This window comes from [Clostridium] hylemonae DSM 15053 (assembly GCF_008281175.1).
Lineage (GTDB): Bacteria > Bacillota > Clostridia > Lachnospirales > Lachnospiraceae > Extibacter > Extibacter hylemonae.
The window spans coordinates 1,091,614-1,149,284 of the sequence record NZ_CP036524.1; the positions used below are offsets into that span (position 1 = coordinate 1,091,614).

45 protein-coding genes and 2 riboswitches (2 of these 47 only partly in view) are annotated in these 57,671 nt (G+C 52.2%); of the genes, 34 read left to right on the forward strand and 11 right to left on the reverse strand.

What is annotated here, in order from left to right; genetic code table 11:
* Positions 1–12, reverse strand: a riboswitch (NiCo riboswitch) (it extends 83 nt beyond the left edge of the window).
* A gap of 232 nt (positions 13–244) precedes the next feature.
* From LAJLEIBI_RS05165 to LAJLEIBI_RS05235, 15 genes are all read left to right on the forward strand, one after another.
* A complete protein-coding gene (locus tag LAJLEIBI_RS05165) occupies positions 245–676 on the forward strand; it encodes an RrF2 family transcriptional regulator (protein WP_006441860.1) in 432 nt (143 codons plus the stop codon).
* 84 nt (positions 677–760) lie between these two features.
* Positions 761–2,578, forward strand: a complete 1,818-nt coding sequence (locus LAJLEIBI_RS05170; protein ID WP_006441861.1) for an N-6 DNA methylase — start codon at positions 761–763, stop codon at positions 2,576–2,578.
* Positions 2,568–3,578 carry a restriction endonuclease subunit S gene (locus LAJLEIBI_RS05175; RefSeq protein WP_006441862.1) on the forward strand — a complete coding sequence of 337 codons (1,011 nt, stop codon included), beginning with the start codon at positions 2,568–2,570 and terminating at the stop codon, positions 3,576–3,578. Before LAJLEIBI_RS05170 ends, LAJLEIBI_RS05175 begins: the two co-directional genes overlap by 11 nt.
* 142 nt (positions 3,579–3,720) lie before the next feature.
* Complete coding sequence (locus LAJLEIBI_RS05180) at positions 3,721–4,161, forward strand: RrF2 family transcriptional regulator (protein WP_006441863.1); 441 nt, start codon at positions 3,721–3,723, stop codon at positions 4,159–4,161.
* Between the two features lie 52 nt (positions 4,162–4,213).
* Entirely contained in the window at positions 4,214–5,497 is a 1,284-nt protein-coding gene (locus LAJLEIBI_RS05185; RefSeq protein ID WP_006441864.1) for an O-acetylhomoserine aminocarboxypropyltransferase/cysteine synthase family protein, read from the forward strand.
* A 37-nt stretch (positions 5,498–5,534) separates the two neighbouring features.
* On the forward strand, positions 5,535–6,464 hold the full coding sequence (cysK, locus tag LAJLEIBI_RS05190; RefSeq protein ID WP_006441865.1) for a cysteine synthase A: 930 nt from the start codon (positions 5,535–5,537) through the stop codon (positions 6,462–6,464).
* 81 nt (positions 6,465–6,545) lie between these two features.
* Entirely contained in the window at positions 6,546–8,171 is a 1,626-nt protein-coding gene (gene ptsP, locus LAJLEIBI_RS05195) for a phosphoenolpyruvate--protein phosphotransferase (RefSeq protein ID WP_006441866.1), read from the forward strand.
* A 281-nt stretch (positions 8,172–8,452) separates the two neighbouring features.
* Entirely contained in the window at positions 8,453–9,199 is a 747-nt protein-coding gene (locus LAJLEIBI_RS05200) for a DeoR/GlpR family DNA-binding transcription regulator (RefSeq protein WP_040435324.1), read from the forward strand.
* Positions 9,199–10,119, forward strand: a complete 921-nt coding sequence (gene pfkB / locus LAJLEIBI_RS05205) for a 1-phosphofructokinase (protein WP_006441868.1) — start codon at positions 9,199–9,201, stop codon at positions 10,117–10,119. The genes LAJLEIBI_RS05200 and pfkB overlap by 1 nt, the downstream gene beginning before the upstream one ends.
* 13 nt (positions 10,120–10,132) lie before the next feature.
* On the forward strand, positions 10,133–12,064 hold the full coding sequence (locus LAJLEIBI_RS05210) for a PTS fructose transporter subunit IIABC (protein WP_040434663.1): 1,932 nt from the start codon (positions 10,133–10,135) through the stop codon (positions 12,062–12,064).
* A 43-nt stretch (positions 12,065–12,107) separates the two neighbouring features.
* Complete coding sequence (locus tag LAJLEIBI_RS05215; RefSeq protein WP_006441870.1) at positions 12,108–12,365, forward strand: HPr family phosphocarrier protein; 258 nt, start codon at positions 12,108–12,110, stop codon at positions 12,363–12,365.
* A gap of 27 nt (positions 12,366–12,392) precedes the next feature.
* Complete coding sequence (gene ptsP / locus LAJLEIBI_RS05220; RefSeq protein ID WP_006441871.1) at positions 12,393–14,012, forward strand: phosphoenolpyruvate--protein phosphotransferase; 1,620 nt, start codon at positions 12,393–12,395, stop codon at positions 14,010–14,012.
* Between the two features lie 105 nt (positions 14,013–14,117).
* Entirely contained in the window at positions 14,118–15,500 is a 1,383-nt protein-coding gene (locus tag LAJLEIBI_RS05225) for an NCS2 family permease (protein ID WP_006441872.1), read from the forward strand.
* Between the two features lie 215 nt (positions 15,501–15,715).
* A complete protein-coding gene (locus tag LAJLEIBI_RS05230) occupies positions 15,716–16,435 on the forward strand; it encodes a LytR/AlgR family response regulator transcription factor (protein WP_006441873.1) in 720 nt (239 codons plus the stop codon).
* Positions 16,436–17,737, forward strand: coding sequence for a sensor histidine kinase (locus tag LAJLEIBI_RS05235; RefSeq protein ID WP_006441874.1), 1,302 nt, complete (start codon positions 16,436–16,438; stop codon positions 17,735–17,737).
* Here LAJLEIBI_RS05235 and LAJLEIBI_RS05240 read toward each other — a convergent pair.
* The 3 genes from LAJLEIBI_RS05240 to LAJLEIBI_RS05250 are packed head-to-tail and all read right to left on the reverse strand — an operon-like array spanning position 17,734 to position 20,621.
* Positions 17,734–19,170, reverse strand: a complete 1,437-nt coding sequence (locus LAJLEIBI_RS05240) for a Na+/H+ antiporter NhaC family protein (protein ID WP_040434665.1) — start codon at positions 19,168–19,170, stop codon at positions 17,734–17,736. The two genes, LAJLEIBI_RS05235 and LAJLEIBI_RS05240, sit on opposite strands and share 4 nt — an antisense overlap.
* Before the next feature lie 25 nt (positions 19,171–19,195).
* The gene (locus LAJLEIBI_RS05245) at positions 19,196–20,251 is read right to left on the reverse strand and encodes an aldo/keto reductase (RefSeq protein ID WP_006441876.1); all 1,056 of its coding nucleotides are present in this window, start codon (positions 20,249–20,251) and stop codon (positions 19,196–19,198) included.
* Entirely contained in the window at positions 20,235–20,621 is a 387-nt protein-coding gene (locus LAJLEIBI_RS05250; RefSeq protein WP_006441877.1) for a TIGR04076 family protein, read from the reverse strand. Before LAJLEIBI_RS05250 ends, LAJLEIBI_RS05245 begins: the two co-directional genes overlap by 17 nt.
* A gap of 429 nt (positions 20,622–21,050) precedes the next feature.
* Here LAJLEIBI_RS05250 and dsdA point away from each other — a divergent pair, with 429 nt between their 5' ends.
* From dsdA to xdhC, 9 genes are all read left to right on the forward strand, one after another.
* Complete coding sequence (gene dsdA / locus LAJLEIBI_RS05255) at positions 21,051–22,370, forward strand: D-serine ammonia-lyase (RefSeq protein WP_006441879.1); 1,320 nt, start codon at positions 21,051–21,053, stop codon at positions 22,368–22,370.
* A gap of 27 nt (positions 22,371–22,397) precedes the next feature.
* A complete protein-coding gene (locus LAJLEIBI_RS05260; RefSeq protein ID WP_006441880.1) occupies positions 22,398–23,420 on the forward strand; it encodes a molybdopterin-binding protein in 1,023 nt (340 codons plus the stop codon).
* Positions 23,421–23,422: 2 nt separating this feature from the next.
* Positions 23,423–24,463, forward strand: coding sequence for an XdhC family protein (locus LAJLEIBI_RS05265; RefSeq protein WP_006441881.1), 1,041 nt, complete (start codon positions 23,423–23,425; stop codon positions 24,461–24,463).
* Between the two features lie 50 nt (positions 24,464–24,513).
* Positions 24,514–25,941, forward strand: a complete 1,428-nt coding sequence (locus tag LAJLEIBI_RS05270) for a uracil-xanthine permease family protein (protein ID WP_083790583.1) — start codon at positions 24,514–24,516, stop codon at positions 25,939–25,941.
* 3 nt (positions 25,942–25,944) lie between these two features.
* Positions 25,945–27,744 carry an ABC-F family ATP-binding cassette domain-containing protein gene (locus tag LAJLEIBI_RS05275; RefSeq protein WP_006441883.1) on the forward strand — a complete coding sequence of 600 codons (1,800 nt, stop codon included), beginning with the start codon at positions 25,945–25,947 and terminating at the stop codon, positions 27,742–27,744.
* A gap of 42 nt (positions 27,745–27,786) precedes the next feature.
* Positions 27,787–27,883, forward strand: a riboswitch (purine riboswitch).
* Positions 27,884–27,930: 47 nt separating this feature from the next.
* Complete coding sequence (locus tag LAJLEIBI_RS05280; RefSeq protein ID WP_040434668.1) at positions 27,931–29,214, forward strand: amidohydrolase family protein; 1,284 nt, start codon at positions 27,931–27,933, stop codon at positions 29,212–29,214.
* A gap of 4 nt (positions 29,215–29,218) precedes the next feature.
* Positions 29,219–31,522, forward strand: coding sequence for a xanthine dehydrogenase subunit XdhA (xdhA, locus tag LAJLEIBI_RS05285; RefSeq protein ID WP_006441885.1), 2,304 nt, complete (start codon positions 29,219–29,221; stop codon positions 31,520–31,522).
* A complete protein-coding gene (xdhB, locus tag LAJLEIBI_RS05290; protein WP_006441886.1) occupies positions 31,515–32,399 on the forward strand; it encodes a xanthine dehydrogenase subunit XdhB in 885 nt (294 codons plus the stop codon). The genes xdhA and xdhB overlap by 8 nt, the downstream gene beginning before the upstream one ends.
* A 29-nt stretch (positions 32,400–32,428) precedes the next feature.
* Positions 32,429–32,914 (forward strand): xanthine dehydrogenase subunit XdhC, encoded by a 486-nt coding sequence (gene xdhC / locus LAJLEIBI_RS05295; protein ID WP_040435328.1) that lies wholly within the window; start codon positions 32,429–32,431, stop codon positions 32,912–32,914.
* Positions 32,915–32,988: 74 nt separating this feature from the next.
* Here xdhC and LAJLEIBI_RS05300 read toward each other — a convergent pair whose 3' ends face one another.
* Positions 32,989–34,557, reverse strand: coding sequence for a PucR family transcriptional regulator (locus LAJLEIBI_RS05300; RefSeq protein ID WP_040434670.1), 1,569 nt, complete (start codon positions 34,555–34,557; stop codon positions 32,989–32,991).
* 281 nt (positions 34,558–34,838) lie between these two features.
* Here LAJLEIBI_RS05300 and LAJLEIBI_RS05305 point away from each other — a divergent pair, with 281 nt between their 5' ends.
* From LAJLEIBI_RS05305 to LAJLEIBI_RS05325, 5 genes are all read left to right on the forward strand, one after another.
* Positions 34,839–36,020 (forward strand): MFS transporter, encoded by a 1,182-nt coding sequence (locus LAJLEIBI_RS05305; protein WP_006441891.1) that lies wholly within the window; start codon positions 34,839–34,841, stop codon positions 36,018–36,020.
* A 21-nt stretch (positions 36,021–36,041) separates the two neighbouring features.
* Positions 36,042–38,018, forward strand: coding sequence for an oxidoreductase (locus LAJLEIBI_RS05310; RefSeq protein ID WP_040434671.1), 1,977 nt, complete (start codon positions 36,042–36,044; stop codon positions 38,016–38,018).
* A gap of 18 nt (positions 38,019–38,036) precedes the next feature.
* Positions 38,037–39,200 carry an iron-containing alcohol dehydrogenase gene (locus LAJLEIBI_RS05315; RefSeq protein WP_006441893.1) on the forward strand — a complete coding sequence of 388 codons (1,164 nt, stop codon included), beginning with the start codon at positions 38,037–38,039 and terminating at the stop codon, positions 39,198–39,200.
* Positions 39,190–40,395: an iron-containing alcohol dehydrogenase gene (locus tag LAJLEIBI_RS05320; RefSeq protein ID WP_006441894.1), complete on the forward strand. Its 1,206-nt coding sequence runs from the start codon at positions 39,190–39,192 to the stop codon at positions 40,393–40,395. The genes LAJLEIBI_RS05315 and LAJLEIBI_RS05320 overlap by 11 nt, the downstream gene beginning before the upstream one ends.
* Positions 40,396–40,700: 305 nt before the next feature.
* Entirely contained in the window at positions 40,701–43,358 is a 2,658-nt protein-coding gene (locus LAJLEIBI_RS05325; protein ID WP_006441896.1) for a cation-translocating P-type ATPase, read from the forward strand.
* On the opposite strand, the gene LAJLEIBI_RS05330 is transcribed toward LAJLEIBI_RS05325, so the two are convergent.
* Positions 43,350–44,738 carry an MATE family efflux transporter gene (locus tag LAJLEIBI_RS05330; protein WP_006441897.1) on the reverse strand — a complete coding sequence of 463 codons (1,389 nt, stop codon included), beginning with the start codon at positions 44,736–44,738 and terminating at the stop codon, positions 43,350–43,352. The genes LAJLEIBI_RS05325 and LAJLEIBI_RS05330 overlap by 9 nt on opposite strands.
* A 121-nt stretch (positions 44,739–44,859) precedes the next feature.
* Here LAJLEIBI_RS05330 and LAJLEIBI_RS05335 point away from each other — a divergent pair, with 121 nt between their 5' ends.
* A complete protein-coding gene (locus LAJLEIBI_RS05335; RefSeq protein WP_006441898.1) occupies positions 44,860–45,393 on the forward strand; it encodes a PadR family transcriptional regulator in 534 nt (177 codons plus the stop codon).
* A gap of 129 nt (positions 45,394–45,522) precedes the next feature.
* Here the strand turns inward: LAJLEIBI_RS05335 and LAJLEIBI_RS05340 are convergent, their stop codons facing one another.
* From LAJLEIBI_RS05340 to LAJLEIBI_RS05365, 6 genes are all read right to left on the reverse strand, one after another.
* Positions 45,523–46,857, reverse strand: a complete 1,335-nt coding sequence (locus LAJLEIBI_RS05340) for a uracil-xanthine permease family protein (RefSeq protein ID WP_006441899.1) — start codon at positions 46,855–46,857, stop codon at positions 45,523–45,525.
* Between the two features lie 14 nt (positions 46,858–46,871).
* Complete coding sequence (gene arcC / locus LAJLEIBI_RS05345) at positions 46,872–47,819, reverse strand: carbamate kinase (RefSeq protein WP_006441900.1); 948 nt, start codon at positions 47,817–47,819, stop codon at positions 46,872–46,874.
* Positions 47,820–47,838: 19 nt separating this feature from the next.
* Positions 47,839–49,032 carry a knotted carbamoyltransferase YgeW gene (ygeW, locus tag LAJLEIBI_RS05350; protein WP_040435330.1) on the reverse strand — a complete coding sequence of 398 codons (1,194 nt, stop codon included), beginning with the start codon at positions 49,030–49,032 and terminating at the stop codon, positions 47,839–47,841.
* 27 nt (positions 49,033–49,059) lie between these two features.
* On the reverse strand, positions 49,060–50,370 hold the full coding sequence (locus LAJLEIBI_RS05355; RefSeq protein WP_006441903.1) for a YgeY family selenium metabolism-linked hydrolase: 1,311 nt from the start codon (positions 50,368–50,370) through the stop codon (positions 49,060–49,062).
* Between the two features lie 67 nt (positions 50,371–50,437).
* A complete protein-coding gene (gene dpaL / locus LAJLEIBI_RS05360) occupies positions 50,438–51,688 on the reverse strand; it encodes a diaminopropionate ammonia-lyase (RefSeq protein WP_040434674.1) in 1,251 nt (416 codons plus the stop codon).
* Between the two features lie 29 nt (positions 51,689–51,717).
* A complete protein-coding gene (locus LAJLEIBI_RS05365; protein ID WP_040434676.1) occupies positions 51,718–52,368 on the reverse strand; it encodes a helix-turn-helix transcriptional regulator in 651 nt (216 codons plus the stop codon).
* A gap of 258 nt (positions 52,369–52,626) precedes the next feature.
* On the opposite strand from LAJLEIBI_RS05365, the gene LAJLEIBI_RS05370 reads away from it, so the two are divergent.
* The 4 genes in view from LAJLEIBI_RS05370 to hydA are tightly spaced (at most 22 nt apart) and all read left to right on the forward strand, a layout consistent with a single transcriptional unit that may run on beyond the window.
* Complete coding sequence (locus LAJLEIBI_RS05370) at positions 52,627–52,815, forward strand: hypothetical protein (protein ID WP_006441906.1); 189 nt, start codon at positions 52,627–52,629, stop codon at positions 52,813–52,815.
* Positions 52,806–54,137 (forward strand): putative aminohydrolase SsnA, encoded by a 1,332-nt coding sequence (ssnA, locus tag LAJLEIBI_RS05375; RefSeq protein WP_006441907.1) that lies wholly within the window; start codon positions 52,806–52,808, stop codon positions 54,135–54,137. The genes LAJLEIBI_RS05370 and ssnA overlap by 10 nt, the downstream gene beginning before the upstream one ends.
* Before the next feature lie 22 nt (positions 54,138–54,159).
* Entirely contained in the window at positions 54,160–57,150 is a 2,991-nt protein-coding gene (gene ygfK, locus LAJLEIBI_RS05380; RefSeq protein WP_006441908.1) for a putative selenate reductase subunit YgfK, read from the forward strand.
* Positions 57,151–57,170: 20 nt separating this feature from the next.
* Positions 57,171–57,671, forward strand: the beginning of a protein-coding gene (gene hydA / locus LAJLEIBI_RS05385; protein ID WP_006441909.1) for a dihydropyrimidinase. It continues 882 nt past the right edge of the window; only the first 501 of its 1,383 coding nucleotides appear in the window; it begins with the start codon at positions 57,171–57,173; its stop codon lies off the right edge, out of view.

Consider the following 57,671-nt stretch of genomic DNA (forward strand, 5'->3'; position numbering starts at 1 on the left):
AGTTTGTACCGCTATGATCCCCGCCCTGAAAGGGGCAGTGCAGTGCAAAGAGATGTTTATATTTTAGCGTATGCAAAGCAGGTTGTCAAAGTTCTTTTATATTAAATAGTCCGGGGGGATGCGAATTGTGATTTTCGTTGTGTGGATCTGCGGATATATGATATAGTTGGCATATAACCGGACTTTCCTGCGGCCTTCACAGGCAGGATCCAAATAATGAGCACTTTCAGAGAAAGGAGTGCATATGAAGATATCGACGAAGGGAATATATGCGCTTGAAGTGGTGGCAGATCTGGCGCTTCACTCGGATGCGGCGCATCTGGAGAGCCTTAAAAATATAGCAGAGAGGAGAAAGCTCTCGGAAAAATATCTGGAACGGATAGTGAAAGCGTTGAAAGATGCGCACATTATCAAGAGCGTGCGGGGAGCATATGGCGGATACTGCATGGCAAAGGAACCGCAGCAGCTTACCGTGAGAGAGGTGCTGAAAGCGGTGGAGGGAGAACTGGCTCCGGTAGACTGCCTGACGCAGGAGAGCAGCTGCGGCATAGACTGCAGGTCCTGCCCGACAAGAGATACGTGGGCCGCGCTGTGGCAGACGATAGCCGGCGTTGCGGATGAAGTCACCGTGGGAGATATTGTGCGCGCGGCGGAAAAGATAGATAAGGGATTGTAATTATCCCAATTGCGCAATATACTATATTTGTGTTTCGTTGCCCTCATCATAGAATGAAATGATATAACAAGGAGAATTATAATTATGATTCGAGCAGATATGATCGCGGCTATTGGCAGAAAATATCTTACCAGCAATATTGAAAATGATGAATATAGTTACCCGAAAGCTTTTTCCGACGCTTCACTGACCTTTTGTCCGATACAAAACAGTGCCGGGAGGAAATTTGAAAGATTAGATATTCGCTTTGTTAAGGACAATATATCTGTATTGGTTGAAACAAAACAGAACTTTACAAAAGCGGATGAAGAACAGCTTTCCGCTTACGTTGAGTATGAAAAAGCACTCACGGGTAATAAAATCGTTGCGATTCTTGCAAATACGAAGAATGATAATGTGAAAGTGTGGCGCGGCGTGATCTCTGACGGTGATTTTATGCCGAAAGAAACAGCGCTGCGCACGATGCGGGAATATGTTGATTTTTACACGTCGAAAATTAACGATAAAGAAAAGGTGATGCAGAATACATATAAGCTCAATGAGTTGCTGCACCGCCACAGCATTCCTGAAAAGCTGCGCAGCCAATTTGTCGGCACCTGCCTTCTGGCTTTGAAGAACGATCTGGATTATTCAACGCCAACTATCACTGCCGCTCAGATCAGGGCACGCATCAAGGAAGTGCTCGAAGAACTTTTGAATTCAGACATAAATAAGGCAGAGAAGCTTGCTTTGCTCAATAGGAATGTCCTGAACGGCCAGTATGTGCGCCAGCTGAATATTGCGGCATTTAGAGAGATTTTGAAGTTCATTGAAGATAATATACTTCCCTTTATCAATGATAAGAGTACATCCGGACAGGATCTGCTTAATCTGTTCTTTGTCACATTTAATAAGTATGTCGGAAAATCAGATAAAAATCAGGCTTTTACGCCGGATCATATTACGGACTTTATGGCAAAGATCACAGGCGTAAATAAGCATTCGGTAGTGCTTGACCCCTGTTGCGGGAGCGGATCTTTTTTGGTGCGCGCCATGACGCAGGCGCTTGATGACTGTGCCACCGCAGCAGAACAGGAAACCATAAAAAGGAATCAAATATACGGCATTGAATTTGACGAGAATGTTTACGGACTGGCGACTACCAACATGCTGATCCATTCTGACGGCAACTCAAATATACGTCAGGGAAGCTGCTTTAAACTTTCCGATTGGATCAAAGAGGCCAAACCGAATGTTATATTGATGAACCCGCCGTATAATGGGCAGAGGATCCACCTGCCTGAACACTACGTTAAGACGTGGACGAAAAACAAAAAAGAGGATCCGTCAAAAGGTCTTTACTTCGTAAAATATATTGCCGATACACTAAATTCCATCAACCAGCAGGCCAAATTGGCCGTATTGCTTCCTGTCGCCTGCGCCATTGGCACAAGCGGTGAGATCGCCCGTTTGAAGAGTGAAATACTTAAAGAGAATACGCTCGATGCTGTTTTCACCCTGCCAAATGAAATATTTTATCCCGGGGCAAGCGCCTCCGCCTGTTGTATGGTGTTTAAAATTGGGACAAAACATAAAGATATGACAAATCCTGATACATACTTTGGATATTGCAAAGAAGATGGATTTAAAAAGAAAAAAAATCTTGGACGTGTAGAGCAGGTTGACACTGTTACAGGAAAAAGCAGATGGGTAGAAATTGAAAAAGAATGGATAGAATTATATAGAAACCGGCAGTCTGTAGATGGCTTTTCCGCTACACATAAAGTGGACGGAAATGACGAGTGGCTCTGTGAGGCATATATGAAAACAGATTATACCAAACTGACGGAGCAGGATTTTCAGCAGACTATCAATGACTATCTGGCATATCTGGTTAAAGAAGGGGTTATGTATGAACCTTGATCATAAAAAATGGAAGGAATTTGTATTTGACGATATATTTTATATAGAACGCGGCAGTTCATTATATATTACGGATTGTGAGAATGGAAGCACTCCGTATGCCAGTGCTTCTGCTGATAATAACGGCATTTCTCATTATCTGGCCGTCCCGCCAAACAGAACGGGAAACTGTATCGTGGTGAACTATGATGGAAGCGTCGGCGAGGCATTCTATCAGGCGGAACCATTTTTTGCAAGTGAAAAGATCGTGACCATTACTCTTAAAGATACAGAATTGAATGTCTATATCGCCTTGTTTTTAGTAACCATAATAAAACAGGAGAAGTTTCGGTTCTCTTATGGAAGAAAGTGGGCAGTTAATTCTGTTATGCGAAGATCCTGCATTAAACTTCCGGCAGGACCGGATGATCTACCGGATTGGGACTTTATGGAACGGTATATTAAGTCACTGCATTATAAGCCGTTGTCCAGTTCTAATCGGAAAGATAAATCAAATGCGCTTGATATTAGTTCATGGAAAGAATTTGCTGTGAATGAGTTATTTGAAGTCAGATACGGGATCAATATGGAACTGAATACCTGTATTCCGGCAGATAAAAATGATCCTGATTCAGTAAATTTTGTTGCCCGCACTGAAGCAAATAACGGTATCAGCGCAAGGGTCAGACTGGTGGAAGGCAAAACGCCGCAGCCGGCCGGCTTGATCACTTGTGCCGGCGGAGGAAGCGTCCTCTCAACATTCCTGCAGGAAGAACCGTTTTACAGCGGGCGGGATCTATATCTGCTGGTCCCGCTGCAGCCGATGAGTAAATTAGTTAAATTATTCTGTATCACCGTACTTAAAGCTAATAAATATAGATACAGCTATGGCAGACAGGCGAATGTGACTCTGCCATATTTGAAGCTCGTGCTTCCGGCAGCCTCAGACGGAAAGCCGGACTTTGCGTTTATGGAAAACTATATGAAACAACTGCCGTATGGTGATAAAATATTCGGATGACAGGAAGTGCCTGCTGAAGCGGGCACTTTTTCTTATGTTCATTTAAATTTAAAAAGTATATTGACATGGTAGGAAAAAAGGTGTATAACTTAAAACATATAATTCTTATCGGAATAGTAGGAATTAGACGGAGGTACAGATCATGAAGATATCAACCAAAGGAAGGTACGGACTCAGGGCGCTCGTGGATATGGCGGCGAATTCCGGCGAAGAGGCCGTATCACTTACGCTGATCGCAAAGCGCCAGAATCTGTCGCTGAATTACCTGGAACAGGTATTCGGCATACTCAGAAAAGCCGGCATCGTGGCCAGCGTAAAGGGCGCCGGGGGAGGTTACCGGCTGGCCAAAGATGCCGCAGGCATAACGGTGAAAGAGATACTGGAGGCGCTGGAAGGCGAGTTTTCTATTGCCGGCACGGCAAAGGGAGAGACGGAGGACGCAGTTGGGCAGGCGATCCGCACACTCGTCTGGGATGAGATCGACAGGCGGGTGAATGAACTGCTGAAGGAAAAAACACTTGCCGGACTCGCCAAAGAGTATCGGATAAAACAGGAGCAGTCGGTTCATATGTATTATCTATGAGATAAATCAGATCAATGGAAAATCTGGAAAAAAGAAAGTGAGGACATGAGGAATGAGCAGAAAAAGAAGATTTGAGACGTTACAGCTGCACGCAGGACAGGAACAGCCGGATCCGGCAAGTGATGCGAGGGCGGTACCGATCTACCAGACGACATCATATGTATTCAGAGACTGTCAGCATGCTGCGGACCGTTTTTCTCTTGCAGATGCAGGAAATATCTACGGCAGGCTTACAAACTCGACACAGGATGTGTTTGAAAAGCGCATGGCGGCGCTGGAGGGAGGTGTGGCAGCGCTCGGCGTAGCTTCAGGCGCGGCGGCGATAACGTACACATTCCAGAATCTGGCGCAGGCCGGCGGCCATATTGTGGCCAGCAAATACATATACGGCGGAAGCTATAATCTTCTGGAGCATACGCTTCCTTCCCAGGGGATCACGACAACGTTCATCGACCCCGATGAGGAGGGGGCGTGGGAAGCGGCCATACAGGATAATACGAAAGCGCTGTTTCTCGAGTCCATCGGCAACCCGAATGCGAATCTGGCGGATATCGGGAAAGCGGCTGAGGCGGCCCACAGGCACGGCATCGTGCTGGTGATGGACAGCACGTTTGCAACACCGTATCTGCTGCGTCCGTTTGAATACGGCGCGGACATCGTCGTACATTCCGCCACAAAATTTATCGGAGGACATGGGACGGCCATCGGCGGTGTTATCATAGATGGGGGCGGCTTTGACTGGAAGGCATCGGGCAGATATCCGCAGCTCACTGAACCGGACAACAGCTACCACGGCGTTGTATTTACCGAGGCGGCGGGAAAAGCGGCGTTTGTGACAAGAATCCGGGCGGTCATATTGAGAGACACCGGGGCGACGATGGCGCCGCTTCACGCGTTTCTGTTTCTGCAGGGACTGGAGACGCTTTCGCTGAGGGTAGAACGCCATGTGCAGAATACGCTGAAAGTGGTGGAGTATTTGAGCAGTCATCCGAAAGTGGAGCGGGTGAATCATCCGTCGCTGCCGGACAGTCCGTATCATGAACTGTATAAAAAGTATTTCCCGGACGGCGGATGTTCTATCTTTACATTTGAAGTGAAGGGAAGCGGGGAGGAGGCGAAGCGGTTTATCGACAGACTTGAGATATTTTCCCTGCTTGCAAATGTGGCTGACGTTAAGTCGCTTGTCATACATCCGGCCAGTACGACGCATTCACAGATGACGGAGGAGGAATTGGAGAATTCGGGCATACGGCAGAACAGTGTACGGCTGTCCATAGGGACAGAGCATATTGATGATATCATATATGATCTGGAGCAGGCATTGAACGCAATATAACTCATACTATATTAAAGAATAGAAAAGGAGACCGGCGATGGGACATATTTATAAGAAAGTTGAAGAAATGATAGGAAGAACACCGCTTCTGGAGGTGAAACGGATCGAAGAGGAAAAAGGACTGAAAGCGAGAGTGCTTGTGAAACTGGAGCTGTTTAATCCGGCGGGAAGCGTAAAGGACCGGGCCGCGCTGTCCATGCTGCTCGACGCGGAGGAGAGAGGACTGATCGCCCCTGGGGCGACGATCATCGAACCGACCAGCGGAAACACCGGGATCGGGCTGGCGGCAGTAGCCGCGTCGAGAGGCTACCGGACGATCTTTACCATGCCTGAGACGATGAGCATTGAGCGCAGAAAGCTTCTGAAGGGATACGGGGCTGAGATCGTTCTGACCGAAGGGGCAAAAGGAATGCCAGGAGCCATTGCAAAGGCGGAGGAACTGGCAAAGGAGACGGAACATGCGATCGTGCTCGGACAGTTTGTTAATAAGGCGAACGCGAAGGCGCATATGGAGACGACCGGACCGGAGATATGGGAAGACACGGACGGAGAGGTGGACATCTTTGTCGCAGGTGTCGGAACCGGCGGAACAGTTACCGGAACGGGGACGTATCTAAAGGAAAAGAATCCGGACATCAGGATCGTTGCCGTTGAACCTGCGGCGTCTCCTGTGCTTTCAGGCGGAAAGCCGGGGCCTCACGGCCTGCAGGGCATAGGCGCGGGATTTGTTCCGGATATTCTTGACACAGGCATTTACGATGAGATCTTTACGGTGGAAAATGAGGAGGCCTACAGCGCATCCAGACTTCTGGCGGCAAAGCAGGGCGTGCTCACCGGCATCTCGTCGGGCGCGGCGCTCCACGCTGCGGTCGAGCTTGCGAAAAGAGAGGAAAATAAAGGAAAAACCATTGTGGCGCTGCTTCCTGACACAGGAGAGAGATATCTGTCAACTCCGCTGTTTGAGTAAAATATTAGTTCTTGACGGAAGCTGCTTTAGCGTGTAAAGTTATGTTATTAAACAGAAGAAGCAGTAAAGGATAGAGGTACTATGATTACACTGACAGGGAAGAAAGTTTCGGAGGGCGTCGCAATAGGGCGGCTGTCATTTTACAGGCGGGATACAAAAGAGATCAAGAAGTTTGACGTCAAAGACGTTGAAAAGGAAATCATGCGGTTCCAGAAGGGGCGGGAGAAGGCCCTTCTGGAACTTAAAGATTTATATACAGCTTCCATCAAGGATGTGGGGGAGGCAAATGCTGCCATTTTCGAGATGCAGCAGATGATTCTGGAGGACCAGGATTTTATTGACGCCATAACCGGTGTGATACTGGAGCAGAAACTGAACGCAGAGTTTGCGGTGCAGTCTGCGTCGGAGCATTTTATCGAGACGTGCGTCCAGGAAGGGAAGAACTACGTCCAGGGGCACGATACAGATATCCGTGACGTGTCGAGCCGCCTCGTGCGCATTTTGTCCAGAAGCTGGAAGGACAGGCTGCTTACCGACGAACCGATCGTGCTTGCGGCCAATGAACTGTATCCGAGCGAGGCAGTGCAGCTTGACAAGACGAAGATCCTCGGGTTTGTCACGAGATACGGCGCGATAAACTCACATACTGCGGTACTGGCAAGAACGATGGGTATTCCGTCTGTCATCGGACTGGGGGAAGCACTGAAGAAAGACTATGACGGGAAGACGATCGTTGTAGACGGTTTTGAGGGAAAGATCTACATAGAGCCGGATTACACCACGCTGACGAGAATGAAGCAGAAGAAGGAAAACAATGTGTCACAGGTAAAGAATCTGGAGCGGCTTAAAGGGAAGGACAATGTCACCCAGAGTGGTCAGAGGATCGATATCTGCGCCAATATCGGGAAGCGGGAGGACATCGAGAATGTACTGCGCAGCGACGCCGGGGGTATCGGCCTGTTCCGGAGCGAGTTTCTCTACATGGAGAACCGGCATAAGCTGCCGACGGAAGAACAGCAGTTTCAGACGTATAAGCTTGCGGCCGAGGCGATGGGAGCAAAACCTGTCGTGATAAGAACCGCGGACTTAGGCGGCGACAAGCCGGCGGAATGTCTTGACTTCGGAGAAGAGAACAATCCGGCCATGGGATACCGCGGGATCCGCATATCGCTTGATAAGGATGAGATGTTTAAAACGCAGCTGCGTGCCATACTGCGCGCATCCGTGTTCGGGAATGTGTCGGTCATGTTTCCTATGATAACCTCGCTGGAGGAGGTGCAGAGTGCAAAACTGGTGCTGGAGACGGCAAAGCGTGAGCTGAAGGAAGAAAAGACGGCGTTCGACGAAGAGATACAGGTGGGAGTTATGATCGAGACCCCGGCTGCAGTCATGATCAGCGGGGAGCTTGCCAGAGAGGTTGATTTCTTCAGTATTGGGACAAACGATCTGTCCCAGTATACGATGGCGGCAGACCGCCAGAACGACAGGATAAGCAGGTATTATGACCCGCACCATCCGGCGCTTCTCAAGATGATCCGTATTGTGACGAACAATGTCCATCTGGAAGGGAAGAGAATCAGTATCTGCGGAGATCTGGCGGCAGATCTTTCGCTGACAGAATTCTTTATCCAGATAGGAATAGATGAGTTGTCCGTGACGCCGCCGCAGGTGCTTGGACTGAGGAAGAAGATAAGGGATATTCAGTGATTGGGAAGCTGTAACTGAAGAAAGAGCTGGAATCAGACGATCGTGTCTGATTCCAGCTCTTTTTTGTGCTGCAATGGGCAGGTCTCTTTTCCTTAAAGTCAAAAAGTATTTTGATAATCTTTTTGTCAAATGTGCATAATAATATCAAAGGCTTTTTGGTGGTTATTTTTGGCTGAATTTAATTGACAATGACTGAAAATGATTATATTATAAGGTCAGACGTGGATGAACTTGGATGAAAATGAATGATAATGACTGACAAAAAGACTGGGGGTAATGTGATGCTGGCGGAAGAACGTTATAATGCGATACTGAGACTGGTAAATGATAAGAAGACGGTTACGGTTCAGGAATTGACGGAGCAGCTTGATACGTCGGAGTCTACCATAAGAAGGGATCTGACGGTCCTGCACCGGAAGGGGAGTCTCATCAAGGTGCACGGCGGCGCGACGGCGTTAAATCCGGAATTCATGACAAAGGACGCGGCGCTGTCTGTCAGGAGGGACCTGAATATAGAAGAGAAGGTGGCGATCGCGAAGTATGCGGCGGCTCTCGTGGAAAAGGACGACTTTGTCTACATGGATGCGGGAAGCAGCGTGGACCTCATGATCGAACATATTACGGAGCAGGAGGCAGTGTATGTGACGAACGCCATAGGACATGCGCAGAAGCTGCTGAAAAAGGGCTGCAGGGTATATCTTCTCGGAGGGGAACTGAAGGAGACGACGGAGGCTATTGTCGGAGCGGAGGCCATAGAGGGACTGAAGAAATATAATTTTACAAAGGGGTTTTTCGGCGCCAACGGCGTGAGCAGGGAAAAGGGCTTTACGACACCGGATATCACAGAAGCGCTCGTGAAGGAAAAAGCGGTTGAGCAGTGCCGGAAAAGTTATATGCTGTCAGATTCGAGCAAGATCAACCAGATATCGCCCGTAACTTTTGCGGCGTTTGAGGACGGGATATTGGTGACTACAAGACTGAAGGACGAATCATACAGGGCGTGCAGGAATGTGGTGGAGGTAGAATAATGATTTATACAGTAACTTTTAACCCGTCGCTGGATTATGTGATTCAGACGGATAAGCTTTCTCCAGGCGGTATCAACCGGGCGGTGAGCGAACATATTTATCCGGGAGGCAAGGGCAACAATGTCTCTGTCATACTCTCAAACCTCGGACATAAGAGCAGGGCGCTCGGTTTTGTGGCCGGTTTTACAGGGGATGCGCTGGAGGAGATGCTGAAAGCACGGGGCTGTTATACAGATTTTATCAGACTGGAAGAGGGATTTACGAGGATCAATGTAAAGATAAACGACGGGCAGGAGACGGAGATCAACGGGCAGGGGCCTGTTATCACGCAGGAGGCGATCGAGGAGCTCTATGAGCGGCTGGACAGGCTGGTGAAGGACGATATCCTTGTACTGGCAGGCAGTATTCCTGACACACTCCCTGCGGATATGTATGAAAAGATCATGGCGAGACTTAACGGACGGGGCATCCGTATCGTGGTGGACGCAACGAAGGACCTGCTGCTGAATGTGCTGAAGTACCGTCCGTTTCTCATAAAGCCGAACAATCATGAACTCGCAGAGATGTTCGGCGCTGTATTAAATACGGAGGAAGAGATCATCCGGCACGCCGCCATGCTTCAGAAAAAAGGAGCGCGCAATGTACTTGTGTCCATGGCGGGGGACGGCGCCCTTCTGCTCTCTGAGGATGGAGAGATATACAGGAGCCGGCCGCCGAAAGGAGAAGTGAGAAATTCCGTAGGAGCCGGAGATTCCATGGTGGCAGGCTTTCTCACAGGTTATCTGAATACAGGGGATCATGAAAAAGCATTTAAGCTTGGGATCGCGGCGGGAAGCGCGACAGCCTTTATGAACTGGCTTGCAGGCAGAGATGAGATCACAGCACTTCTCGGTGAACAACCGTCAGCGTATGGATTATAGGAGGACAGAAATCATGAAAATCGTAGACTTGCTCAAAACTACGGGCATAGAACTGAATGGAGCTGTAAACACGAAGGAAGAGGCCATTGACCGGATGGTGGAGCTCATGGCTTCTGGCGGCAATATCGCTGATATAGAGGCATACAGGGCAGGCGTCTATCAAAGAGAAGAAGAGGGAACGACAGGCATCGGAGAAGGGATCGCTATCCCCCACGCCAAGACTGATGCTGTAAAGTCCCCGGGACTTGCGGCTATGGTGTTAAAGGACGGCGTGGACTTTGCTTCACTTGACGCAGAGCCGGTACATCTTATCTTTCTGATCGCTGCGCCGGACACGGAAGATAATGTACATCTGGAGGTGCTCAGCAGACTGTCCATGCTGCTTATGGACGACAGCTTCCGGGATGATCTCATGAAAGCGGAGACGGCAAAAGAGTTTCTGTCTGTCATAGACAAAGCCGAGCAGGCCAAGTTCCCCGAGGAACAGGAAGAGAAAAAGGCAGAGGAGGCTCCGGCTGAAAGAGGATATCAGATACTGGCGGTCACCGCATGTCCGACCGGGATCGCCCATACGTATATGGCGGCGGAAAGTCTGGAAAACAAGGCAAAAGAGATGGGATACACGATCAAGGTGGAGACGAACGGTTCCGGCGGGGATAAAAATGTTCTGACTGCAGACGAGATCGCAGCCTGTGACTGTATCATCATAGCGGCGGACAAGGATGTGAAAATGGCAAGATTTGACGGCAAACCGGTTCTTATGACCAAGGTGGCCAACGGCATCAGCAAAGCAGAGCAGCTTATCACGGAGGCGGTCGGCGGCAAGGTTCCGGTCTATCACAGCAGAGGCGGGGAAGAAGAGCGTATGGCCGATGACGGGGAAGGACTCGGGCGCAAAATATATAAAAGCCTGATGAATGGCGTATCCCACATGCTTCCGTTCGTTATCGGAGGCGGCATCCTGATCGCGCTGTCTTTTCTCGTGGACGGGGCCAATGCCGGGGGAGCCGACTTTGGTAAAGGCAGCCCGATGGCGCTGTTTTTTAACACGGTGGGAAATACAGCGTTTGGCATGATGTTTCCGGTTCTCGCCGGATATATCGCCATGGCCATCGGAGACAGACCGGCGCTTATGCCCGGTATTGTAGGCGGACTTCTCGCTAAGGCAGGAACGTCGGTCACGCTTCCGGAAGAAGCGTGGGTTTCCTCCGGTTTTTTCGGAGCGCTCATTGCCGGCTTTGTGGCCGGGTATCTCATGGTGCTGATCAAGAAGCTGCTTGGGAGACTTCCAAAGTCGCTGGAGGGCACAAAACCGGTGCTGCTATTCCCGTTCCTAGGCATCCTGCTTATGGGCGTGATCATGATCTTTGCCGTGAATCCGCCGATCGGGGCATTTAATACGTGGCTTAATGATATGCTTGCAGGCATGGGCGAATCAAGCAAAATACTTCTCGGCGCAGTGCTGGGCGGCATGATGTCCATCGATTTCGGGGGCCCGTTCAACAAGGCGGCATACGTGTTCGGCACGGCGGCCATCGCAAGCGGCCAGATCGATATCATGGCGGCTGTAATGATCGGCGGCATGACGCCCCCGATAGCGATAGCGCTCGCCACGACGTTTTTCCGGAACAGATTTACGAAAAGTGAGAAGCAGACGACGATCACGAACTATATTATGGGGCTTTCCTTTATCACAGAGGGGGCCATACCTTTTGCGGCTGCAGACCCGCTGCGCATCATCCCGCCCTGTGTGCTTGGCTCGGCTGTGGCGGGAGCGCTCTCTATGGCGTTTGGCTGCGGCTCCAGAGCGCCCCACGGCGGCATTTTCGTCATAGGCATCATCGAGAACGCACCGATGTTCTTTTTGGCGCTGGCGGCAGGCGCTGTTGTATCCATGGCCGGAATCGTACTTTTGAAGAAACCGCTTCCGGCAGACAAACGTTAACAAATTGTTTATAATAGAGAAGTAAGAGAAGGAGAAAAAGATCATGAAAGAATTTCAATATGTACTCACAGACAGAGAAGGTATCCACGCAAGACCGGCTGGTCTGCTCGTAAAGAAGGCAAATGAATTTCAGTCAGATATAAAGATCGAAAGAGGCGGAAAGAGTGCCGACGCAAAAAGAATATTCGCTGTGATGGGACTTGGCGCCAAGTGCGGGGAGCAGATCGCCGTAACGGCAGAAGGGGCTGACGAAGAAGCGGCAGCAGCCGCCATGGAAGCATTTTTGAAAGAAAACTTATAATCCACTGCAAAAAAGGAATGGTCTGAGATGATTACGTTAGAAGGTAAGAGTGTTTACGGCGGTATCGCGATCGGAAAGATCGCATTTTATAAAAGAAGCGAGATCACGATCAAGAGATGCCATGTGGAAGATACTAAGAGGGAAGTGAAACGGTTTGAAGAGGCAAAAGTAAAAGCCTCACAGGAGCTTCAGGAGCTGCATGACAAGGCCGTAGAAGATGTGGGCGAAGCGAACGCCATGATCTTCGAGATACATCAGATGATGCTTGAGGACCTGGATTACGTGGAATCCATCGTAAATATCATTACAACCCAGGAAGTCAATACCGAGTATGCCATCGGGACTACGGCCGACAATTTCGCGGCTATGTTCCAGGCGATGGACGACGCATATATGCAGGGGCGGGCCGCAGATGTCAGGGATGTGTCCGAGCGGCTTCTCCGCGTGCTTTCAGAGAACAAAAGCGGTCCGATGGCAGTCGGTGAGCCGGTCATCATAGCTGCCGACGATCTCGTGCCAAGTGAGACGGTACAGCTTGATAAAGAAAAGGTGCTGGCCTTCGTGACCATGTACGGTTCCGCCAACTCACATACCGCGATTCTGGCAAGGACGATGAATATACCGGCAGTCATAGGCACGGGGGAAGGACTCGCACAGGAGTATGACGGGAAAACAGCGGTCGTGGACGGCTTTGAAGGGAAGATCTACATTGAGCCCGACGGTCCGACGATGGAACGGATGCAGAGAAAACAGCAGGAGGACGCGGCGCAGAGAGAACTTCTGCAGCAGCTCAAAGGCAAAGAAAATATAACTGCAGACGGACAGAAGATCCAGGTATATGCCAACATCGGCAGCATGGCCGACGTCGGGGCGGTACTTAAAAATGACGCGGGCGGCATCGGGCTGTTCAGAAGTGAGTTTCTGTATCTGGAGAGTAACACGTACCCGACGGAGGAGCAGCAGTTTGGCGTATATAAAACTGTGGCGGAGAATATGGCGGGAAAGAAAGTGATCATCCGGACGCTGGACATCGGCGCAGACAAGCAGGTGGATTATTTCGGCCTTGATAAGGAGGAAAATCCTGCGCTCGGATACCGCGCGATCCGTATCTGCCTGACGCAGACAGACATATTTAAGACACAGCTTCGGGCTCTCTACCGGGCTTCGGCGTTCGGGCAGATAGCCATCATGTTTCCGATGATCATCTCCGTGGAAGAGGTGAGGAAGATCAAAGGTATCATAGAAGAAGTGAAAGCGGAACTGAAGGCGGAAGGCATTCAGTTCCGGGAGGATGTGGAAACCGGGATCATGATAGAGACTCCCGCCGCCGTTATGGTGAGCCGCGAACTGGCAAAAGAGGTGGACTTCTTCAGTGTTGGTACCAATGACCTGACGCAGTATACACTTGCGGTCGACCGGCAGAATGAAAAGCTGGACGAGTTTTATGACGCCCATCATCCCGCCGTGCTTGCCATGATCCGCATGGCTGCCGAAAGCGCGCACGCTGAGGGCAAGTGGATCGGGATATGCGGAGAGCTGGCGGCGGATTTGTCACTGACGAAAACATTTCTTTCCATGGGAATCGATGAACTGTCCGTGTCACCCGGTATGGTGCTTCCGCTTAGAAAAGTGATCCGGGAATCATAAATTTTGGCAGATCCGTTTACATAACGGGTCTGTTTTGTTACACTGATCTATGTTATACTATTAACGTAGGAAAGAGAGAACAAATACTACGAAGGAGGGAATTCAATGTTAGAAAAGCTATTCAAACTAAATGCCAACGGTACAGATGTGAAGACTGAAATTCTGGCCGGCATCACAACATTCATGACAATGGCGTACATTCTGGCTGTCAATCCGAGCATCCTGTCCGCAACCGGTATGGATTCGGGGGCGATCTTTACGGCAACAGCGCTTGCCGCGCTTATTGGTACGCTGCTCATGGCAGTCTGTGCAAATTATCCGTTTGCCCTTGCGCCGGGGATGGGACTGAACGCGTATTTTGCGTACACCGTTGTACTCGGTATGGGATATAAGTGGGAAGTGGCATTGACGGCGGTGTTCGTGGAAGGTATCATCTTTATCGTACTTTCACTTACAAATGTGCGCGAAGCCATCTTTAACGCGATCCCGAAGAACTTAAAGGCAGCGGTGAGCGTTGGTATCGGTCTGTTTATCGCATTTATCGGCCTTCAGAACGCGAATGTCGTGACAGGAGGCTCCACGCTTATCCAGCTGTTCTCACTGGACGGCTATAATGCGGCGAAAGGTGTGGAGGCATCATTTAACGACGTAGGAATCACGGTTCTTCTCGCTATTGTCGGCATTATCATCACGGGTATCCTTGTTATCAAGAATATCAAAGGCAATATACTCTGGGGAATTCTCATTACGTGGATACTCGGGATCATCTGCCAGTTTGCCGGGCTGTATGTGCCGAACCCGGAGATCGGCTTCTATGGGCTGCTTCCGGATTTCAGCGGAGGATTATCAGTTCCAAGCCTTGCGCCGGTATTTATGAAGCTTGACTTTTCCGGTATATTTTCCGTGAACTTTATTGTCGTAATATTTGCATTCTTATTTGTGGACATGTTCGATACGATCGGTACGCTGATCGGTGTGTCCTCCAAGGCGAATATGCTCAATGAAGAAGGCAAGCTCCCACGCATCAAGGGCGCGCTTCTCGCAGATGCCATTGCAACGACAGCGGGCGCGGTACTTGGAACAACGACGACCACTACATATGTAGAGAGTGCGTCCGGTGTATCTGAGGGAGGAAGGACCGGGCTTACCGCAGTGACGACAGCGGTCCTTTTCGGACTGGCGCTGTTCCTGTCACCGATATTCCTGGCGATCCCGTCCTTTGCAACGGCGCCGGCGCTTGTAGTTGTAGGATTCTACATGTTGACGAACGTAGTCAATATTGATTTCGAGGACTATGCAGAATCGATTCCGTGTTATATCTGTATTCTGGCAATGCCGTTTTTCTACAGCATTTCCGAAGGTATCTCCATGGGAGTTATCTCTTTTGTGGCATTGAATCTGCTCACAGGAAAGGCGAAGGAAAAGAAGATCAGTGTACTCATGTACATACTGGCCATATTGTTCATACTGAAATATATTTTCCTGTAATATAGTGTAAGAAGGAGATCCCCGTGTGACACATCTGTGTCACACGGGGATCTTTCTGTCTGTGGCCGGCCCGGGATAAGACGGCGGCCGCTTATATATACGATTCACTACGTTTTGATATTTTGAATCTGCCTATATATTGTGTAATGCTTCGTATCATGTTATAGTTTATATTATAAAATACAACTTGAAAAAGGATTCGTAAGGAGGAAAAAATGAAAATAGCAGTCTGCGAGGATAAAGAAAAAGAGCAGGACCTGCTCTGTGAACTGATAAAGACAGCCATGGCGCGCCGGGATGTGGACGCCGAACTTGAGGTGTTCGGTACTGCCGGGGAGCTTTTGAAGGCTGCGAAGAAAACCTTTTTTTCCATGCTTTTTCTGGACATCCTTCTGCCGGGACTTTCCGGCATGGACGCCGCACTGAAGCTGCGGCGGGAGGGGAACTACTCGCCGGTAGTGTTCACGACAAACACAAAAGAATATATGGCGCAAAGCTACAGTGTATGGGCGGTGGATTATCTTTTAAAGCCCCTTGAACAGGAAAGTGTGGACGAGGCGTTTTCCCGTGCGCTCAAGGTTCTGGAGGGCACGGAGAAGTATCTGGAGATCATGGTATCACGGCATATCGAACGTATTCCATATTCCGATATCTATTATATGAAAGGAAATAACCGCAACTGCATGATATATACCCGGACCGGCACGTACAATCCGTATGAATCGGTGCAGGGCATATTGAAAAAACTTACAGACAACCGCTTTCTTAACAGCCACCGCAGCTACATCATCAATCTGGACCATGTGATCGCGGTACAGCGGGGCAAGGCGGCCATGCGCGATGACGTGCTGCTGCCCATCCGCAGGGGTGAGACCGGACTGGTCCGCCGCGCGTGGGAGGACAGACGGTTTGAAGTCGTGGGAAGGGGTGAGTAAATGAATACAGCGATACAACTGGCGGCCAGGTATATTCTGTCGGAAGTTCCATGGTACTTCCTCGCCTGTGTTCCCTTTCTGAAACAGCGGCGCGTTTCCAGGACAGTGATCGGCCTGATGGCCGCTTTTATGATCGCCTTCCGGGCAGCCAGTGCCTTTGTGCTTGTGCTGGCGGTTCCCAACTGGCTCAACTATACGGCGTATGCCTATCTGCTCAACTACCTTCTGCTTATCACCTTGTTTATCCGGGCGTTCCGTGTTTCCGCTGTCCGGCTGTTTTATGTTTTTTTACTGATGTATTCGATCTCAACGTGCATCAATCAGATCGCATATGGAAGTCTGTTTTATCTGTTTCCTTACAAAGCTGCCGGAGTGCCGCGTTTCACACTTCTGACCGTTATGCAGTTTGCCGGCAGTCTGATCGTGATGCCGTTTTTGTATCGATTTTGTAAAGGCAGCCTGCAGACTGCGCTGGAGCAGCTGGATAAAAAAAGTATCCTGCTGCTGTGCGTGACGCCGCTGACTTTTGCGGTGATCGCGCTTGCCTTTGTGGCCTACGGCGATACAAAGCCGGTTGAAGATCTGAGCTTGAATCTGCTGTATCTGCTTGTCTCCCTGGCCGGCATTATCAGTTACTTTTTTAATCTGAAGATGCTGTTGAACAGTGCAGAGCGGCTGAACAAGGAGCATGAGCTGGAAACGCGGCTTGCGCTGCAGGCGAAAGACTATGAAAATCTGACCCAGAGTATCGAGGCTGCCCGCGCCGCCCGGCACGACCTGCGGCATCACCTTGGAGCTATGCGTGACTTTGCGGGGCGGAACGACACGGCAGGCATGCTTCAATATCTGGACGAATATTCGGCCAGCCTGCCAGGTGACGATGTGCCCGACTGGTGTGAGAACAGGACGGTCAATGCCCTGCTCAAGCATTATCTGGCCATTGCGGCAGGGGCGGGAGTGCATCTGGATGTGAAGCTGGACCTTCCTATGGGGGCCGGCGTGCCGGACACAGACCTCTGTGTGGTGTTCGGCAATATATTTGAGAATGCGGTCAACGCAGCCGCAGGAGGGGAAGACGCCTTCATCCGCGCCCGCTGCGTAACCGGCGGAGATGATATTGTACTCACGGTGGAAAACAGCATCGGCTCTGCGGCTTCCCACGGAGAGGGGCTGGGCCTTAGGAATGTGGAGGCAGCCGTAAAGAAAAGCAGCGGCACGGCACGGTTTGAGAAAAAGGGCAGTGTCTATACCAGCAAGGTTATTTTGAGAAAAGTACAGCAGAGCGGGGGGCGTCGCCGTTAATGCGGCGGTCTTGCTTTTTCCGGTCTGCCGTTTTCACCTTCGTATGTTCTTCCCCATCCGGTAAAGACAGAAAATAACAGTACGAGAAAAAGAGAGAAACAGTAGAACATAAAGCCGGCGACCTGAGTTACTGACAGCGCGTCCGCATATTCGTATCCCGCTGTCAGGGAAGACCCGATGAATACAAAGACGCTTAAAAATGGAACTGCCAGGACGATGGAGTTGGCAAAGCCATCCAGAAGATTGGCTCTGCGGTACGGATGAAGCCCCGCACGCTTTCCTATCTCATTTTGTATCTTCCCGAAGGTTGCCATGGAGGCGCTTGTCACTCCGCCGAAGAACATGGTGGTGACAGAGATCCCAAGCATCATGGCGGTCTCGGCGCCGCGGGAGCTTTGGCCTAACCGGCTGTTCAGGATCAGATCGGTTATTTTCTCAAGCGCCCCGGCAGCCGTGAGCACGCCCATGATCCCATATACGGAAAGGACGAGCGTTATCGTGGCGATCATTCCGTTTACACCGTCCGTCAGAAAGCCGGCCGGCGCGCCGTCCTGTACGGAAAGGACACTCTCCGGCGTGAGCAGGTGAAACGCCAGGCCGACGATAGTCCCGAGGATCAGTCCGACCGTGATCGCCTTGTATATATTCCGTGTCCTGACCGCGGTAAAGAGCATTACAGCGACAGGGACGAGCATCACGAGCGCGGCGGGATTCCTATGTTCTCTCAGGATATCCTCTGCACCGGTGCCGAGAGTACCGCCGCCTCCGAAGATCCAGAACAGAACAAAGGAAATAACGCCTGCGGCAAGGGAGTATTTTAACCGGCTGGCCACACAGCCGCCCACATCGGCAAAGCCGGACTTTTTAGTATATTCCTGCGTTCCTGCCGAGATGATCGTCGTGTCGGAGATAGGAGCCAGATTATCCCCGAAGATCCCGCCGCACACAATGGCGCCTGCAAGTGCGGCAGGATCGCTGCCAAGCAATATGCCCGCCGCATAGAAGATCGGGAAGCAGGTAAACATTGTGCCGAGGGAAGAGCCGGTCGCAGAGGCAATGACACACACGGCAAAGAAAGTAAATGCCGTAAACAGGCCGCCGCCGACATGCAGTCTGTCCGCGAGCCATACAAAGCCGGTCGATATGTTGGCCGCTTTGATCATTGCGGAGAACATCCCGATAATGAGCAGAAGGATCGTCACCGGGACCGCTTCCTTTGCCCCGCGGTAGACTGCTTCCCAATATGCCTCATAATGTCCTTTCTTAGTAAAGAGAGCGCTGATCAGAAGAGCGGTGAGGGCTCCCATCGCAAGCGCATACATTTCAAATGCTTTTAATACGACAAAATATAAGATACAGAAGAACAGGAAGATGTATACGGGTAAGAATGCAACGCTCCAGCCTCCCTTGAATTCAAGTTTTTTCTTTTCCATGTCTGTTGTCACTCCTTTGGATGGTTTAGCTTTGTTCCTTTTCATTGATATTCATGTGCATAATGCTGCGGTATTTGGAGCTGGGGGTGCGTTCCAGTTCAAACGGTTCCCCTTCGGGGGCAGGAAACTGCTGTAAAAATGCGCGTATTGTCTCAATTTCCTCTTCATCCAGGTCGAATTCAAAGATCCTGGCGTTAGACGCTACGTGCTGGCTGTTGCGTATACCGATGATCGCGCCGGCGACGCCGGCCTGGCTGAGAATATATTTGGAAGCCACGTTGGGGATGCCTGCATTATATTTCTCTGCGATCTTGGACAGCAGGCCGAGCAGTTCCTGATAGCCGTCCCAGCCGAGGGTGTCCTCAATGATCTGAAGATATTTGACCTGGGAGCGTGTCTCCGGCTCGGTCATGTTCTTTCCAAGCCATTTTTCCGCGAGAAAACCACCGGATAACGTACCATAGCAGAGGAGTTTGATACCGTTGGCTTTACAGTAATCGAGCATGTTCCTCTCCGGCCTCCGGTCAAATACGGAATACTGAGCCTGCATGGATACGACGGGAATGCCTGCGTCTACCAGCTCTTTCAGGCGGGCGGTATCAAAATTTGTGACTCCGATATTGCGGATCTTGCCTTTTTCTTTCAGGCGGAGCAGATACCCGGCAGTCTCTGTATATCCGGGGACGTCATAATCCCACCAGTGAAACTGCACGAGATCGAGCGTGTCGCGGTTTAAGCGCTTCAGGCTCCGGTCAATGATCTGTTCGGTAAAAGCGTAGTCTACCTGGCTTAAGTAATTGATATCGGGCACATACTTCGTGTGGATCTGAATGTCATCGGCGGATATTCCATGTCCGCTCTTTAATTCCTTCACAAATTCTCCGATAAATTCTTCCACGCCCGTATAGATATCCGCGCAGTCAAACGTAGTAAATCCCTGTTCTGTCAACAGGTGGAATGCCTTCATCACGTCTTTAAGATCCAGGCGGCCCTGCAGGCTGTGTCCTTCGGAAAGCTGCCAGCAGCCGTTCAGTACCCGGCAGATCGTATAATCCTTTGTCAGTTCAATCCTCTGATCCATTTTTAATTTCCTCCATATTCATTGTTATGTCATCTTTTGTGGAATGTATCTTTTCTACCGTACATTCAGAATGCCGGAGCGTCCGGGGTCTGGTCCGGGTTATTTTAAACCTTGCCCCGCAGTTTGGGTCCGGGCAGGCAATGATGCTGTCGGAGAGCATCCAGTCGTTTTCGTGCAGTTCCCTCTGTTTGGCGGGAAGAAGCGGCAGGAGAGCGGCGAGGGAATACATGGAAAATGAGGTCGTCTGGGGAAAAACGAGGTTTTCGCCTTCCACGAGGAAATAGTCCCCTTCTCTGTGGCGGCATACCATCGGCTTATCCGAGCTGATCACCTCCACTTTCAGATCATACAGTGTAAATTCATCGTTCATATGCAATATCCTTTCTCATTTTGATTTGGAATAAAAAAAGCCTGCCCCTGAATACAATAGATTCAAGGACAGGCCATGCCTGCGGTACCACCTTGTTTGGTATACAATATACCCACTTTACAGAATGCGATCACATCCCTGGCCCTTTAACGCCGGCCCTGCGTCTCGGCTACTTGTCTGACGTTCACCTTGCCCTCTGAGGCCCACTTGCTGGCACTGACATCTGTCCGGCTCACACCGTCCCGGATTCGCTGAAGACCGTTTGGCAGCAAAACTTCCCCATCTGCGGTTTCTGATTTCTGAGTATTATAGCACCGAACAAACAGTGATGTCAATGAATCATATCATAATTTTGAAAATTACAGTGTATTAGTAAAAACACGGTATATGTGTTAAAATATAAAAAATAAGCTGAGGAGGATTTGCCTTATGGATAAAAAGATAATGGAACTGCCCGTCGTAAAGAAAATCGCAGAAGCCCGGGACCTTGCGTGGGTGAACCCGAAACTTAAGCCGTTTGCGGACGTAAGTCTTGAGGTGGCCATGGCGGATATCGAGGACGCCGAGAAAAGACTCGCCCGCTTCGCACCGTTTATCGTCAAATGCTTCCCCGAGACGGCAGACCGGGGCGGGCTGATCGAATCTGCTCTGACTCCGGTGCCAAAGATGCAGGCATACGTGAACCGCGTATACGGGAGCGCCCTTCCGGGAAGGCTGCTCTTAAAGCAGGACAGCCATCTGGCCATTGCCGGTTCGGTGAAGGCGCGGGGCGGCATCTATGAAGTGCTGAAGCATACCGAGGATCTGGCGCTTGAGGCTGGTCTCATAACGATGGAGGACGATTATTCTGTCCTTGCGTCAGACGAGTGCAGAACGTTCTTCAGCCAGTATACGATACAGGTCGGCTCTACGGGGAATCTGGGCCTGAGTATCGGAATTGCCAGCGCGGCGGTCGGATACAAAGTCATCGTCCATATGTCCGCGGATGCCAGACAGTGGAAGAAAGACATGCTGAGAAGCCACGGCGTCAAAGTAGTGGAATATGAGTCCGACTACAGCGAGGCGGTAAAGAACGGAAGAAGGCAATCGGATGCCGACCCGAAGAGTTACTTCATCGACGATGAGAACTCCAAAAATCTTTTTATGGGTTATGCGGTGGCTGCAAAACGGCTGAGGACGCAGCTTACAGAACTGGACGTAACGGTAGACGGCGATCATCCGCTGTTCGTATATATTCCGTGCGGCGTGGGCGGCGCTCCGGGCGGAGTTACGTTCGGCCTCAAGGAACTGTGGGGGGACAATGTGCACTGCTTCTTTGCAGAGCCGGTGCAGGCGCCGTGCATGCTGCTTGGAATGGCGACGGGACTCCACAATGATATCTCTGTGCAGGACGTTGGGCTTACCGGCCTTACCCATGCGGACGGGCTCGCCGTAGGGCGTCCGTCGGGATTTGTAGGTAAAGTGATGGAACCGCTCTTAAGCGGGGAGTTTACGCTTGAGGATAAACGGCTGTATGAGTATATGAGAAATCTTCTTGAGACAGAAGACATCTTCCTGGAACCGAGCGCGTGCGCGGCGTTTGAAGGTCCTGTCAGACTGCTGCAGTACGAAGAGACAAAAGCGTACATCAAGGAGAAGGGCCTGTGGGATAAAATGGACGATGCGGTCCATATTGCATGGGCGACGGGCGGCCGGCTCGTGCCGGAGGACATCCGGGAGGAATATAAGAATACATATCTTGATCAATAACGGGGGACAAAGGAGGCAGAAACCACGATGAAGCAGATAAAGGTAGAGGACGCGGTGGGAAGCGTACTGTGTCACGACATCACACAGATCATCAGGGGAGTCACAAAGGATGCGGTATTCCGCAAAGGGCATGTCATTACAGAGGAAGATATCCCGGTGCTTTTGTCGGTCGGGAAGGAACATATCTATGTATGGGAGGCTTCGGAAGGCATGCTGCATGAAAATGACGCGGCAGAGATCCTCAGACGCATTTCCCAGGGAGCGCACATGCATCCTTCTGCTGTGAAAGAGGGCAAGATAGAACTTATCGCGGACTGTGACGGTCTGCTGAAAGTGGACACCGGCAGGCTGCATGCGGTGAATTCTCTCGGCGAGATGATGATCGCCTGCCGCCACGGCAATTTTCCTGTGAAAAAGGGAGACAAGATCGCGGGCATGCGCGTCATACCACTCATCATAGAGGAAGAGAAGATGAGACAGGCGGAGACATTGTGCGGACGAAAACCGCTCTTTCAGATCCTGCCTTTTGGCAGGATAAAGGCGGCGGTCGTTACGACGGGCAGCGAAGTATACAGCGGGAGGATCCGGGATGAATTTACCCCTGTCGTGATCGGGAAGCTGAAGGAGTATGAGGTTGAAGTGACACGCACGGTCACGTGCAATGACGATCCTGCCATGACGGCGGAGGCTGTGCGGGGCTGCCTGCGGGACGGCGCCGGTCTTGTCATCTGTACCGGGGGCATGAGTGTGGATCCGGATGACCGCACGCCTCTGGCGATCCGCAGATGTGCGGATGAGGTCGTCACCTATGGGGCGCCGGTGCTGCCGGGAGCCATGTTTATGCTGGCATATGCGGCCGGTATTCCCGTGATGGGACTGCCGGGCTGTGTCATGTATGCGAAGCGGACGATATTCGACCTCGTGCTGCCGAGAGTGCTGGCGGGCGAGAGACTTGGCGCGGAAGATTTTCAGTGTCTTGGGCAGGGAGGACTGTGCCTCTCCTGTCCGGTGTGCACATTCCCGAACTGTGGATTTGGAAAGGGAGCTTAACGATGGATACACTATATGAGCTGATACAAAACCGGGACGCCGGAGAAGACAATATGACAGCGCTTGTGATCGCCGGGACTGCCCAGGGGGAAAAGGTCTTTCTGTCCGGCCGTGAAGTCATATGGAAGTCTGGGGACTGTCCGTTTCTTACAGGGCATCTTGCGGAGCTTACCGAGGTACAGGGAAACGGTGTCATCGAGCTTGACGGGCAGAGGGTATTCTGTGAGTACACCGGCTGCCGGAAAGAACTTGTCGTCTGCGGCGGCGGGCATGTGTCCGTACCGATCATACAGATCGGAAAGATGACGGGCTTTTACGTCACTGTGCTGGAGGACCGGCCGAGATTTGCGGACTGTGCCAGAAAAGCCGGCGCAGATCAGGTGATCTGCGAACCCTTTGCGGATGGTATGGATAAAATAGAAGGCAGCACGGACACTTACTTTGTGATCGTCACGAGAGGACACCGGTACGACAGTACCTGTCTCCGTGAGGCGGTGAAGAAGCCTCATGCCTATGTCGGCATGATGGGGAGCAGGAAGCGGGTCGGTATCGTCCGGCAGCAGCTGAAGGATGAAGGGACGCCCGGAACGCTTCTGGAGAGCGTCCATGCGCCGATCGGTCTGGATATTGGCGCAGAGACGCCGGAGGAGATCGCGGTGTCCGTCATGGCGCAGATCATACAGGTGAAGAACAGCAGAAGGAGGAACGAAGCCTATGTGCCGGAGATACGGAAGTATCTGACAGAAACGCCCCGGCAGGGGCTGAGGAGCGTGCTCACTGTCATCGTCTCCAGGAAAGGGTCGGCGCCGAGAGAGACCGGGACAAAAATGCTCGTGAGAGAGGATGGACAGACGTTTGGGACGATCGGGGGCGGATGTGCGGAGAGTGAGGTCATCAAAAGAGCGCTCCTGATGATGCGTGAGGGAAAGGCGGCAGAACTTTGTACGGTCGATATGACCGGACAGGAGGCGGAAGATGCCGGTATGGTCTGCGGCGGGATCATTGAAGTGTGGATGGAATCAGTGCCCATTGACAAGGCCTGACAACGATGGTACTCTTTTGAAGTATGAGTTTTACACAGGAGGAAGAGAGAATGGGAAATGAGAAAAACAAGACATATTCAAGTCCTTACGAGCTGGAGGGAAGGATCCCGTTTGGACAGGCGGCAGTGCTGGGACTTCAGCACGTGCTGGCCATGTTTGTAGGGAACCTGACGCCTCTGCTCATCATCGGCGGGATGTGCGGGCTTGGAGATGCAGGTGTGCTAAGAGATGTACTTCAAAGCGCCATGCTGATCGCAGGAGTGGTATCACTCGTCCAGCTGTTTACGATAGGGCCTGTCGGAGCCAGGCTGCCTATCATCATGGGAACAAGTTCCGGATTTATCGGAGTGAGCAAGGGTATCTGCGCGTCCATGGGAGGCGGCGTGATCGCGTACGGCGCCATACTCGGGGCAAGTCTGATCGGAGGACTGTTCGAGGGTGTGCTCGGTTTCTTTCTGAAGCCGCTGAGACGGTTTTTTCCGCCGGTCGTGACCGGTACGGTAGTCATGGCGATCGGTCTGTCACTCATATCGGTCGGGATCAATTCTTTCGGCGGAGGAAACACAAACGGGGATTTCGGATCGCCGGTGAATCTGCTTGTGGGAGCTGTCGTGCTCATAAGCATTATCCTTCTTAAGCATTTCACGAAGGGCATCAGCAGCGCGGCGTCTATCCTTTTCGGCATTATCATCGGATATATCGTATGTGCCATGCTGGCGCTGTTTCTTCCGACTACATATGAGTACGTGGATGCAGAGACGCAGAAGACGATCACCGCCACATGTTCCTGGGTGCTCGACTGGGGCAAGGTGGCAGGAGCGGACTGGTTTTCGCTGCCGAAGATCATGCCGGTCAAATTTGTCTTTGACGTCAAAGCGGTCATTCCGATGCTGATCATGTTCGTCGTCACAGCTGTGGAGACGATAGGAGATATTTCGGGTATCACGGAAGGCGGACTTGGCAGGGAAGCTACAGACAAGGAACTGTCCGGCGGCGTCATATGCGACGGGCTCGGCTCTTCTTTCGCCTCCTTCTTCGGAGTGCTGCCCAACACTACCTTCAGCCAGAATGTAGGCCTGGTAGGAATGACGAAGATCGTCAATCTGTTTGCGCTGTCCATAGGAGCGGGCATTCTTGTGTTGTGCGGCTTCTTCCCGAAGATCGCCGCCCTGTTCGAGATGATGCCTCAGTCTGTACTTGGAGGGGCTGCTGTTATGATGTTTTCATCTATCGTGGTCAGCGGCATTCAGCTTGTGACGAAGAGAGGCGTCAACAACAGAGTTGTCACGATCGTGGCCGTTGCGCTCGGCTTTGGATATGGGCTTGGCTCTACGGCGGACGTGCTGAATCAGCTCCCGCAGTGGGTAGGATATGTGTTCGGAGGTTCGGGCATCGTGCCGGCGGCTCTCGTGGCCATGGCGCTCAACATAGCGATCCCGGAAGGAAGAGACCCGTTTGCAGGAGAAAATGAGGGATAAGAGATGAACTTACTGACAATGGAAGGGGTCACGAAGTCCTATACAGACAAGATTCTGCTGGACAAAGTGGACTTCGCGGTCAATGACCATGAAAAGATAGGGATCGTCGGTGTCAACGGCGCGGGCAAGAGTACGCTGCTCAAGGTCGTGTCCGGCTTGGAGGCGGCGGACGGCGGCAGTGTAAGTTCCGGCAAGAATGTGAAGCTGCGCTATCTGCCCCAGACCCCGGTGTTTGACGGGGGCGCCACAATACTGGAGGCGGTTCTGAAAGATAATGCAGACAAAAGTAACGAATGGACGATCGAGAGTGAAGCCAGGGCGATGATAAACCGCCTTGGCCTTCCGTCCTATGACACAAAAGTGGATACACTGTCCGGAGGACAGAAGAAACGCGTAGCGCTGGCGGGGGCGCTTCTGGCGCCGGTGGAAATACTTGTGCTCGATGAGCCGACCAATCATCTGGACGGGGCGATGGCCGAGTGGCTGGAGCAGTATTTGATCAGATTTAAAGGCGCTATCGTGATGGTGACACATGACCGGTATTTTCTGGACAGAGTCGCTACGAGGATCGTGGAGATCGAGCGGGCCAGGCTCTACAATTATCCGGGCAATTATTCGGAGTATGTGAGCCTGAAGATGCAGCGTCAGTCTATGGAGAACGCGGCCGAGAGGAAGAGGCAGAGCCTGCTTCGTACAGAGCTTAAGTGGCTCGCGCGCGGCGCGCGGGCAAGGTCCACGAAACAGAAGGCCCACATCCAGAGGATCGAGACACTTAAGGAACAGAGCGCGCCGGAACAGGAAAAGCAGGTTGCCATGAGTTCTGTCTCGTCCCGAATGGGGAAAAAGACGATCGAGGTGTCACACATAGCCAAATCATACGGCGGGCGCACTGTGATCGAAGATTATTCTTATATCTTTCTCAGAGATGACCGTATCGGTATCGTAGGGGAGAACGGGTGCGGCAAAAGTACGCTGCTGAAGATCATTACCGGGAACCTGGCGCCTGATTCAGGTTTTGTGGACATGGGAGAGACCATCAGAGTCGGTTACTTTTCCCAGGAAAATGAGTATATGGACGACTCGAAACGGGTCATAGATTATGTGAAGGAAGCCGGCGAGTATGTCACGATACCGGAGGGGACGGTCAGCGCCTCCCAGATGCTGGAGCGGTTTCTGTTTGACGGGGCGCTTCAGTGGAGCCGGATCGAAAAACTGTCCGGTGGAGAGAAGCGCAGGCTGTATCTGCTCCGTATTCTCATGGAAGCCCCGAATGTACTCGTGCTTGATGAGCCGACGAATGATCTCGATATCCAGACGCTGAATGTGCTGGAGGATTATCTGGACAGATTCGACGGCATCGTCATAACCGTATCTCACGACCGGTATTTTCTCGACCGTATCGTGAACAGGATCTTCGCCTTTGAGGGAGAAGGCAGGATCGCCCAGTATGAGGGAGGCTATTCTGACTATCTTCTCAAAAGCGCCGATGCCGGGGAGGCCGCGGCGCCGGGACCGGAGAGAGAGAAGAAGGCGAAAGAAGAGAGGTCATGGAAGTCCGGCCCAAAGAAATTAAGATTTACTTATAAGGAGCAGCGGGAATTTGAAGTGATCGATGAAAAGATCGCTGAACTGGAGGAGAATATCGGTGAGCTGGAAGAGCGTATCACCTTAAATGCCACGAATTCCGCGGCTTTGAATGAACTGATGAAAGAGAAGGAAGAGGCGGAACAGAAACTGGAAGATATGGTGGAGCGCTGGGTGTATCTGAATGACCTGAATGACAGGATAAACAGCCAGAGTTAGTCATTGACTCGTACCTTTTCGTGTGATACGATGAAATCAGAAAAAACAAAAAACATGGAGACTTATATAGGTTCATAATCGGTTGAACGTTTCTACCAACTACCGTAAATAGTTGTCTATAAGTATCCGCAGAGGTAAAAGTCTGCGGGTATGTGCAGACTTTTACGGAAGAAGGAGGTTTGACCGGTGAATGAATCTGTTTTTATTTTACGAGGAGATATCTGCTGCAGCAGGAGCCTGACGGAGCTTACGGTGCAGAAAGACGGGTATGTCGTATGCAGGGACGGAATATCAGAAGGAATATATGAGCGTCTTCCCGACAGATATAAGGACTGTCCGGTGCGGGATACGAAGGGGGCGCTCATCTTGCCGGGACTTGTGGATCTGCATATTCACGCCCCGCAGTATACATTCCGGGGGCTTGGAATGGATCTGGAGCTTCTGGAATGGCTGAATGAGCATACATTTCCGGAGGAGGCAAAGTATGCGGATATCGAATACGCGAAGGAAGCCTACGGAAGGTTTGTGGAGAAGCTTAAGTACAGCGCCACAACACGGGCATGTATCTTCGGGACGATCCACGTGCCTGCCACGGAGTATTTGATGGATCTGCTGGAACAGTCGGGTCTTTGTACGATGGTGGGCAAGGTGAACATGGACCGCAATGCTCCGGATCCTCTTACGGAACAGAGCGCGGATAAGTCGGCTTATGATACGGTGGAATGGGTCAAGGACTGTCTGAAGCGGTACCGGAAGACGAAGCCGATACTGACGCCCCGGTTTATTCCTACGTGTACGGATGCGTTGATGGAGAATCTGAAAAAGATACAGATGCGGTACGGACTTCCGGTACAGTCGCATCTGTCGGAGAACGTAAGCGAGGTGGGCTGGGTGCAGGAACTCTGCCCGGGATCAGAGTTCTACGGGGATGCGTACGACAGATTCGGCCTGTTCGGGGCGGATACAAGGACCGTCATGGCGCACTGTGTATATTCCGGCGTGCAGGAGCGCAGGCGGATGAAGGAGAATGGAGTGTTTGCCGCCCACTGTCCGGAATCAAATATGAATCTGTCGTCCGGGATCGCGCCTGTCAGGGCATTTCTGGACGAAGGAATACCGACAGGGCTTGGCAGCGACGTGGCGGGCGGAAGTACGGAGGATCTGTTTGCCGCCATGGCCCATGCCATACAGGCATCCAAGCTTCGGTGGAGGCTCGTGGATGATACGTTAAAGCCGTTGACAGCGGCGGAGAGTTTTTATCTGGCGACAAAAGGCGGCGGCGAATTTTTCGGCAGGGTCGGAAGTCTGGAGGAAGGCTATGAGTTTGACGCTGTCGTTATTGACGACAGCGCGGTGTCGGACCGGGAGAAGGCAGAGATATCGGAACGCCTTGAACGGCTCATATATTTAAGCAGCGAGTCAAAGATCACCGGCAAATTTGCCGCAGGTGAAGAGATTTTCTGGAGGTGAGCAGATGGAGCAGCGCAGGAGAGCAGTGGGAACGAGTGTCAACCGGGTGGACGCATATGACAAAGTGACAGGCCGGGCCAGATACACGGATGACCTGTGCGGGAAAGAGGCGTATATTGCGCGGGTGGTACATTCTACCGTGGCGAACGGCAGAGTATTGTCTGTGGATAAGTCGGAGGCAGAGAAGCTGCCGGGTGTTATCCGGGTAGTCTCCTGCTTTGACGTGCCGAAAAATTATTATCCGACGGCGGGCCATCCATGGTCTGTAGAGGAGGCGCATCAGGATGTGTCGGACCGGCTCATGCTGACGGACCGCGTGCGGTTTTACGGAGATGACGTGGCGGCGGTCGTGGCGGAGGATGAAGTGACGGCGGCCAGGGCGGCGGGGATGGTGAAGATAGAGTACGAGGAATACCCGTTTGTTCTCGATGTCCGGGAGGCTATGGAAGACGGCGCGCCGCAGCTGCACGAAGACTATCCGGGCAATGTGCTGAACCACACAAGTATCCGAAGCGGCAGCTATGAGGAGGCCATAAAGGAGCCGGGACTTATTAAGGTGGAAGGATGGTATGATACCCCTTCCGTCCAGCACTGCCACATCGAGAATTTTATCTGTTACGCGTATGAGGCGGATCATAAGATCAACGTGACGTCATCGACACAGATCCCTCATATCGTGCGAAGGGTCGTAGGGCAGGCGCTTGGGATCCCGTGGGGCCGGGTGCGCGTCATAAAGCCGTATATCGGCGGCGGATTCGGCAACAAGCAGGATGTCCTCTATGAACCGCTCTGCGCTTTTTTAAGTACATTGTGCGGCGGACATCTTGTGAAGCTGGATGTGAGCCGTGAGGAGGCGTTCAACTGTACAAGAGTGCGCCACGCCATACGCAGCCATATCATATCGTGGGTGAGGCCGGACGGTACATTTGCCGCCCGCAAGCTTACTGCGTATTCCAATCAGGGAGCCTATGCCTCCCATGGGCACGGCGTTGTCGCAAAGGGGATGGGAGCGTTCCCGCAGCTGTATCCGTGTCCGAATGTGGAGGCGGATTCGTATACGGTCTTTACAAACAGGCCGGTAGCCGGCGCCATGCGGGGATATGGGATTCCACAGGCCATGTTTGCGGTGGAGAGTCATACAGATGATGTGGCGAAGGCGGTCGGCATGTCCCCGCTGGAATTCAGGAGAAAGAATCTGATGCCGCAAGGCTATGTGGACGCATTTTCCAAAAATGAAAATTATTTTGACACATTCAATCAATGTATGGCCAAGGCGGCGGCCTATATGGATTATGACAGGAAGATAAAGGAGTATGACGGGCAGGACGGAAATATCCGCAGGGGCATCGGCCTTGCCGTATTCTGGTATAACACGGCCGTATGGCCCATCTCACTCGAGACGTCCTCGTGCAGGATGGTGCTGAATCAGGACGGTTCGATCCAGGTGCAGGTAGGGGAGACGGAGATTGGCCAGGGGGCGGACACCGCGTTTTCCCAGATGGCGGCGGACGCCCTCGGCATACCGTTTGAGGACGTACATATCATCTCGTCCCAGGATACGGATGTGACGCCGTTCGGCACGGGAGCGTATGCCTCCAGGCAGACGTATACGGCAGGCTTCTCCATAGAGCAGACGGCGGGGCTTCTGAAAGGACGCATACTTTCCTATGCACAGGAACTGACGCGGATGCCTGCAAGCCAGCTTGAGCTGGTGGACGGCGTGATCGTGAGAAAGAGCGACGCCCGTCCGATGATGACGCTGGGAGAGCTGGCGTCGGAGGCATTGTACAGCTTAAGCCACAGCGAGCATCTGACGGCGGAGAGCACCTATCAGATCAAGAGCAATGCGTATTCCTTCGGCTGCACGATGGCGGAGGTGGAAGTGGATATTGAGGCGTGTAAGATAAGCCTTATGGACATCGTAAATGTCCACGACTGCGGGAAACTGATCAACCCTGCCCTTGCCCTGGCGCAGGTGCACGGCGGCATGAGCATGGGGATCGGATACGGCCTGTCCGAGATGGAGAAGTTCGACGCTGCCACCGGGCGGACGCTGAACGGCAATCTGCTCGATTACAAGCTGTCCACGGCCATGGACCATCCTCACCTGGAAGGGCAGTTCGTGAAAAATTATGAGCCTACGAGCGCATTCGGCACAAAGGCGCTCGGGGAACCTCCGGTCTGTTCGGTAGCGCCTGCCATACGTAATGCGGTGCTCCAGGCGACCGGCATCGGCATAGACCAGATTCCGTTGAATCCACATGTCCTGTTTGAGGAATTTAAGAAGGGAGGCCTGCTGGATGTATGATATAAAAGCCTTATATGAGGCGGAAAATATATCGCATGCAATTCAATTACTGGAGGAACACCCGGACGCCAGAGTGATCGCTGGAGGAAGCGATATTCTGATCAAGATACGGGAGGGAAAGCTGAGACAGCCGGAGCTCGTGAGTATCTACGGTCTTGACGAACTTAGGGGCGTCAGCGTAAAAGAGGGTGGGACACTGCGCATCGGCTCGCTCACAAGCTTTTCCCACATAACAAAGAATCCGCTCATACAGAAGCATATACCGGTGCTCGGCGAGGCGGTCGATAAAGTGGGCGGTCCCCAGATACGAAATATCGGGACGATCGGCGGCAATACGTGCAACGGCGTCACATCTGCCGACTCTGCGTCCACTCTTTTTGCATATGACGCGCAGGTGGAACTGGCCGGGCCGAAGGGAGTGCGCACCGTTCCTGTCCAGGAATTTTATATCAAGGCAGGAACCGTGGATCTGCAGCACGGGGAGATAGAGACTGCCATACTGATACGAAAAGATTCCTATGAAGGGTACGCCGGACATTATATCAAATATGCCATGAGAAATGCGATGGACATTGCAACGCTTGGCTGTTCCGTGAACGTTAAACTTGCAGCCGGCGGGAAGCATCTGGAAGATGTGCGGATCGCGTTTGGCGTGGCCGGCCCCGTACCGCTTCGCTGTCCGGCGGCAGAGCAGGCGGTGAAGGGAAGGGCGGCAGGCGAAGAGACGTATAGACTGGCTGCTGAAGCCATCCTTCAGGATATCCATCCAAGGGACAGCTGGAGGGCAAGCAGGGCATTCCGGGAACACATCTCGCAGGTGCTCGTCAAAAGAGCGCTTGCGGAGGCAGTGCTGCGGGCGGGAGGTGAAGCGCGGTGAATGATAACAGATATGGAGGAAGGACGGCTTTGGAGAGACAGTACAAACATGTACGATGTACGATCAATGGCAAAGCGGTGGAGACTATGGTCGATGTGCGCGCTTCCCTGACAGATCTGTTGAGGAACGACTATCATCTCACGAGTGTGAAAAAGGGCTGCGAGGTCGGTGAATGCGGCGCCTGCAATGTGATCATAGACGGCGAGTGCTATAACTCCTGCATCTATCTCGCCGTGTGGGCGGACGGAAAAGATATCCGCACGCTGGAAGGGCTCATGGGCCCGGACGGAGAACTGTCCGATATCCAGCAGGCTTTCATAGACGAGGCTGCCGTGCAGTGCGGCTTCTGTACCCCCGGGTTCATTATGAGCGCCGTGGAGATACTCGAGTCGGGCAGGGAGTATACGAGAGAAGAATTGAGGAAGCTGCTGTCCGGCCATCTGTGCAGATGTACCGGTTATGAAAATATTCTGAACGCGGTGGAAAAGACGATGAAAAAACGGCTTTCACTGTGACTGTGATATAAAGGTAGAATAAAATGGCTGCGCGTATCCCGGAGGGATACGCGCAGCGGTTTTTTGTGTTCCTGCTACTGTCCGTCGCCGGACAGCATCTGTTTTTTCATATCTAATATCATAAAGGAGAGCTGCAGCCGGAAAATAGTCTGCGCGTCGCCAAAATCCAGGCCGGTCATCTCCACGATCCTGTTTATCCGGTACTTCAGTGTGTTATAGTTCAGATACATCTTCTTGGAGGCCGCGGAGATTTCGGTGCCGTTGTTGATGTATCCCCGTATCGTATCGAGAAAAAGCTCCCGTTTATCGGCGTCCATCTTTAATATGTCCGATATGGCCGGATGCACGAGATAATTCAGCGATTCCCTGTCCGCGTAATTTAAAAATATGTGCTGGAGAAGGTAATCGGAATATTTGACGATCCGTTCTTTGTGGTGCAGCTTCCATGAGGTGTTCAGGGCGGATACCGCCTGGGAAAACTGTTCCGGCAGAGAGTAAAGATTTTTACACGTGTAGCTGATGCCGGCGCGGCAGTTCTGCTTTTCCAGCAGATTGGCGAACTGCCTCTCATCCGATTCGGAAAACAGGGTGTCTGTCTTTGTGTCAAACACGGCGACGAGATAGCCTTTATAGTAGATGATCGTATTTCTGGCAAGAAAGTTCTGAAGGACTCTTTTCAGCATATAGACTTTGCTGATATCCTGCATATAGTCTTCCGTCAGTTCGATCACGAGGAGAGTGATGTAATCATAAAGTTTGATATTAAACTGATGGATGCGTTCCTCGACCGCGTCCTCGTCATACAGCTTTTCGTTCAGCAGGGCGATGAAAAATGACTCGGCGAGCGGAGAACTTGGCGTGTAAGTATTGGTGGATTCCAGTAAAAAATACAGGATACAGTTGCCGAGCGCCTCCACGATCTCCTGATCCGATCCGGAGATCGGCTTGTTGAGCGCCAATACTTTCAGATATGCCAGCGGCTTGCCGTTATCATTTATTTTATACACAAGCTGATTGTGGTTTAGAATACCCTTTTCCCAGATGAAATCATTTCTCGGAGAATCAGAGTTCAAGTCCTCCATCATATCCATATGGATCTGTTCTATGTACTGATCGGATACATATCCCCGGCTCAAGGTCCACTCCCACAGCGGCTCCTGGCTGGAACTGTTGCCGCCTGCGTGGGCGATAAAACAGAGGGAAACGTCCACAAGAAGAAGCGGGTTCCCGAGTATCTCATATCCAAGGTCCATCAGTTCCTGTAAGGTCGTCTTGCTTTTTTTGACTTTCAGCAGTTTTAATATATTTTTTGAAGTGTGCACCTCTTCCTCCAGAAGCTTCCACACGGTGTTGCATAGCAGATGCGTATCAGCGCTTTCCGACACAGTGACAAGAGTACATCCTGCTTCCGGCCGGAGATAGGATTCCGGGACGTCACTGCCGGCGACGAGAAAGGAAATCCGTCCTACAGGAGGAATATCGGGCAGTTCTTCAGCCCGCCCTATAAAAAGCACGCCCTGTTCCGCGGAAAGCTCTTTTCTGCTGAAGAGGCGAACGGCCGAGATTGGATAACCGCAGTCCTGCACTATGTCCGGAGAGTATCGTTCCAGTTCTTTTACCAGTTCTTTAAGTGTTAATGTCATATTAATACGCCCCCTTTCTTCTGAATATAACATTCATTATTCGTGCCTGACAATAAAAAGACAATGGTATTGTCAGGAAATTCATTTGCAGTATATTGCAAATACTCCAGCGTGAATCTGTCAGATATTGCAAATGGATTTTTCATTATAACAACAAAATAAATTTTATTTTGAAAATTATTGATAATGATTTAACAAATATAATGAGATAAGATAATAACATAAACGATATCGTTAAATAGAAAACAAATAAAGCAGCAGAGGAAGGAAAGGAAAAAGATATGAGTAATGCAAAAAGCAGGATCAAGATAAGTATATATGCAATCGCACTGCTTATGATGGGGGTTATCGGGATCACAAGCGCACTGGCAACGATTGGGGCCAATTTTCCCGACGCGTCACAGACAATGATCCAGAACCTGATCTCAGTGCCGTGTTTTGCGATCATACCCACTACACTTATTGTAGGAAAGCTGATGGAGTATGTGCCGAAAAAAATAATCGCGGCGGCGGGGGCAGTCTGCTTCCTGGCGGGAGGATTGATCCCCGCGTTTGTCACCACGTCATTCGGACTGATCCTTGTCATGAGAGCAGTTCTCGGTATTGGCGTAGGCATATCACAGGTAGTGAGCACCGCGCTGGTGGCGGATAACTTTTCGGGGGAAGAACAGCAGAAAGTGCAGGGAACGCTGCAGGCATCCCAGATGGGAGGAGTTGCCGTCATGGTGTTTGCGGGCGGCTGGCTTGCGGATATCCAATGGAATTACGTATTCTACGTACATATTATAGCAGTTTTGACGCTGGCTGCGGTTGTGTTTGTCCTCCCTATGCAGAAGGTGGCAGTCAAGAAAGAAGCTTCAGGAGAGAAGCAGTCTGTACATCTAACAAAGGCTACATGGCTCTGGGTCGTATTCATGTTTGCGGTCTTTGTGGCTATACAGGTATACTCCATCTTTCTGTCGTTCCTTGTACAGGAAAGAGGGCTTGGCACCGCCGCGGATGCGGGACTTGGGCTTGCCTTTTTCGCGGCGGGCGGAGTTGTGATGGGACTTTTGTACAGCAGGCTCGTCAAGGCGTCCAGAAATTGTTCCGTGGCTGTGGGCTGCCTGATGCTGGCGGTATCTTATTTTATTATGGCTTACGCGGGCAATATGATCCTGTGCCATATCGGTAGTCTTCTCTTAGGCATGGCAGTGTCGGTGATCGTTCCGGGCGTCATGATCTATACAGGGCACACGGTTGATCCGTTTTCCGTAGGGATGGCGATCTCACTCGTGACATGTGCTCAGAATTTTGGACAGTGCGTCTGTGCTTATATTGTCAATCCGCTTACGACACTGTTCGGCAGCAGTTCTAATGTCAATTTTACCGCTTTCATTCTGGCCGGTATCCTGTCCGGCGCGCTTACGGTCGTAATGCTGATCTGGGGGATGCGCAGAAATAAGGCGGAAGTGAATTCATAGATGAAAAAAGGAGAGACTCATATGTACAATACATTATTTTCAAGCTGTAATATCGGGACGTTAGAGATACCAAACAGGGCGGTGATGACTGCCATGGGCAATCACATCGCAGAGGAAGACGGCACTGTGTCGGATGCGGATATAGCCTTCTATGGGGCAAGGGCAAAGGGCGGCGTCGGTCTTGTCATAACAGAGTGTGCCTGTGTCGACTTCAGGACTGGAAAGGGAAATCTGAGGCAGATAGCGGTGGATGACGACAAATATATTCCGGGCTTAAAAAAGCTTGCGGACGAAGTTCATAAATATGGCTCTGTTCTGGCTGTCCAGATCTATCATCCAGGCCGCCAGGGAATAGCAGAGCTTAACGGAGTGGAAAGTATGAAGTCCGCAAGCAAGACAGAGTGCAGGTGTGTGCATCAGCCGGCGCATGAGATGACAACAGATGAAATAAAAGAGATGACAGAACTGTTTGCGGCCGGGGCAAAGCGGTTAAAAGAAGCAGGCGTGGACGCGGTGGAACTTCACGGGGCACACGGCTACCTTATCGGGCAGTTTTTGAGCCCTTATACAAATAAGCGGACCGACAGGTACGGCGGTTCCTTTGAGAACCGCATGCGTTTCCTGGATGAGATCTTAGACGCGGTGCGCAGGGAGTGCGGTGGAGATTATCCGGTGATCGTACGCTTTTCCGCGGATGAGCATATGGAATATGCCGGACTGCCGGGGGAAGGCCTCTGCCTGGAAGACGGAGTGAAGATCGCGAAGCATCTTGCAGGTAAGGGAGTGGACGCCCTTGATGTCAGCGCCGGTATCTATGAGACGATGAACACAGCCTGGGAACCGGTAGGATTTGACCAGGGGTGGAAGATGAACGGGGCAGAGGCCGTGAAAAAGGCAGTCCGTATACCGGTCATTGCCGCTTCGGTCATCCGTGAGCCCGGGTATGCGGAGGAAGTGCTGAAAGAAGGGAAATGTGATTTTATCGGCTCAGCCCGCGCCTTTTTTGCAGATCCGGACTGGATGAGGAAAGCGCGGGAAGGTAAAGAGAAGGAAATCCGCAAGTGTATTTCCTGTCTGTACTGTATGGAGACGCTGATGGCGGCAGATATGAGCGGGACACCCATGGGATGCGCCATCAATTTTCAAGGGTGCCGGGAAGATAAGTACAGTGATGAAATGCTTAAAAAAGACGGGGAGAAAAGAGTCGTGGCGGTGATCGGCGCAGGGCCTGCCGGGATGGAAGCGGCAAGGATCCTGGCGATGAGAGGTTTTTCTCCGGTAGTCTTTGAGAAGCAGGGCGAAGTGGGCGGACAGATCGCGCTTGCGTCAAAGCCGCCAAAAAAGGAGAAGACAGGCTGGCTTATTGACTATCAGAAATACCAGATGGAAAAGCTCGGTGTAGAAGTGCGGCTGAACAAAGCGCCAACACTGGAAGAGCTGAAAGCGTTACACCCGTATGCCGTATTCGTATCCCACGGCTCCAATCCGATCATGCCGAAGTCTATCCGGGGTATCGGCGGGGCAAACGTATATACACCGGTAGAGATATTAAACGGAACGGTCACCCTTGAGAATAAAAATGTAGCGGTTGTCGGCTCCGGAATGACCGGGATCGAGACTGCGGAACTTCTGGGCGACAGGGGAAACAAGGTGACTGTATTTGAGATGGCGGACGATATCGGACCGGGCATTTTCTTCCAGAATCTGATCGATGTGATGGGCCGTGTGAGCACGCATGGGACAAAGCTATATCCAAAACACCGGCTCGTGGAGATCGACGGGACAACGGCTGCTTTTGAAAATACGGAGACAAAGGAACAGGAGCGCTTCGACTTTGACGCCATTGTCGTTTCGCTCGGAACGTCGTCCAATACGGAATTGAAAGAGGAACTGGACAAGGAGTTTGAAAGAGTTGTGTATCTGGGAGACGCGAAACAGGCAGGGAGAATTGAGAACGCGGTCCGCACCGGTTATCTAGCGGCGGCACAGTTAAATTGAGAGTGAGGAGGAGATCATATGTTAAAATCAGGAATGTACACACAGCTTGCGCCGGTTCTGTTCGGTTCTGGAACAGCCGGGCAGGCGGGAGAGATCGTAAAGAGTTTCGGATGCAGTAAGGTTATGCTTGTAAGTGATGAGGGCGTGCTTGAGGCGGGGGCTGCCGGCAAGGTGCGCCGTGTTCTGGAACGATCCGGGATCGAAGTCGTCATGTGGGCAGAGGCGGAGACGGACTGTCCGGAGGAGAGTGTGAAAAGAGCGGCCGCGGTCGGAAGAAGAGAGAAGATAGACGGAGTGGTCGGCGTCGGCGGAGGAAGTGTGCTGGATACGGCAAAGGCAGTGTCGGCAGTCGTGCCCAATGACGACCAGGTGCTGGACGATATCGTTCTGTATCTGACCGGCCAGAAGGAGTATGCAAATGCGCCCGTGCCTGTGATCGAGATACCGACGACGGCGGGAACCGGTTCGGAGAGTACGTTTGTCGCTGTCGTTACATCAGACAAACTGGACTGTAAGATAGGTCTTCCGGTGCCTCCTTCCTACGGTATCGTAGATTCTGAGCTTATGAAGACAGTGCCGCCTTATATCACCGCATTTACCGGTATGGATGCGCTCTCGCATGCCAGTGAAGCGCTGACCGAGCAGAAGAATACGCCTCATTCCGATCTGCTTGCCTGCGAAGCGATACGGCTTATTAAAGAGAATCTGCCGGCTGCGGTGAAGGACGCGGCGGATATGGAGGCAAGAGACCGTCTGGCATTTGCGAGCAGTATTGCGGGCATTTCCTTTAACGAATCAGGAGTCCACATCGGACACTCGGCGGCACATGCGCTCGGGCATCTTTATCATATTCCGCACGGTGTCTGCTGTGCGAATCTGACGCCGGCTGTGATCCGTTTTGCGGCAAAGACATATCCGCAGAAGATGAAACGGCTTGGAGAGCTGATGGGAGCGGCTATCACTTCGGATGACCCGGAAGTGATAGGAAAAGAGGCGGCAGACGCAGTGCGAAGCTTTGCCAGGGCGGTCGGGATCAAGTCTTTTAAAGAACTTGGACTGACGAAGGAACAGATGATGGCCGCAAAACCAATGTTCTATGGCGATGCGCTCTGTATGGCCTTCGGGGGTGAAGTGACGGAGCAGGACGCCGCTGATATTCTGGCGGATGCATATGAAGGGTAAAAGTGAGGTGAGAGCAATGCTGAGACCAGGAGTATATAAGCAGATAGCGCCGGTCCTGTTTGGCAGCAAAATGGCCGCACAGGCGGGGAAAAAGGCTAAAGAGCTGGGAGTGGGCAGGCTCCTGCTCGTCTGTGACGAAGGAATCAGACAGACAGGGATGGACAGCAAAATGGAACATATCCTGAAGGAGAGCGGCCTTATCGTCACAACGTGGTACGGTGTGCAGACCGACTGCCCGGACGGTACTGTGGAAGAAGCTGTAAGGATCATCGGAGAGAACCATATCGACGGAGTGCTTGGGCTTGGCGGGGGGAGCGTGCTGGATACGGCAAAGGTGATCGCCGCGGCCGCAGCCAACGGGCTTGAAATTCTCGGGGAGGTGCTGGAATACCTGTCGGGGGCAAAGAGCTATGCACACCATCCTCTTCCGCTGATCCTCATGCCGACGACGACGGGAACCGGTTCGGAAAGCACCTTTGTGGCAGTCGTGACGTCAAGTGCGCTGGATGCGAAAGTAGGACTTCCGTGCGCCGCGGACTGTGCCATCGTGGACCCTGAACTCACAATGTCGGTACCTCCCTTTGTCACCGCGTTTACAGGGCTGGATGCCCTGTCCCACGCAAACGAGGCACTGGCAGAAAAGAAAAACACTCCTCATTCCGATCTTCTCGCTTTTGAGGTCGTTCGTCTTATAAAGACATATCTGCCTGCGGCCGTTGCAGACGGAAGCGACAGGGAGGCGAGGGAACACCTTGCCTTTGCGAGCAATCTTGCGGGGATCGCATTTAATGAGTCGGGGGTCCATATCGGCCATGCATGCGCGCACGCGCTGGGACATTTATATCACGTGCCCCACGGCGTCTGCTGCGCCAACCTGACCCCTGCTGTGATAGAACTGCAGGCCCGGGCGTATCCGGAAAAGATGAAGAGACTGGGACTGATCATGGGGGCCAAAATCAGCACAGACGAGCCCGGAGAAATAGGAAAAAAAGCAGCGGACGCTGTCCGCGCCTTTGCAAAAGAGCTGGGGATCCCTTCGTTAAACGAACAGGGGTTTACGGAAGCGCAGATCTTGGAGGCGCTGCCGATAGTGCTTAATGATCCGCTCGGGTATGCGTATGACGGACAGATCACGGAAGAGGAGATCCGTTTTATCCTGAAGAGGGCGTATCGCGGATCATATGGCGGAAATTAAAACAGAAGAAAATAAATGTTGACAATACGGCATACTTCTCATATAATAAAGCACAAATAATTCTATCAGATGTTTTTTAGAAGAAAGGATATTACCGACACTATGGACGACGCCGACAGTAGCGACGCTGACCAATGTATTTATTATAATGTTTTAGATAAGAGATCAACAGGGATAACAGGCATGATCTGCGCTTCTTTACAGAGGCGGCAGGTTGTGCTTTTTTGTGTTTTTTACCGCTGATCCTGCCTGTTGAGGCAATCAGATAAATTATATTAAAAAAAGAAGGGAGTGGTATATCCAATATGGATAATCACAGACAGATGCCTTGGCATTCCATGCAGATCGAGGAAGTTTACCGGACACTCGGTACTTCCGTGGAAGGTCTAAGTGATGCTGAGGCGGCCGAAAGGTTAAGAAAGAACGGGCGCAATGAGCTGCGCCGGAAACCGCCGAAAACAATTTCTCAGATGCTCAGAGAGCAGGTGACAGACCCTATGGTGCTCATACTGATAGGAGCTGCCGCGTTTTCAGCTGTTCTGGGAGAATGGACGGAGGCGGCGGTGATCTTTACAATTGTAATCATCAACGCAGTTATCGGAATCGTACAGGAGAAGAAGGCACAGTCATCTCTTGAGGCGCTCCGCAATATGAGCGCACTCACTGCCCGGGCACTGCGGCAGAAGGAGGAGAGCATCATCCCGGCAGCAGAACTGGTGGAGGGAGATGTGGTGTACTTAAGCGACGGCGATATGGTGCCGGCCGACATAAGGCTGACTGAATCGGCCAATCTGAAGGTACAGGAGGCTTCCCTTACCGGTGAGTCGCTGCCGTCAGAAAAAGAGGCAGATGCGGTCCTTCCGGGAGAGACCGTTCTCGGAGACCGACGCAACATGTTATATCGTTCTTCTATTGTCACTTACGGCCGGGCGGTGGGGGTTGTGGCGGCCACCGGTATGCAGACGGAAGTGGGCGGTATCGCAGGCATGCTCGAAAGCGAGGATGAGCTGGATACTCCGCTGAAGCGCAAATTGAATGCGGTGGGCAGGACATTGACGGCAGCAGGTCTTATCGTCTGTGTGTTGATATTTGTGCTCGGAGCATTGTATGAACGTCCGATCATCCCGCAGTTTCTCGTGGCCATTTCCCTTGCCATATCCATCATTCCGGAAGGTCTCCCGGCCACGGCGACGATCGTGATGGCGCTTGGCGTCCAGCGCATGGCAAAACAAAATGCGCTTATCCGGAAGCTTCCCGCAGTGGAGACGCTCGGCGAAGCGACAGTGATCTGCAGCGATAAGACAGGTACGCTGACCTTGAATAAGATGACCGTGACCCATGCTGCGGCAAACGGGGACTTTGAGGCGGGCAGGGCGATACCTGTAGGAGAGGCTGCAAGACAGCATCCGGACGTCTACCGGGAGATCGTCTATGCGGCGGCGCTCTGCAATGACGCAAGCCTTGACCCGGATGAGAGCGGTGGAATCATCGGGGACCCCACAGAGGGCGCGCTCATATATATGGCGCAGGAATTCGGTATTGACCATGAGTCGCTGGAAGATACGTATCCGCGTCTGTTTGAACAGCCTTTTGACTCGGAGCGGAAGCGAATGACGACGGTTCACCGGATAGACGGCAGTTATGTGGCTTACACGAAGGGAGCGGTGGATGAGATGCTGCCTCTTTGCAGCCATATTCTGACCGCGCAGGGCGTACGTCCCATGACGGAAGACGACCGGGCCAATATCCTGGCGCTCTGCCGGAAGATGTCGGAAGATGCCCTGCGGGTGCTTGGATTCGCTCTGAGGACAATACGTGACATACCCGATAAGGACGGGGAAAATGTAGAAGCAGACATGACTTTTGCAGGCGCGCTCGGCATGATCGACCCGCCCCGTCAGGAAGTGGCCGATTCGGTGCGTATCTGCCGGAAGGCGGGAATCCGTACGGTTATGATAACCGGAGACCATAAGGTGACTGCGCTTGCCATAGCGAAGGAGCTTGGTATATATAAAGAAGGGGATATGGTCATATCCGGAGAAGAACTGGATGCCATGGACGACGAGGCACTGATGGCTTCGGCGGGCTCCGCCGCAGTATTCGCCCGCGTGTCGCCTGCAGATAAACTGCGCATCATAAAAGCATTAAAGCGCGCCGGAGAGATCGTCGCCATGACCGGGGACGGCGTGAATGATTCGCCTGCGCTGAAGGCGGCAGACATCGGAGTCGCCATGGGAAAGACAGGTACAGATGTCGCCAGAGAAGCCTCCGATATGATACTGCTCGACGACAGCTTTACTACCATTGCCTTTGCCATCAAGGAAGGACGGCGCGTGTACCGGAATATACAGAAGGTAATACAGTTCCTGCTTGTGGGTAATATCGCGGAAATACTGACCTTATTCGCGGCGACGGTCTTTAACTTTGACGCGCCCCTGCTTGCGGTTCATATTCTCTGGGTGAATCTGGCCACGGCTACGCTGCCGGCGCTGGCCCTCGGCGTCGATCCTGCCAGCAGAAATATCATGAAACACCAGCCGGTAAAGTCAGGCACTTTATTTGAAAAAGACCTCGTGCGGAGGGTTATTGTACAGGGGATTTTTGTGGCGGCCATGACGACCGCTGCTTACTGGACGGGTGCTGCGACCGGCGGCCATGCGGCAGGACAGACGATGGCATTTTGCACACTGGCATTTTCCCAGATGCTGAGGTCCTTTAATGAGCGCTCCAACACGGAGCCCGTCTGGGTGAGGGCGGAGGGAGCAAACCCGTGGCTGCTTGCCGCCTTTGCGGTATCGGCGGCTCTTATGGCGTGTATCCTGTTTCTGCCGGCGCTTAGAGAAGCGTTCAGACTTGTGCCCCTTTCTGGCATACAGTGGGCTGCCGCTGCCGGCTTTTCTGTGATGACTGTCGTTCAGGCAGAGCTGGAAAAATGGATAAAGCGGCTTAAAAGATCAAGATAGAGGTATATCCGTACGTGCGGCAAAAGAATGTGCTTTTGCCGCACGTAATTCTTTGCGGAGACGGACCGCCATAACGATGGCTGCGCCGGCGGACAGGATGTCAGCTGCCGGCTGCGCGTAAAGAATGCCGTTCAGTCCCCAGACGGCAGGAAAGATGAGTATGACCGGCACAAAGCAGATCCCCTGGCGGCAGGCGCCGAGGAGACAGCCTTCTTTTGCTCTTCCCATTGAAAGGAACAGAGTGGAATATACGGTATAGAAACCAAACACTGCAAAGGACAGGCCGCTTGCCCTCAATGCAGCGGCGCCTGTTGTTATCATGTCCAGGTCTGTATTCGTAAACAGGGCCATAATGTCTCCGGCGAACAGGGAAGCGGTCAGACCGAACAGAATACAGAAAATGGTAGACCATATGACGGATGTTCTGACTGCCTGCATGAGGCGGTCATATTTTTTTGCTCCGAAGCTGTATCCGGCGATCGGCTGTAAACCTTTCAGGAATCCAAATACCATGAGACTTCCAACAGACATGATCTTCGTTACAGGCCCCATCGCGGCCAGCGCAAAATCCCCATATTCCTTTGCCGCATGATTTATCATAGTGATGGAAAGACTTGTGAGCACCTGGAAAGCAAGTGTGGGAATTCCGATCTTCAGGATCTCGGACAAAAGTTCCTTTGAGAATGAGCAGTTTTTTATGCTGAAACTGAACACACTCTTTTTTGTAAAGATATAGAGCAGATAGACAAGCGTTGAGACAAACTGCGATACTGCGGTGGCAGCTGCCGCTCCGGCGACGCCGAGGTGAAATCCGTAGATGAGTACAGGGTCCAGTATTACATTGATGACAGCGCCTGTCATTAATACACACATGGTCGTTCTGGCGGCGCCTTCGCTTGATACGATATTGTTCATCGTGACATTAAATACATTAAAGATGGAGGAGACGATATAGATGCCCGTATATGTGACGGCATAAGGCATAACGCTTTTTGTTGCCCCCAGCTGTTTTAAAACCGGTTCCAGAAACAAAATAATACAAAGGATGACGGTGGATCCAACGAGAATACTGCTGTACAGGGCGGTGCTGGCAGCTTTGTCCGCGGTTTCCCTGTCCCCGTTGCCGAGCAACCTGGAAAGGTAAGAGGCGGCTCCGTTGCCGAACAGAAGTCCGAGGCCTACGACGATCTGCCCAAGCGGATACGCCACAGTGATCGCTCCCATCTGGCTCGTACCGAGTCCTCCGACAAAGTAGGCGTCGACAAGATTGTACAGGGCGTTGATCATCATACCTGTCATAGTAGGAAGACCAAGCGCCAGCAATGCTCTCGGCACAGGCACGCTTCCGAGTAATTCCATCTTTCTGTTTTGTCCGTTCATGTAAGTTCTCCTTTCGCTTGACACTGATTGTTTGATATAGTAGTATAAATTATAGTAAATAAAACGCAAGGCTATACTACTATAAATTATAGTATTTGTCAAATGAAAAAAGGAGGAGATTATGGCGACCATAGATCTGATCGTGCTCGGTATGCTTAAAAATGAATCGCTGAGCGCTTATGATATTCAGAAACTGGTAGAGTACAGAAATATATCGAGATGGGTGAAGATCAGTACACCATCTATCTATAAGAAAGTAATCCAGCTGGAAGAAAAGGGATTCATTGAGAGTAATATCGTCAAAGAGGGAAAAATGCCGGAGAAGGCCGTCTATTCCCTCACCGGAGCCGGAGAAAAACAATTTGAAAAACTGATGATGGAGATTTCTTCAAAACCGCTTCGCATCTTTCTGGACTTTAACGCAGTGATCGTAAATCTGACAGAGCTCGCCCCAGAGAAGAGGGAGATATGTCTGGGGCAGATCGGAGAAAGCGTTAAAACGTTAAAAGCATATCTGGAAGAAAATATGAAGATAAAAGAAAATATACCGGATATTCCCGAGACGGGAAAAGCTGTCCTTAGGCAACAGATGATACTCGTTCAGGCGATCGAAACATGGCTGGATTCCCTGAAGGGCAGTTTTGAGGAACAATGACCGCCCGGCTGTTTCAGAGGCCTGTAAAAAATACCCCGGCGTCCTTTTTTGCGGAAACCACGTTTAACGACATGGTCCGGAGGGCGTCCGGGGTATAAAAAGTTGTACGGTATCTGCCTGGCCGCAGCTTCAGGAACCTGCCTCCAGATCTTTCGGCAGTATGATGTTCAGCAGTACGGCGATCAATGTTGCGATCACTACCGGTGATTTCCCGAATATCATCACAAACCAGTCCGGGAAATTCTGGAGCGCCTCTGTTGCCTGTGATATACCCATGCCGAGTGCGGCGGCCAGTCCGACGATGGAGGTGTTCCGGTAGGACATGTTTTCGGATGTTATAAGTTTCATCCCGGTCATGGCGATCGATGCAAACACGGATACGGTCGCGCCTCCGAGCACTGCGTACGGGATCGTCGTCAGGAGGGATGAAAACTTCGGTATAAATCCCGCCGCGAGCAGAAGCACGGCTGCAAGGCCGAGGACACAGCGGTTTACAACTTTTGTGGTGGCCACGATACCCACGTTCTGGCTGTAGGTGGCTGTCGGCAGTCCCCCGGCCAGTGAACAGAGGATATTGGTGATCCCGTATCCGACGATGCCGCCCTGAAGCTCTCCGTCCGTCGGCATCCGGTCGAGCCCTCCGCTTGTCGTGGCGGAGAAGTCACCGATCGCCTGGATGGAGTTGATGGCAAACAGCAGGCCGATGGCGACGCACGAAGAGATTTCAAACTTTACGCCGAAATGCAGCGGCATCGGCAGCTGGAACGCAGAGGCCTGCGCGATGGGAGAGAAGTCGACCATTCCCATACAGAGGGCCGCCGCGTACCCGCCTATGATCCCGATCAGTATAGAGGCCAGCTTGAATATCCCTCTGCCGAAGTGGTTCAGAAGCGTCACGATGACGAGGGTGATCACAGCTATGATCCAGTTCCTGTAGGAGCCGTAATCCGGACTTCCCACGCCGCCGGCCATATAGTTGATGGCGGTCGGGTAGAGGGAGAGGCCTATGGTGAATACGACGGTTCCGGCGATGAGCGGAGGAAAGAACCTGCGGATCCTCTTAATGTTCAGCCCAACGAATACTGCCACACATCCGCCCACGATCTGGGCGCCGAGTATTGTCGGTATATCAAATTCTGCCGCGATCGTCTGCATGCTCGGCAGGTAGGCAAAGCTGATCCCCATTATGATCGGAAGACCGGAACCTATCGTAAACCACCGCGTGTGTATAAACGGAAACAGCTGGATCAATGTGGATATTCCGGACACGATCAAAGCCGCCTGAATGAGAATGACAGAGTCCTTCTCCGACAGGCCGGCTACGCCTGCGACGATGATCGCAGGCGTGACACAGCCGACGATCATGGCAACCACATGCTGGAGGGCAAGCGGCAGCGCCTGCTTTATGTCCGGGACACCTTTCAGGTCAAATATAGAAGAGCGGGTCCGCTCTTTGTCTGTCATATGCGTCCCCTCCTTTAGTCTAGGGTGATGAGCGTTCCGGTCGTACCGTTGATACCTTCCTTTGCTTTTTCAAGAAGAGTGATGAGCGCGCACCGTCCCGGCCTGGAGGCCGCGAAGTCGACTGCGGCCTGAACTTTCGGAAGCATGGAGCCCGGGGCAAAGTGCCCTTCTTCCATATACTGACGCATCTCGGAGACGGTGACTTTGTCAAGCCACTTTTCATCCGGCTGTCCAAAGCGGATGGCTGCTTTTTCCACAGCGGTCAGTATGATCAGAAAGTCTGCATCCAGCTCTTTTGCCAGAAGGCAGCTGGCGAAGTCCTTATCGATGACCGCGCTGGCGCCCCGCAGGTGATTTCCCTGACGGATGACGGGGATCCCGCCGCCTCCGCAGGCGATCACGAGTTCTCCGGAATCAACCATGGCTTTTATCGTACCTGTCTCAATAATTTCCACCGGCTTTGGAGAGGCGACCACACGGCGGTAGCCGCGGCCTGCGTCTTCCTTCATTATATAGTCATATTTCAGCGCCATTTCTTTCGCCTGCTCTTTTGTAACAAATTTGCCGATCGGTTTGGACGGGCTGTCGAAGGCAGGGTCATTTTCATCGACCCGCACCTGTGTGATCATGGTGGCGACGGGGATGTTGTCGATCCCTCTGTCCAGAAGTTCTTCACGCAGGGCATTCTGAAGGTCATATCCGATATATGCCTGGCTCATGGCAACGCAGACAGACAGCGGAGTGTTCGGCTGCTCTTTATCTTCGTGGGTCAGGGCGAGCATGGCATTGTTGACCATGCCCACCTGGGGGCCGTTGCCGTGGGCGACAACGACTTCGCAGCCTTCTTCGATCAGGTCTACAATGGCGCGGGCTGTTATCTTCACAGCTGCCATCTGTTCCGGGAGTGTATTGCCGAGCGCGTTTCCGCCCAGGGCGATCACGACCCTTTTTTTCTTTGTCATAGTTATGCCTCCTTATCCCTTACTTGAGTATTCTCGGGGTCCCCTTTTCGTCAAGCTTTTTCAGGATATCGGCGGGATCGGCAAATTTGGCCAGGAAGATCATGGCCGCTATGATATACGGCTTAAAGCTGGCTTCCTTATATAACGGTTCCCGGTAACGGTCAAATACACTTGCGTCCACTTCACCTTCCTCACAGCTCACGCCTGTGATGTCTGCCGGCAGACAGTGGAGATACAGCGCTTTGCCGTCCTTTGTCGTCTTCATGAGCTCCTCTGTACATGCCCAGTCTTTGTGCTGCGCATTCTGGGAGAGCAGTTCTTTTTCCAGAGCATCGATGCCGGCCTGGTCGCCTTTGGCATAGAGGTCGGTCCGTTTTTCCATGGCGGCAAAGGGAGCCCAGCTCTTCGGATATACGATGTCCGCGTCTTGGAAGGCTTCTTTCATATCATTTGTCTTTGTGTAGGAACCGCCGGACTTACTGGCATTTTCCGCGGCAACTGCCTCTACTTCGGGGAAGACTTCATAGCCTTCCGGGTGGGCGAGGACGACGTCCATGCCGAAGCGGGTCATGAGACCGATGACTCCCTGCGGGACAGAGAGCGGTTTTCCGTAGGAAGGAGAGTAAGCCCATGTCATGGCGAGCTTCTTGCCCTTTAAGTTTTCCACACCGCCGAATTCGTGGATAATGTGCAGCATATCCGCCATCACCTGCGTCGGATGGTCGATATCGCACTGTAGATTCACAAGCGTCGGTTTCTGGGCCAGGATCCCTGCTTTATTTCCTTCTGTCACCGCATCGGCAACATCGTGCATGTAGGCATTTCCTTTTCCGATGTACATGTCGTCGCGGATACCGATGACGTCCGCCATGAAGGAGATCATGTTGGCCGTCTCGCGGACGGTCTCGCCGTGGGCGATCTGGGATTTCCCTTCGTCCAGGTCCTGTACCTCCAGGCCGAGCAGGTTGCAGGCGGAAGCGAAGGAGAAGCGGGTGCGGGTGGAATTGTCGCGGAACAAAGAGATGCCAAGGCCGCTTTCAAATACTTTTGTTGAGATGTTGTGTTCGCGCATGAAGCGGAGCGCGTCCGCCAGTGTGAACACGGCCTCCAGCTCGTCGTCAGTCTTCTCCCACGTGAGGAAGAAGTCACCGTTGTACATTTCTTTAAAGTTCAGGGAATTTAATTTATCGATATAATCTTGTAACGTTTTCATCATTTATTACCTCCGGTCATTTATGGTTTATTTACAGTACACAGATGGGAGAGCGGCATATACCGCTGCGCATCTGACAAGGTCGTCTTTCCATGTCTTTTCGTTCGGGGCATGAGCCTGTGCTTCCGCGCCCGGTCCGAACCCGATACAAGGAATGCCGTTGCGGCCCATGATGGATACGCCGTTTGTGGAAAATGTCCATTTGTCGGTAAGAGGACGGTCTTTTCTCTCTGCTTCTGTCTGCGCATTGCCGAGACGGCTGCTGCCGTAAAGTCCTTTGTATGCTTCTTCCAGAGCTCTGGTCACTTCATGGTCCTCAGGAATGACCCAGGTTGGGAAATAACATTCGATCGGATAGACACAGCCGGTATAGGAAGGCCGGTCGTATGTATACATGGACACCTTTACGTCATCGCCGTACTTTTTCACGCTCGGGAGCGCGCGGATCTCATCAAGGCAGCTTTCCCATGTCTCACCCGCTGTCATGCGGCGGTCCAGGGAGACGGCGCAGGAGTCGGCAACCGCGCAGCGGCTCGGCGAGGTGAAGAAGATCTCAGATACCGTGACTGTGCCCCGTCCGAGGAAGTTGGCTTCCTTCCACTGCGGGTTGTACGTTTCGTTCAGCATTTTTACGAGTCCTTTGATCTTTGTACCGTCACTGTCGTCATTTTCATTCAGGGCGCGCACATCCTGCAGGATGTCGGCCATCTTATAGATGGCATTGTCGCCCCGCTCCGGCGCGGAGCCGTGGCATGATACGCCCTGGACATCCACGCGGATCTCCATGCGGCCGCGCTGTCCCCGGTAGATGCCGCCGTCGGTCGGCTCCGTGGATACGACGAATGCCGGGCGGACGTTGTCTTCATTGATGATGTACTGCCAGCAGAGGCCGTCGCAGTCCTCCTCCTGGACCGTGCCGGTCACGAGCACCTGGTACTTGTCGGACAGCAGCCCGAGATCCTTCATGATCCTCGCCCCGTACACTGCCGAGACGATGCCGCCGAGCTGGTCGGATACCCCCCGGCCGCCGATTTCCGTCTCCGTCTCATACCCTTCATACGGGTCGAAGTCCCAGTTGTCTATATTTCCGATCCCCACATTGTCGATATGGGCGTCAAAACCGATTAGGGTACTGCCCGTACCCATGTAGCCGAGCACATTCCCCTGGGGATCGATCTCGACCTTGTCAAACGCAAGCTTTCGCATTTCCCCGGCTATGCGCTCAATGTGCGCCTTCTCATCGCAGCTCTCGCCAGGTTCCCTGACGATGTCCCGTAAAAATCTGGTCATGTCGGCTTCGTAATTTTTTGCAGTTTCTTTAATTTTATTAAAATCCATGAAAGTTCCTCCTTTTTCATAGGGGTCAGACCCCTCTTGCGAAAGGGGTCTGACCCCTATGGCAATTTTACAACAATTCTGAAAATGGTTCTTTGTCTGTTCCGCACAGACCTTCCCATACGATCTCGTGGTAACGCTCCGGGTCCGTGTCTCCCTCGGATGACACGAGCAGTACGTCGGAGTTGCCGTCGAGTTTGAGCGCTTCCTTTAATTCACTGTATTCCGGCCGGGTCATAAGAGCGGCTACGAGGCCCATGCACACGGAGCCGGACTCGCCGGATATGACCTGGCTGTCGCCGCGCAGCGGCGCTGCGTAAATGCGGCAGCCGTTGGCGCTTACCCAGTCCGGGCAAGATACGAAGGCGTCCGCGTGGTTTCTCAGGATATCCCAGGACACGGTGTTGGCTTCCCCGCAGGCGAGGCCGGCCATGATGGTGAGCATGTCGCCGGTCACGTCGACACAGCTTCCGTCGCCTCTTACGGCGGAGCGGTAGAGGCAGTCCGCGGCTTTGGCCTCCACGACGACCATCACCGGAGGATGCTCTTTAAAGCGGTTGGCAAAGTAACCGATGACTGCGCCCGCAAGGGAACCGACGCCTGCCTGGATGAATATATGTGTCGGCCGTTTTACGCCGTCTTCTTCCAGCTGTTCGGCAGCTTCCGTGGCGAGTGTTCCATACCCCTGCATGATCCAGGTCGGGATCTCTTCATAACCTTCCCAGGCTGTGTCCTGCACCATGATGCCGTATTCTGTCTCCTCTGCCTCTTTCGCGGCTTTGCGCACACAGTCGTCATAGTTCAGGTCTTCGATCGTCACGGTGGCATTTTCTCTCGCGATATTTTCTAGTCTCGTCTGCGTTGTGCCTTTTGGCATGCGCACGACACATTTCTGTCCGAGCTTGTTGGCCGCCCAGGCGATGCCACGTCCGTGGTTGCCGTCTGTCGCGGTGAAGAAGGTGGCCTGCCCGAACTCCCTGCGCAGTTTTTCGGAGGTAAGTACACCGTAGGGCACGTCGCTTACATCTTTACCGAGCTGTTTTGCTATGTATCTGGCAATGGCGTAAGAGCCGCCGAGCACTTTGAAGGCGTTCAGCCCGAAGCGGTAAGATTCGTCCTTTACGTACAGACTCCGAAGGCCGAGATAGTCTGCCAGCCCGGATAGCTTTGTAAGCGGTGTTACGCTGTACTGTGGAAAGCTCTGATGAAAGCTGCGTGCTTTTTTCATTTCCTCTTCAGACATGCTGGCAAGCTGAAGGTCATCACTTTCCGGCATGTTGTTCAGTGTCCATTTTAATTCAGTTTCACTTGGTCTGCTCACGGTATCGTACCCTCCAATTCCATATTTGTTTATTTGTTGATTTCCACATAACTATATAAAGTATATTTGGAGATGCCAAAGTATTTGGCCACTTTATCCCCTGATTTCGTGATGAGAAACGCGCCTGCATCGTTCAGAAATCTGATGGCTTTTATTTTCTCGTCTTTTGTCATGAGAGCCGCCGGTACTCCTACGAGTTCGACGGATTCCTCGATGAGTTCATCCAGAAGTTCACTGACGTCGTGGGTGATCTTTTTCGGCGGGTTCCCGGCCTTACTGTCTTCCTCCTCCGGCGGGCAGCTGGTGAGCGCGTGGATGCTTCCCTCCAGCGCCATAAGATTCGTAATGTCGTAATTGATGGAGAGGATGTAACGCGGTCTGCCCTTGTCGTCATTGATGTAAATGGTGCTGCATTTCAGGATGCGGCCGTTATCTGTCTTGATCAGATAGGCCAGGTGGTCTTCAAGCGGCCCGTTCTGATGCTTCACCGCATTCAGGACCGCGGCGGACGGCCCGTCGCCAAGCCTCCGGCCTGTGATGTGGCCGTTTTCTATATGCACGATGGAACTGTCAATGGAACTTTTCGTCAGATCGTGCACGACTACTTCACAGTTTTCACCGAACTGGGCGGCCATCCCCGCAGCTATCTGTTTTAACATTTCCAGTCTGGAATCTGCCATTTTCTTCTGTGCCTCCTCATATACTTCTACTGTCTCCCTAAACTCATCATAGCACAGAAAAAAGAAAAAGCAATACAAAAATAAAAAAATATTTAGCATACAAAAATATTTTTGTATATAGCGTTGCAATTTATATATATTGATGATAGAATGAAGGAAACAAACGGAATGTTTGTGTAAATTATACGAAATAATTCGGTTGCATGGACTTCTTTGAATGTGAAATATGTTCAAATACACAAGATGTTCTGAACATATATGCGTACAGAGGAGAACCGAAAAGGGCTGCCGCGCGGACGATCTGTCTCCCTGTCCGGGCGGTGCCGGGCAACAGGTAAATATATCATTGTAAAAGTAAAAAAAGCGTTCAGAATACCGGCAGGCGCCATGGGAACGGCCGAGAGTTCTGGAACAAGCGGTAAAGAGGAGGCGACATTATGCTCGTAATAGGCAGCGGAAAGACTATTACATTAGACGCGCAGAATCCTTATATTGAGAATGGCGCGGTTGCCATGGACGGGAACCGTATCATTGCCGTCGGGCCGGCGGACGATATAAGGAAGAGCTACCCGGATGCACAGTTCATTGATGCCGGAGGCAATGTTATCATGCCGGCGTTCATCAACGCACACGAACACATCTACAGCGCCATGGCGAGGGGGCTTAGCATCAAAGGATACAGTCCGAAGGGATTTCTGGACATTCTGGACGGACAGTGGTGGACGATCGACCGCCATCTCACACTGGAGCAGACAAGATACAGCGCGGTGGACACGATGATATCCTGTATCAGAAACGGAGTGACGACGATCTTTGACCACCATGCAAGCTACGGACATATTACAGACAGTCTGTTTACGATAGCGGAGGTGGCGAAGGAATTGGGCATACGGGCCTGTCTCTGCTATGAGGTGTCAGACAGGGACGGACAGGACAAGGCGAGGGAGGCGGTCAGGGAAAATGCAGCCTTCATCCGCCATGCGCTGAAGGATGATACAGATATGCTGGCGGGTATGATGGGAATGCACGCACAGTTTACCATTTCGGATGAGACATTTGAGCTGGCGGCGGCGAATAAGCCTGCGGAAGCCGGCTACCACATACACGTGGCCGAGGGGATCGAGGACCTGCATGACTGTCTGAACAAGTACGGGAAACGTATTGTGGACCGTCTCATGGACCATGGGGTGCTCGGGGAAAAGACGCTGCTCGGTCATTGTATCTATATCAACCCGCATGAGATGGAGCTTCTGAAAGAGACGGACACGATGGTCGTACATAATCCGGAATCCAATATGGGAAATGCCTGCGGCTGTCCTCCGACGATGGAGCTCGTGCGCAGGGGGATACTGACCGGTCTTGGCACCGACGGCTACACGCATGATATGACAGAGTCTTTTAAGGTCGCGAATGTGCTGCACAAGCATCATCTGTGTGACCCGAACGCAGCGTGGAGCGAGGTGCCGAAGATGCTGTTTGAAAATAATGCCGCCATAGCGAACCGCTATTTCAAAGCGCCGCTCGGCGTCCTGAGAGAAGGGGCGGCCGCAGATGTGATCATCGTTGCTTATGATCCGCCGACCCGCCTGACAAAGGATAACATATACGGACACATCTTATTTGGCATGACGGGCCGCGATGTGGTGACGACAGTCGGAAACGGGCGCATTCTCATGCAGGACAGAGAAGTAAAAGTGATCGACGTAAAAGAGGCCATGGAGAAATGCAGAGAACAGTCCGACATATTGTGGAAGAGTATCAACGGGTGATGTATAATGAGGAGGAAATAATATGAGTGATAAGATGACGTGTATGCCATTTTCCCAGTTGATGGAATGGATACGCGCGGAACATGACACGAAGGGAACTGTGTTCGGAGTCCACCGTCCTTATAAGGCTGACGCCTCCCGTTCTCTTACGATATTCGGAAGAAACCTGGAGACCGTCATCGGACCGGCCGCGGGGCCGAACAGCCAGCTGGCACAGAATATCGCGGCGTCCTACTACGCGGGCGCGCGGTTTTTTGAACTGAAGACCGTGCAGATAATGGACGGCGACGAGCTGGCGGCCTGTGTCAATAAACCGTGTATCAAGGCGGACGATGAATGCTATAACTGTGAGTGGTCCACGGAGCTTTATGTGCCGCAGGCGCAGGAAGAGTATATAAAGGCATGGTTTCTTCTGTCGTTTATGGCAAAGGAATATGGGCTTGGGAGCATGGACGGCTTCCAGTTCAACATCAGTGTGGGATATGACCTTGCAGGCATTAAATCTCCGAAGATCGACCATTTTATAGAGAGCATGAAGTATGCCGGACATACGGACACCTTCCGGGAATGCAGACAGTATCTGCTGGAGCATGCAGAGGAGTTTGGGCGGATGACGGCAGAGGACATTGAAGCCATTTCTCCTGATATATGTAATTCCGCCACGATCTCTACACTGCACGGATGTCCGCCGCAGGAGATCGAGAGCATTGCGGACTATCTTCTGAAAGAAAAGAGGATGCACACATTTATCAAGTGCAATCCTACGCTGCTTGGCTATGATTTCGCGCGCGCGACGCTCGATAAGATGGGATATGACTATGTGGCCTTTGGAAGGTTCCATTTTGAGGATGACCTTCAGTACGCAGACGCAGTGCCGATGCTTAAAAGGCTTATGAAGCTGTCCGCAAGCCTCGGACTGGAATTCGGCGTCAAGATCACGAATACCTTTCCGGTGGATGTCAAGGCGGGAGAACTGCCGAGCGAGGAAATGTATATGTCCGGAAAGTCGCTTTATCCGCTGTCGATCTCACTTGCGGCAAAGCTTTCACAGGAGTTCGCGGGAAGACTCAGGATCGCGTATTCGGGAGGCGCGGATGCATTCAATATTGAGCGCATCGCCGGATGCGGCGTATGGCCGGTCACGGTGGCGACGACGATACTTAAGCCGGGCGGATACCAGAGGCTTCTGCAGATGGCGGAAGTTCTGGATGATATGGGAATGAAGCCGTTTGATAAGACAGATACAGAGGGGCTCATAAAGGCAGCGCAGGATGCTGTGTGTGACAGGCATCACATGAAACCGGCCAAGATGCCGGCCTCCAGAAAGTCTTCTGAGAAAGTGCCGCTGCTTGACTGTTATACGGCTCCGTGTGAGGACGCCTGTCCGATCCACCAGGAAGTGTCGACATATATGAGACTTTCCGGGGAAGGGAGATACGAGGAGGCGATGCAGGTCATTTTAAATGAGAATGCACTGCCGTTTATCACCGGGACGATCTGTGCACACGGGTGTATGAGCCACTGCACGAGAAACTTCTATGAATCACCGGTACAGATAAGGGACACAAAGCTGCTCTGTGCCGGGAAGGCGTATGAGGCGGCCCTGTCTTCGCTTGAACCGGCCAAAAGCTGCGGGAGACGGGCAGCTGTAGTCGGGGGAGGTCCCTCCGGCATGGCGGCGGCGTTTTATATGGCCAGGGCGGGCGTACAGGTGACGATATATGAGAAGCGTCCGGTGCTGGGTGGTATTGTCAGCAGCGTCATACCGGATTTCCGCATCGATGACACGGTGATCGCAAAAGACGTGTCCTTTCTTGAAAAGCTGGGCGTGGAGATAAAGTGTAATACGCAGGCGCCGCCGGTCAGCGAGCTGAAGCGCGCAGGTTATGACTCCGTTATTCTGGCGGTGGGGGCTTATAAGAGAAGCAGCCTTAAGCTGGAAGGAGGGACGCCGGTCAATGCCCTTGCGTTTCTGGAAGAATTTAATGAGACGAAGGGAACAATTAGACCGGGCAGAAACGTCGTGGTGATCGGCGGAGGAAATACGGCGATGGATACGGCAAGAGCCGCGGTGCGCTGTCCGGGTGTAGAACATGTATATCTCGTATACCGGAGGACAAAGCGCTATATGCCGGCGGATGAACATGAGCTTTTGCAGGCTGTCGCGGACGGAGTGGAATTCAGGGAGCTGCTTGCGCCTGCCCGCATGGAAAAAGGGGCGCTCATCTGCAGGAAGACGACGCTTGGCGCACCGGATGCTTCCGGCCGTGCCGGTGTGAGGGAGACAGAGGAGACAGAGAAGATCCCGGCGGATATGGTCATAGCTGCAGTGGGCGAGAAGGTGCCTGCTGACTATTATGAAGAAAACGGTATCTGTGTGGATGAAAAGGGCCGCCCGAAGGTGGACAGTAACCTCGGGACGAACGTGCCAGGCGTGTATGTCATCGGAGACGGGCTTAACGGTCCCTCGCTCGTAGTCAAAGGCATGGCTGACGCAAAGACTGCGGCGGAAGCTGCCGCGGGGAAGCCGGTGTCCGGACATAGGAGCAGTCCGGCCGTTAAATCTGATGTCTATGCCAGAAAAGGCATTCTGGCGGAGCCGTCCGATAAGAAGGAAGCACAGCGCTGTCTGAGCTGTTCCACTGTGTGTGAGAACTGTGTGGATGTCTGTCCGAACCGGGCCAATATATCGGTGCACGTGCCTGGGATGGAGAAGGAACAAGTCATCCATGTAGATTATATGTGTAATGAATGCGGCAACTGCAGGAGTTTCTGTCCGTATGACAGTGCGCCGTATCTGGATAAATTTACCCTGTTTGCAAAAGAAGCGGACATGGAAGAGAGTAAAAACGACGGATTTGCCGTGACTGACCAGGCGGCCGGTCTGTGCCGGGTGCGTTATCTTGGCCGGATGCATACGGTAAATGCGGCGGAGGCAAAAGAACTCCCGGAAGGGATCGCGCGGCTTATAGAAACGATACTTAAGGACTATACATATTTGATCTCATCATAAACAGAAAGAAGGCAGGCAGTATGAAGCGTTTATTCCGGGGCGGAACTGTGGTTGGCCCAGAGAGAACGGAAAAGTTGGATATTCTTGTAAAGGGGGAAAAGATTCTTGCCATGGGCGAGAATCTTGACTTCCACGGCGCGGAGGTCATTGATGTGGAGGGAAAGCTTTTGTTTCCCGGATTTATCGACGCCCACACTCATATGGACCTGGAAGTGTCGGGTACGGTGACTGCGGACGGGTTTGATACGGGGACGAAGGCAGAGCTTTCAGGGGGCACCACATGCATCGTGGACTTTGCCACACAGAACAAGGGGGAGAGTCTTGCGTATGCGCTTTCCTGCTGGCATGAGAAAGCCGGCGGCAGATCGTCCTGTGATTATGCGTTTCACCTCGCCATGTCGGACTGGAATGAGGAGGTGTCGGAAGAACTGGCACAGGTGACGGCGTCGGGGATCCATTCCTTTAAGTTATATATGACTTACGACGCCATGGTGGTGGATGACAGAACGATATATGAAATA

Excerpts from the sequence above, each read along its gene's own strand:
- LAJLEIBI_RS05250 (WP_006441877.1), bottom strand. The coding sequence starts at position 20,621 with ATGAACGATGAATTTACACTGTATGATCTGAAAGTGGAGGTGATCAGC.
- LAJLEIBI_RS05180 (WP_006441863.1), top strand. The coding sequence starts at position 3,721 with ATGAAGATATCAACCAAAGGAAGGTACGGACTCAGGGCGCTCGTGGAT.
- LAJLEIBI_RS05365 (WP_040434676.1), bottom strand. The coding sequence starts at position 52,368 with ATGGCAGATTCCAGACTGGAAATGTTAAAACAGATAGCTGCGGGGATG.
- LAJLEIBI_RS05175 (WP_006441862.1), top strand. The coding sequence starts at position 2,568 with ATGAACCTTGATCATAAAAAATGGAAGGAATTTGTATTTGACGATATA.
- LAJLEIBI_RS05170 (WP_006441861.1), top strand. The coding sequence starts at position 761 with ATGATTCGAGCAGATATGATCGCGGCTATTGGCAGAAAATATCTTACC.
- xdhB (WP_006441886.1), top strand. The coding sequence starts at position 31,515 with ATGTATGATATAAAAGCCTTATATGAGGCGGAAAATATATCGCATGCA.
- LAJLEIBI_RS05275 (WP_006441883.1), top strand. The coding sequence starts at position 25,945 with ATGAACTTACTGACAATGGAAGGGGTCACGAAGTCCTATACAGACAAG.
- LAJLEIBI_RS05230 (WP_006441873.1), top strand. The coding sequence starts at position 15,716 with ATGAAAATAGCAGTCTGCGAGGATAAAGAAAAAGAGCAGGACCTGCTC.
- LAJLEIBI_RS05200 (WP_040435324.1), top strand. The coding sequence starts at position 8,453 with ATGCTGGCGGAAGAACGTTATAATGCGATACTGAGACTGGTAAATGAT.
- LAJLEIBI_RS05300 (WP_040434670.1), bottom strand. The coding sequence starts at position 34,557 with ATGACATTAACACTTAAAGAACTGGTAAAAGAACTGGAACGATACTCT.
- LAJLEIBI_RS05225 (WP_006441872.1), top strand. The coding sequence starts at position 14,118 with ATGTTAGAAAAGCTATTCAAACTAAATGCCAACGGTACAGATGTGAAG.
- pfkB (WP_006441868.1), top strand. The coding sequence starts at position 9,199 with ATGATTTATACAGTAACTTTTAACCCGTCGCTGGATTATGTGATTCAG.
- LAJLEIBI_RS05235 (WP_006441874.1), top strand. The coding sequence starts at position 16,436 with ATGAATACAGCGATACAACTGGCGGCCAGGTATATTCTGTCGGAAGTT.
- LAJLEIBI_RS05370 (WP_006441906.1), top strand. The coding sequence starts at position 52,627 with ATGCGTACAGAGGAGAACCGAAAAGGGCTGCCGCGCGGACGATCTGTC.
- LAJLEIBI_RS05315 (WP_006441893.1), top strand. The coding sequence starts at position 38,037 with ATGTTAAAATCAGGAATGTACACACAGCTTGCGCCGGTTCTGTTCGGT.
- ptsP (WP_006441871.1), top strand. The coding sequence starts at position 12,393 with ATGATTACGTTAGAAGGTAAGAGTGTTTACGGCGGTATCGCGATCGGA.
- LAJLEIBI_RS05355 (WP_006441903.1), bottom strand. The coding sequence starts at position 50,370 with ATGGATTTTAATAAAATTAAAGAAACTGCAAAAAATTACGAAGCCGAC.
- LAJLEIBI_RS05185 (WP_006441864.1), top strand. The coding sequence starts at position 4,214 with ATGAGCAGAAAAAGAAGATTTGAGACGTTACAGCTGCACGCAGGACAG.
- LAJLEIBI_RS05310 (WP_040434671.1), top strand. The coding sequence starts at position 36,042 with ATGTACAATACATTATTTTCAAGCTGTAATATCGGGACGTTAGAGATA.
- arcC (WP_006441900.1), bottom strand. The coding sequence starts at position 47,819 with ATGACAAAGAAAAAAAGGGTCGTGATCGCCCTGGGCGGAAACGCGCTC.
- LAJLEIBI_RS05260 (WP_006441880.1), top strand. The coding sequence starts at position 22,398 with ATGAAGCAGATAAAGGTAGAGGACGCGGTGGGAAGCGTACTGTGTCAC.
- dsdA (WP_006441879.1), top strand. The coding sequence starts at position 21,051 with ATGGATAAAAAGATAATGGAACTGCCCGTCGTAAAGAAAATCGCAGAA.
- LAJLEIBI_RS05265 (WP_006441881.1), top strand. The coding sequence starts at position 23,423 with ATGGATACACTATATGAGCTGATACAAAACCGGGACGCCGGAGAAGAC.
- LAJLEIBI_RS05270 (WP_083790583.1), top strand. The coding sequence starts at position 24,514 with ATGGGAAATGAGAAAAACAAGACATATTCAAGTCCTTACGAGCTGGAG.
- LAJLEIBI_RS05325 (WP_006441896.1), top strand. The coding sequence starts at position 40,701 with ATGGATAATCACAGACAGATGCCTTGGCATTCCATGCAGATCGAGGAA.
- LAJLEIBI_RS05305 (WP_006441891.1), top strand. The coding sequence starts at position 34,839 with ATGAGTAATGCAAAAAGCAGGATCAAGATAAGTATATATGCAATCGCA.
- LAJLEIBI_RS05335 (WP_006441898.1), top strand. The coding sequence starts at position 44,860 with ATGGCGACCATAGATCTGATCGTGCTCGGTATGCTTAAAAATGAATCG.
- LAJLEIBI_RS05320 (WP_006441894.1), top strand. The coding sequence starts at position 39,190 with ATGAAGGGTAAAAGTGAGGTGAGAGCAATGCTGAGACCAGGAGTATAT.
- xdhA (WP_006441885.1), top strand. The coding sequence starts at position 29,219 with ATGGAGCAGCGCAGGAGAGCAGTGGGAACGAGTGTCAACCGGGTGGAC.
- ptsP (WP_006441866.1), top strand. The coding sequence starts at position 6,546 with ATGATTACACTGACAGGGAAGAAAGTTTCGGAGGGCGTCGCAATAGGG.
- cysK (WP_006441865.1), top strand. The coding sequence starts at position 5,535 with ATGGGACATATTTATAAGAAAGTTGAAGAAATGATAGGAAGAACACCG.
- LAJLEIBI_RS05340 (WP_006441899.1), bottom strand. The coding sequence starts at position 46,857 with ATGACAGACAAAGAGCGGACCCGCTCTTCTATATTTGACCTGAAAGGT.
- ssnA (WP_006441907.1), top strand. The coding sequence starts at position 52,806 with ATGCTCGTAATAGGCAGCGGAAAGACTATTACATTAGACGCGCAGAAT.
- LAJLEIBI_RS05165 (WP_006441860.1), top strand. The coding sequence starts at position 245 with ATGAAGATATCGACGAAGGGAATATATGCGCTTGAAGTGGTGGCAGAT.
- LAJLEIBI_RS05210 (WP_040434663.1), top strand. The coding sequence starts at position 10,133 with ATGAAAATCGTAGACTTGCTCAAAACTACGGGCATAGAACTGAATGGA.
- ygeW (WP_040435330.1), bottom strand. The coding sequence starts at position 49,032 with ATGAAAACGTTACAAGATTATATCGATAAATTAAATTCCCTGAACTTT.
- LAJLEIBI_RS05245 (WP_006441876.1), bottom strand. The coding sequence starts at position 20,251 with ATGGATCAGAGGATTGAACTGACAAAGGATTATACGATCTGCCGGGTA.
- ygfK (WP_006441908.1), top strand. The coding sequence starts at position 54,160 with ATGAGTGATAAGATGACGTGTATGCCATTTTCCCAGTTGATGGAATGG.
- LAJLEIBI_RS05330 (WP_006441897.1), bottom strand. The coding sequence starts at position 44,738 with ATGAACGGACAAAACAGAAAGATGGAATTACTCGGAAGCGTGCCTGTG.
- LAJLEIBI_RS05215 (WP_006441870.1), top strand. The coding sequence starts at position 12,108 with ATGAAAGAATTTCAATATGTACTCACAGACAGAGAAGGTATCCACGCA.
- LAJLEIBI_RS05240 (WP_040434665.1), bottom strand. The coding sequence starts at position 19,170 with ATGGAAAAGAAAAAACTTGAATTCAAGGGAGGCTGGAGCGTTGCATTC.